The 57,671-nt window shown below is 38.3% G+C and carries 55 protein-coding genes, 1 other RNA gene and 2 pseudogenes (2 of these 58 cut by a window edge); 54 read left to right on the top strand and 4 right to left on the bottom strand.

All coding sequences use genetic code 11. The features are described 5' to 3' along the window. Positions 1–866: the 3' portion of an isoleucine--tRNA ligase gene (ileS, locus tag O3633_RS05055; RefSeq protein ID WP_371620602.1), read on the top strand. 1,927 nt of this gene lie to the left of the window's left edge; 866 of the gene's 2,793 nt are visible here — the last part of the coding sequence; the start codon falls outside the window, past its left edge; it ends in the stop codon at positions 864–866. 151 nt (positions 867–1,017) lie between these two features. Next, positions 1,018–1,854 (top strand): annotated as a pseudogene (locus O3633_RS05050) (IS630 family transposase). 215 nt (positions 1,855–2,069) lie between these two features. On the opposite strand, the gene ssrA reads toward O3633_RS05050, so the two are convergent. After that, positions 2,070–2,417, bottom strand: a transfer-messenger RNA (tmRNA) gene (gene ssrA, locus O3633_RS05045). A 206-nt stretch (positions 2,418–2,623) separates the two neighbouring features. On the opposite strand from ssrA, the gene recJ reads away from it, so the two are divergent. The 23 genes and pseudogenes from recJ to dnaJ all read left to right on the top strand — a co-directional run bounded on the left by recJ (position 2,624) and on the right by dnaJ (position 28,224). Further along, positions 2,624–4,849 (top strand): single-stranded-DNA-specific exonuclease RecJ, encoded by a 2,226-nt coding sequence (gene recJ, locus O3633_RS05040; RefSeq protein WP_371620622.1) that lies wholly within the window; start codon positions 2,624–2,626, stop codon positions 4,847–4,849. A gap of 272 nt (positions 4,850–5,121) precedes the next feature. After that, a complete protein-coding gene (locus O3633_RS05035; protein ID WP_371620601.1) occupies positions 5,122–5,406 on the top strand; it encodes a DUF2695 domain-containing protein in 285 nt (94 codons plus the stop codon). Between the two features lie 230 nt (positions 5,407–5,636). Then, positions 5,637–7,298, top strand: a complete 1,662-nt coding sequence (locus O3633_RS05030; protein ID WP_371620600.1) for a ribonuclease J — start codon at positions 5,637–5,639, stop codon at positions 7,296–7,298. Positions 7,299–7,368: 70 nt separating this feature from the next. Next, positions 7,369–8,148 (top strand): alpha/beta hydrolase, encoded by a 780-nt coding sequence (locus O3633_RS05025; RefSeq protein ID WP_371620599.1) that lies wholly within the window; start codon positions 7,369–7,371, stop codon positions 8,146–8,148. A gap of 117 nt (positions 8,149–8,265) precedes the next feature. Continuing rightward, a complete protein-coding gene (gene murM / locus O3633_RS05020) occupies positions 8,266–9,486 on the top strand; it encodes a peptidoglycan bridge formation alanyltransferase MurM (RefSeq protein ID WP_371620598.1) in 1,221 nt (406 codons plus the stop codon). Positions 9,487–9,490: 4 nt separating this feature from the next. Beyond that, positions 9,491–10,657 (top strand): annotated as a pseudogene (locus O3633_RS05015) (peptidoglycan bridge formation glycyltransferase FemA/FemB family protein). A 119-nt stretch (positions 10,658–10,776) separates the two neighbouring features. Next, a complete protein-coding gene (locus O3633_RS05010; protein WP_371620597.1) occupies positions 10,777–11,478 on the top strand; it encodes a M57 family metalloprotease in 702 nt (233 codons plus the stop codon). A gap of 70 nt (positions 11,479–11,548) precedes the next feature. Then, a complete protein-coding gene (gene uvrC / locus O3633_RS05005) occupies positions 11,549–13,369 on the top strand; it encodes an excinuclease ABC subunit UvrC (protein WP_371620596.1) in 1,821 nt (606 codons plus the stop codon). Between the two features lie 74 nt (positions 13,370–13,443). After that, a complete protein-coding gene (gene rsmH / locus O3633_RS05000; protein WP_000159438.1) occupies positions 13,444–14,394 on the top strand; it encodes a 16S rRNA (cytosine(1402)-N(4))-methyltransferase RsmH in 951 nt (316 codons plus the stop codon). 9 nt (positions 14,395–14,403) lie between these two features. Continuing rightward, a complete protein-coding gene (ftsL, locus tag O3633_RS04995) occupies positions 14,404–14,721 on the top strand; it encodes a cell division protein FtsL (protein WP_006144939.1) in 318 nt (105 codons plus the stop codon). A gap of 3 nt (positions 14,722–14,724) precedes the next feature. Then, on the top strand, positions 14,725–16,980 hold the full coding sequence (gene pbp2x, locus O3633_RS04990; RefSeq protein WP_371620595.1) for a penicillin-binding protein PBP2X: 2,256 nt from the start codon (positions 14,725–14,727) through the stop codon (positions 16,978–16,980). A gap of 1 nt (position 16,981) precedes the next feature. Continuing rightward, entirely contained in the window at positions 16,982–17,962 is a 981-nt protein-coding gene (gene mraY, locus O3633_RS04985) for a phospho-N-acetylmuramoyl-pentapeptide-transferase (protein ID WP_371620594.1), read from the top strand. A 127-nt stretch (positions 17,963–18,089) separates the two neighbouring features. Further along, positions 18,090–18,653, top strand: coding sequence for an FUSC family protein (locus O3633_RS04980; RefSeq protein WP_371620621.1), 564 nt, complete (start codon positions 18,090–18,092; stop codon positions 18,651–18,653). Positions 18,654–18,693: 40 nt separating this feature from the next. Beyond that, the gene (gene glnR / locus O3633_RS04975; protein WP_000659543.1) at positions 18,694–19,050 is read left to right on the top strand and encodes a transcriptional repressor GlnR; all 357 of its coding nucleotides are present in this window, start codon (positions 18,694–18,696) and stop codon (positions 19,048–19,050) included. A 35-nt stretch (positions 19,051–19,085) separates the two neighbouring features. Continuing rightward, complete coding sequence (gene glnA, locus O3633_RS04970) at positions 19,086–20,432, top strand: type I glutamate--ammonia ligase (protein WP_371620593.1); 1,347 nt, start codon at positions 19,086–19,088, stop codon at positions 20,430–20,432. Between the two features lie 119 nt (positions 20,433–20,551). Then, positions 20,552–20,872 carry a PadR family transcriptional regulator gene (locus O3633_RS04965; protein WP_049508281.1) on the top strand — a complete coding sequence of 107 codons (321 nt, stop codon included), beginning with the start codon at positions 20,552–20,554 and terminating at the stop codon, positions 20,870–20,872. After that, positions 20,872–21,447, top strand: a complete 576-nt coding sequence (locus O3633_RS04960) for a DUF2812 domain-containing protein (protein ID WP_371620592.1) — start codon at positions 20,872–20,874, stop codon at positions 21,445–21,447. Before O3633_RS04965 ends, O3633_RS04960 begins: the two co-directional genes overlap by 1 nt. A gap of 21 nt (positions 21,448–21,468) precedes the next feature. Beyond that, the gene (locus O3633_RS04955) at positions 21,469–21,981 is read left to right on the top strand and encodes a DUF2812 domain-containing protein (RefSeq protein ID WP_371620591.1); all 513 of its coding nucleotides are present in this window, start codon (positions 21,469–21,471) and stop codon (positions 21,979–21,981) included. A gap of 161 nt (positions 21,982–22,142) precedes the next feature. Further along, positions 22,143–23,177: a heat-inducible transcriptional repressor HrcA gene (gene hrcA / locus O3633_RS04950; protein WP_371620590.1), complete on the top strand. Its 1,035-nt coding sequence runs from the start codon at positions 22,143–22,145 to the stop codon at positions 23,175–23,177. 26 nt (positions 23,178–23,203) lie between these two features. Continuing rightward, positions 23,204–23,719 (top strand): nucleotide exchange factor GrpE, encoded by a 516-nt coding sequence (gene grpE, locus O3633_RS04945; protein WP_045763635.1) that lies wholly within the window; start codon positions 23,204–23,206, stop codon positions 23,717–23,719. Positions 23,720–23,977: 258 nt separating this feature from the next. Then, positions 23,978–25,801 carry a molecular chaperone DnaK gene (gene dnaK / locus O3633_RS04940; protein ID WP_371620589.1) on the top strand — a complete coding sequence of 608 codons (1,824 nt, stop codon included), beginning with the start codon at positions 23,978–23,980 and terminating at the stop codon, positions 25,799–25,801. A gap of 316 nt (positions 25,802–26,117) precedes the next feature. Next, the gene (locus tag O3633_RS04935; protein WP_371620588.1) at positions 26,118–26,750 is read left to right on the top strand and encodes a DJ-1/PfpI family protein; all 633 of its coding nucleotides are present in this window, start codon (positions 26,118–26,120) and stop codon (positions 26,748–26,750) included. A gap of 337 nt (positions 26,751–27,087) precedes the next feature. Continuing rightward, positions 27,088–28,224, top strand: coding sequence for a molecular chaperone DnaJ (gene dnaJ / locus O3633_RS04930; protein ID WP_001066325.1), 1,137 nt, complete (start codon positions 27,088–27,090; stop codon positions 28,222–28,224). An 85-nt stretch (positions 28,225–28,309) separates the two neighbouring features. On the opposite strand, the gene O3633_RS04925 is transcribed toward dnaJ, so the two are convergent. The 3 genes from O3633_RS04925 to O3633_RS04915 form a co-directional block, all read right to left on the bottom strand. Then, positions 28,310–28,942: a hypothetical protein gene (locus O3633_RS04925; protein ID WP_371620587.1), complete on the bottom strand. Its 633-nt coding sequence runs from the start codon at positions 28,940–28,942 to the stop codon at positions 28,310–28,312. 105 nt (positions 28,943–29,047) lie between these two features. Continuing rightward, positions 29,048–29,335: a hypothetical protein gene (locus O3633_RS04920; protein WP_371620586.1), complete on the bottom strand. Its 288-nt coding sequence runs from the start codon at positions 29,333–29,335 to the stop codon at positions 29,048–29,050. A 9-nt stretch (positions 29,336–29,344) separates the two neighbouring features. Then, positions 29,345–29,755 carry an HIT family protein gene (locus O3633_RS04915; RefSeq protein ID WP_371620585.1) on the bottom strand — a complete coding sequence of 137 codons (411 nt, stop codon included), beginning with the start codon at positions 29,753–29,755 and terminating at the stop codon, positions 29,345–29,347. 67 nt (positions 29,756–29,822) lie between these two features. On the opposite strand from O3633_RS04915, the gene O3633_RS04910 reads away from it, so the two are divergent. The 29 genes from O3633_RS04910 to O3633_RS04770 form a co-directional block, all read left to right on the top strand. Further along, positions 29,823–30,554 (top strand): ABC transporter ATP-binding protein, encoded by a 732-nt coding sequence (locus O3633_RS04910; RefSeq protein WP_049526885.1) that lies wholly within the window; start codon positions 29,823–29,825, stop codon positions 30,552–30,554. Continuing rightward, on the top strand, positions 30,551–31,600 hold the full coding sequence (locus O3633_RS04905; protein WP_371620584.1) for an ABC transporter permease: 1,050 nt from the start codon (positions 30,551–30,553) through the stop codon (positions 31,598–31,600). The genes O3633_RS04910 and O3633_RS04905 overlap by 4 nt, the downstream gene beginning before the upstream one ends. A 47-nt stretch (positions 31,601–31,647) precedes the next feature. Beyond that, entirely contained in the window at positions 31,648–32,442 is a 795-nt protein-coding gene (gene ccrZ, locus O3633_RS04900) for a cell cycle regulator CcrZ (protein WP_000362994.1), read from the top strand. Beyond that, the gene (gene trmB, locus O3633_RS04895) at positions 32,439–33,074 is read left to right on the top strand and encodes a tRNA (guanosine(46)-N7)-methyltransferase TrmB (RefSeq protein WP_049508543.1); all 636 of its coding nucleotides are present in this window, start codon (positions 32,439–32,441) and stop codon (positions 33,072–33,074) included. The genes ccrZ and trmB overlap by 4 nt, the downstream gene beginning before the upstream one ends. Before the next feature lie 140 nt (positions 33,075–33,214). Then, positions 33,215–33,352 carry a hypothetical protein gene (locus O3633_RS04890; protein WP_224781718.1) on the top strand — a complete coding sequence of 46 codons (138 nt, stop codon included), beginning with the start codon at positions 33,215–33,217 and terminating at the stop codon, positions 33,350–33,352. Positions 33,353–33,371: 19 nt separating this feature from the next. After that, on the top strand, positions 33,372–33,872 hold the full coding sequence (locus tag O3633_RS04885) for a modification methylase Sau96I (protein ID WP_371620583.1): 501 nt from the start codon (positions 33,372–33,374) through the stop codon (positions 33,870–33,872). A gap of 174 nt (positions 33,873–34,046) precedes the next feature. Further along, positions 34,047–35,549 carry a primase C-terminal domain-containing protein gene (locus O3633_RS04880; protein WP_371620620.1) on the top strand — a complete coding sequence of 501 codons (1,503 nt, stop codon included), beginning with the start codon at positions 34,047–34,049 and terminating at the stop codon, positions 35,547–35,549. A gap of 88 nt (positions 35,550–35,637) precedes the next feature. Then, on the top strand, positions 35,638–35,799 hold the full coding sequence (locus O3633_RS04875) for a hypothetical protein (RefSeq protein ID WP_000600808.1): 162 nt from the start codon (positions 35,638–35,640) through the stop codon (positions 35,797–35,799). 8 nt (positions 35,800–35,807) lie between these two features. Further along, entirely contained in the window at positions 35,808–36,011 is a 204-nt protein-coding gene (locus O3633_RS04870; RefSeq protein ID WP_000878299.1) for a hypothetical protein, read from the top strand. Positions 36,012–36,026: 15 nt separating this feature from the next. Continuing rightward, positions 36,027–36,449, top strand: a complete 423-nt coding sequence (locus O3633_RS04865; protein WP_371620582.1) for a hypothetical protein — start codon at positions 36,027–36,029, stop codon at positions 36,447–36,449. Further along, positions 36,446–36,892 carry a thioredoxin domain-containing protein gene (locus O3633_RS04860; RefSeq protein WP_371620581.1) on the top strand — a complete coding sequence of 149 codons (447 nt, stop codon included), beginning with the start codon at positions 36,446–36,448 and terminating at the stop codon, positions 36,890–36,892. The genes O3633_RS04865 and O3633_RS04860 overlap by 4 nt, the downstream gene beginning before the upstream one ends. Further along, positions 36,885–37,115, top strand: coding sequence for a hypothetical protein (locus tag O3633_RS04855; RefSeq protein ID WP_371620580.1), 231 nt, complete (start codon positions 36,885–36,887; stop codon positions 37,113–37,115). The genes O3633_RS04860 and O3633_RS04855 overlap by 8 nt, the downstream gene beginning before the upstream one ends. A gap of 9 nt (positions 37,116–37,124) precedes the next feature. After that, positions 37,125–37,343 (top strand): multidrug transporter MATE, encoded by a 219-nt coding sequence (locus O3633_RS04850; RefSeq protein ID WP_371620579.1) that lies wholly within the window; start codon positions 37,125–37,127, stop codon positions 37,341–37,343. Positions 37,344–37,401: 58 nt separating this feature from the next. Continuing rightward, complete coding sequence (locus O3633_RS04845; protein ID WP_371620578.1) at positions 37,402–38,403, top strand: hypothetical protein; 1,002 nt, start codon at positions 37,402–37,404, stop codon at positions 38,401–38,403. 417 nt (positions 38,404–38,820) lie between these two features. After that, positions 38,821–39,177 (top strand): hypothetical protein, encoded by a 357-nt coding sequence (locus O3633_RS04840; protein ID WP_124787923.1) that lies wholly within the window; start codon positions 38,821–38,823, stop codon positions 39,175–39,177. A gap of 33 nt (positions 39,178–39,210) precedes the next feature. Next, entirely contained in the window at positions 39,211–39,498 is a 288-nt protein-coding gene (locus O3633_RS04835) for a hypothetical protein (RefSeq protein WP_371620577.1), read from the top strand. 404 nt (positions 39,499–39,902) lie between these two features. Then, positions 39,903–40,238: a hypothetical protein gene (locus O3633_RS04830; protein WP_199863002.1), complete on the top strand. Its 336-nt coding sequence runs from the start codon at positions 39,903–39,905 to the stop codon at positions 40,236–40,238. Then, complete coding sequence (locus tag O3633_RS04825; RefSeq protein WP_371620576.1) at positions 40,231–40,578, top strand: hypothetical protein; 348 nt, start codon at positions 40,231–40,233, stop codon at positions 40,576–40,578. The genes O3633_RS04830 and O3633_RS04825 overlap by 8 nt, the downstream gene beginning before the upstream one ends. Positions 40,579–40,580: 2 nt before the next feature. Beyond that, the gene (locus tag O3633_RS04820) at positions 40,581–41,369 is read left to right on the top strand and encodes a DNA/RNA non-specific endonuclease (RefSeq protein ID WP_371620575.1); all 789 of its coding nucleotides are present in this window, start codon (positions 40,581–40,583) and stop codon (positions 41,367–41,369) included. A gap of 10 nt (positions 41,370–41,379) precedes the next feature. Beyond that, positions 41,380–41,829 (top strand): hypothetical protein, encoded by a 450-nt coding sequence (locus O3633_RS04815; protein WP_371620574.1) that lies wholly within the window; start codon positions 41,380–41,382, stop codon positions 41,827–41,829. Between the two features lie 49 nt (positions 41,830–41,878). Next, entirely contained in the window at positions 41,879–44,215 is a 2,337-nt protein-coding gene (mobP2, locus tag O3633_RS04810; protein WP_371620619.1) for a MobP2 family relaxase, read from the top strand. Between the two features lie 116 nt (positions 44,216–44,331). Next, complete coding sequence (locus O3633_RS04805) at positions 44,332–44,592, top strand: hypothetical protein (RefSeq protein ID WP_371620573.1); 261 nt, start codon at positions 44,332–44,334, stop codon at positions 44,590–44,592. Between the two features lie 11 nt (positions 44,593–44,603). Further along, positions 44,604–49,469 carry a PBECR4 domain-containing protein gene (locus tag O3633_RS04800; protein ID WP_371620572.1) on the top strand — a complete coding sequence of 1,622 codons (4,866 nt, stop codon included), beginning with the start codon at positions 44,604–44,606 and terminating at the stop codon, positions 49,467–49,469. 161 nt (positions 49,470–49,630) lie between these two features. Beyond that, a complete protein-coding gene (locus O3633_RS04795; protein ID WP_371620571.1) occupies positions 49,631–51,376 on the top strand; it encodes a type IA DNA topoisomerase in 1,746 nt (581 codons plus the stop codon). A gap of 2 nt (positions 51,377–51,378) precedes the next feature. Next, positions 51,379–53,229 carry an AAA family ATPase gene (locus O3633_RS04790; protein ID WP_371620570.1) on the top strand — a complete coding sequence of 617 codons (1,851 nt, stop codon included), beginning with the start codon at positions 51,379–51,381 and terminating at the stop codon, positions 53,227–53,229. An 89-nt stretch (positions 53,230–53,318) separates the two neighbouring features. Continuing rightward, positions 53,319–53,657, top strand: coding sequence for a conjugal transfer protein TrbC (locus tag O3633_RS04785; RefSeq protein ID WP_371620569.1), 339 nt, complete (start codon positions 53,319–53,321; stop codon positions 53,655–53,657). A 13-nt stretch (positions 53,658–53,670) separates the two neighbouring features. Then, positions 53,671–54,747, top strand: a complete 1,077-nt coding sequence (locus O3633_RS04780; protein WP_371620568.1) for a hypothetical protein — start codon at positions 53,671–53,673, stop codon at positions 54,745–54,747. A gap of 16 nt (positions 54,748–54,763) precedes the next feature. Continuing rightward, positions 54,764–55,483, top strand: a complete 720-nt coding sequence (locus O3633_RS04775; protein WP_371620567.1) for a cell wall anchor protein — start codon at positions 54,764–54,766, stop codon at positions 55,481–55,483. Between the two features lie 649 nt (positions 55,484–56,132). Further along, positions 56,133–57,671, top strand: the 5' portion of a protein-coding gene (locus O3633_RS04770) for an LPXTG cell wall anchor domain-containing protein (RefSeq protein WP_371620566.1). 1,149 nt of this gene lie beyond the right edge of the window; 1,539 of the gene's 2,688 nt are visible here — the first part of the coding sequence; the start codon lies at positions 56,133–56,135; its stop codon lies beyond the right edge, outside the window.

Raw genomic sequence — 57,671 nt, 5'->3', positions numbered from 1 at the left:
AAACTTACCGTAAGATCCGTAACACTCTTCGTTTCTTGATTGCTAACACATCTGACTTTAACCCAGCTGAGGATGCAGTTGCTTACGAAGAACTTCGTTCAGTTGACAAGTACATGACTATTCGCTTTAACCAACTTGTTAAGACAATTCGTGATGCTTATGCTGACTTTGAATTCTTGACAATCTATAAAGCACTAGTGAACTTTATCAACGTTGACTTGTCAGCCTTCTACCTTGACTTCGCCAAAGACGTTGTCTACATCGAAGGTGCCAAATCATTGGAACGCCGTCAAATGCAAACTGTCTTCTATGATGTTTTGGTGAAAATCACTAAACTCTTGACTCCAATTCTTCCTCACACTGCTGAAGAAATCTGGTCATATCTTGAGTTTGAGGCAGAAGACTTCGTCCAATTATCAGAATTACCAGAAGCTCAGACTTTTGCCAACCAAGAAGAAATATTAGATACCTGGTCAGCCTTCATGGACTTCCGTGGACAAGCTCAAAAAGCCTTGGAAGAAGCGCGTAATGAAAAAGTGATTGGTAAATCACTTGAAGCTCACTTGACAGTTTATCCAAATGAAGTGGTTAAAACTCTTCTTGGAGCTCTTGATAGCAATGTTGCTCAACTCTTGATCGTCTCAGAATTGACTATCGCAGAAGGTGCAGCTCCAGAAGGTGCAGTAGCCTTTGAAGATGTAGCTTTCACTGTAGAACGTGCAGCTGGTGAAGTGTGTGACCGTTGCCGTCGTATCGACCCGACAACAGCAGAACGTCATTACAATGCAACTATCTGTGACCACTGCGCAAGCATCGTTGAAGAAAACTTTGCGGACGCAGTAGCAGAAGGATTTGAAGCTAAATAATTTTATATACTGGAGTCTGAGACAAAATAGTTCTCAGCCACAAAAAGCTAGAGGTTCCCAATTGTGGAACTCTAGCTTTTTAATTTTGAGTCGTTCTCTTATTGTATAGCTAATTGAAACAAAAACAGTACATAACGTGTATAATCTTCTTATGGCATATTCAATAGATTTTCGTAAAAAAGTTCTCGCTTATTGTGAGCGAACAGGTAGTATAACAGGTGCATCACACGTTTTCCAAATCTCACGTAATACCATTTATGGCTGGTTAAAACTAAAAGAGAAAACAGGAGAGCTAAACCATCAAGTAAAAGGAACAAAACCAAGAAAAGTTGATAGAGATAGACTTAAAACCTATCTTGCTGACAATCCAGATGCTTATTTGACTGAAATAGCTTCTGAATTTAACTGTCATCCAACTACCATTCACTATGCTCTCAAAGCTATGGGGTTCACTCGAAAAAAAGAACCACACCTACTATGAACAAGACCCAGAAAAAGTAGCTTTATTTCTTAAACATTTTAATAGTTCAAAGCACCTATTTATATTGATGAAACAGGATTCGATACTTATTTTTATCGAGAATATGGTCGCTCTTTAAAAGGTCAGCTAATAAAAGGTAAAGTATCTGGAAGAAGATATCAGAGGATTTTGGTTGCAGGGCTAACAAATGGTGAGTTAATAGCTCCAATGACTTACGAAGAGACGATGACAAGCGAATTTTTTGAAGCTTGATTTCAGAAGTTTCTCTTACCAACATTAAACAAACCATCAGTTATTATTATGGATAATGCAAGATTCCATAGAATGGGTAAGATAGAGCTCTTATGGGAAGAGTTTGGGCATAAACTTTTACCCCTTCCTCCCTACTCACCTGAGTACAATCCTATTGAGAAAACATGAGCTCATATCAAAAAGCACCTCAAAAAGGTATTACCAAGTTGCAATACTTTTTACGAGTCTCTGTCGTCTTATTCTTGTTTCAATTGACTATATATATTTGTAAACTAAGCAAACAAAAAAGAGGTTGGGACAAAAGATCCCGACCTCACTTTTTATTAGCAATCAAACTTTGACGCGATAGCTGATTGGACTTTTTGTTCGTCTTTTAGACTCCAAAAAGCTCCTAATCATCCTCACGGGGCTGGGAATACGAAATCGAGACTTTGTCTATCGATTTCTGTCCCACCGCCTTTTTTTAAATATAATGGAGCCGGTGGGAGTCGAACCCACGTCCAAACACCTGCTAACATATTTGTCTACAACCATAGGTTATGTATTGTTTTAACAGCTCCTCGACACATAACTCAAGCCTAGGAACTGCGAGTCTATAAATCTCTTATCAAACTGCTAGACAAAGTTTGATCGTATCTCGCTAATAATAAGACCTGTCATTGAACACGAGCGATCCAAATCGGGTCACGCCTGCTGGTTTTTAGGCAGCTAGAGCGTAAGAAGTGTTATTTTTTGCAGTTATATTTAACTGAGCGTTTACGTCGCCACACGAGTCGCAAAATATGCCTCATAATGCCTGTCGAATCCGTAACGACCCCAAAAGACAATACAATTATTATACCTTATCTGAGGGGAAATTGCAAAAGTCAAGTAAAAAAAGGAATGACACTTTGTCATGTATATGTTTTATAAGTGGCTGTTTAGAGCGATGAAGAGTCATTAACTTAGTAAGAAAATCAAGAGAAAAACTGGAAATCATGTTATAATAAAGAGATAGAATCGTAAGAAAGAGTGGATGATTTTTTTGATAATTCCTACTTATAATTGGCAATTCGCTCCGCAAGTTGAGGATGCGGATTTTACAAAGATAGCTAAGAAAGCTGGTTTGGGCCCTGAAGTAGCTCGTTTGTTATTTGAACGAGGCATCAAGGATGAAACTAGTCTAAAAAAATTTTTAGAACCTTCTTTGGAGGAATTGCATGATCCCTACCTTTTAAATGATATGGAAAAGGCAGTGGAGCGAATTCGCCATGCTATTGAGCAAGGGGAACTGATTCTCATTTACGGGGACTACGATGCGGATGGGATGACTTCGGCTTCCATTGTTAAGGAAAGTTTAGAACAGTTAGGCGCTGAGTGCCTGGTTTATCTTCCCAATCGCTTTACGGATGGTTATGGTCCAAATGCTAGTGTCTACAAATATTTCATTGAACAGCAGGGTGTTTCTTTGATTGTGACGGTGGACAATGGTGTGGCGGGGCATGAAGCCATTGATTTGGCCCAGTATATGGGAGTGGACGTCATTGTGACCGACCACCATTCTATGCCTGAGGATTTACCAGATGCCTATGCTATTATCCATCCTGAACATCCAGGGGCTGACTATCCTTTCGAGCATTTGGCGGGTTGTGGTGTCGCATTTAAGTTGGCTTGTGCCCTTTTGGAAGAAGTACAGGTTGAATTGCTAGACTTGGTTGCTATCGGTACAATTGCCGACATGGTCAGCTTGACGGACGAAAATCGTATCATGGTCCAGTATGGTCTTGAAGTCTTGCGCAATACTCAGCGAATGGGTCTACAAGAAATGTTTGAAATCGCTGGGATTTCGAGTAGTGATGTGACAGAAGAGACAGTTGGTTTTCAGTTAGCACCGCGTTTAAATGCTCTAGGACGTTTGGATGATCCCAATCCAGCTATTGATTTGTTGACTGGATTTGACGATGAGAAAGTGCATGAAATCGCTCTTTTGATTCATCAAAAGAATGAAGAACGTAAGGAAATTGTTCAGTCTATTTACGATGAAGCCAAGGGCATGGTGGATCCTGATAAAAGTGTTCAAGTTTTGGCTAAAGAAGGCTGGAATCCAGGAGTTCTTGGAATTGTAGCTGGACGCTTGCTTGAAGAATTAGGCCAGACGGTTGTTGTCTTGAATATCGAAGATGGACGCGCCAAGGGGAGTGCTCGAAGTATAGAAGCAGTCGATATCTTTGAAGCCTTGGACCCACATCGAGAACTGTTTATCGCCTTTGGTGGTCACGCAGGTGCTGCAGGTATGACCCTTGAAGTGGAAAAGTTGGAAGTCTTGTCTGATGTTTTGGAAGCCTATATCCGAGAAAAAGGTGCAGATGCCCAAGGTAAAAACAATCTATTTTTAGACGAAGAACTGGACTTAGAGGCCTTGAGTTTGGAGACGGTGAAAAGTTTTGAACGTCTAGCTCCTTTTGGGATGGATAACCAAAAGCCTGTCTTCTACATTCGAGATTTTCAAGTTGAAAATGCTCGCGTTATGGGAGCTGGGAATGCTCATCTCAAGCTGAAAATTTCAAAAGGTGAGGCCAGTTTTGAGGTAGTCGCTTTTGGTCAAGGGAAATGGGCGACTGAATTCTCACAGACCAAGCAACTGGAACTAGCAGTGACTCTCTCTGTCAACCAATGGAATGGACAAACAACCTTGCAGTTGATGATGGTTGATGCCCGTGTAGAAGGTGTCCAGCTCTTTAACATCCGTGGTAAGAATGCCCTGTTGCCAGAAGGGGTAGCCGTTTTGGACTTTACGCAAGAGTTACCTGATGTGACCTCTTGTTCAGCTATTGTCGTGAAGAATATCCCTGAGGATATATCCCTTATTAAGAAAATCTTTCAGGAACAGGAATTTTCAGCTATTTACTTTAAAAATGATATAGCTAAGGCTTACTACTTGACGGGCTATGGCACAAGAGAGCAGTTTGCAAAATTGTATAAAACCATCTATCAGTTCCCAGAGTTTGACATTCGCTATAAACTCAAGGATTTGGCAGCCTTTCTCAAGATTGAGCAAATCCTATTAGTCAAAATGATTCAGATATTTGAAGAGCTTGGCTTTGTGACCATTGAAAATGGAGTCATGAGGGTGAATAAAGAGGCTGAAAAGCGTGATATAGCTGAAAGTCAGATTTATCAAAAGCTAAAACAAACTGTCAAAGAGCAAGAGATTATGGCGCTTGGAACAGTCCAGGAAATCTATGATTTCTTGATGGAAAAAAGTGAATAGAGATCGAAAGAGTTGGCTTGCTGACTCTTTTTTGTTTGCTATCAAAAACTACATCAATGAAAGGAATTTAGTGCTATAATGAGAGGAGTGAAGGACTGTTGAACCTTGTTGAAGAAAGTTATACTCTTCAAAAATCTCTTCAAACCACGTCAGCTTTATCTGCAACCTCAAAGCGGTGCTTTGAGCAACCTGCGGCTAGCTTCCTAGTTTGCTCTTTGATTTTCATTGAGTATTAGTATCAAAAGTACCAGAGAAGTTAGTCGGAGTAGAAAATGGATAAAGAGAAGAAAAAGAAATTACTGGCAGAGTATAAGCAGCAACAGAAGAAAGAATTTGAAGCTAGTTTACCGATAACAAGGGAGATTTTTTTAGATTTGTTTGATTTTTTGGATCAGGAGTTAGAGTCGCTGACTTGTCCTGCTGATTTTACCTTGACTAGGTCCTTTCTAAAAGGGCGTGATTTAGAAGTTGAAGTGATTTTGGGATTTTTAGAAGCAAATGGAGCCTACTGTGACTGCGAAGTGCTTTATAATGTTGCTGACTTATTTGAAGATTAGATAGGATGGGAGCACCAATTGTCTCATTTGCCCCTCTTATTAGTGCTGCTTTGTCCGTTATTGAACGGAAAGAGGTAGTTGAAGTGTGATTATCTGTGAGATTCATTTTGAAAATTAGTAAAAAAATGGTATAATAAATGGAAAAGATTCGGCTGAAAGTGAATTGGACTTTCAGAAAAAGAGAGCATTTAAAGCTCTACAAACAGTTGAAGTGACTATTCGGAGGAAAAATGAATACTATTAAATTGACAACACTTGGGGGTGTACGTGAAAATGGTAAGAACATGTACATCGCAGAAATTAACGACTCGATTTTTGTATTGGACGCAGGTTTGAAATATCCTGAAAATGAACAGTTGGGTGTCGATGTCGTTATTCCAAATATGGACTATTTGTTTGAAAATAGCGACCGTATTGCTGGGGTTTTCTTAACACACGGGCATGCGGATGCGATTGGCGCCCTTCCTTATCTCTTGGCAGAAGCTAAGGTTCCTGTATTTGGCTCAGAGCTGACCATCGAACTTGCCAAACTCTTTGTTAAGGGAAATGACAGCGTCAAGAAATTTGATGATTTCCATGTGATTGATGAAAATACAGAGATTGATTTTGGTGGAACGATAGTGTCCTTTTTCCGTACAACCCACTCTATCCCAGAAAGTTTGGGTGTGGTCTTGAAAACATCTGAAGGTAACATCGTCTATACAGGAGATTTCAAGTTTGACCAAACAGCTAGTGAATCATATGCCACTGACTTTGGACGTTTAGCCGAAATTGGTCGTGAAGGAGTCCTGGCTCTTCTAAGTGATTCTGCCAATGCAGATAGCAATATCCAAGTAGCCAGTGAAAATGAAGTTGGTGTAGAAATCACGCAAACCATCTCTGACTGGGATGGACGCATCATCGTTGCTGCAGTTGCAAGTAACCTTTCTCGCATTCAGCAGGTTTTTGATGCAGCCGCGGAGACAGGACGCCGTGTTGTCTTGACAGGATTTGATATTGAAAATATCGTCCGTACAGCTATTCGTCTGAAAAAATTGTCTTTAGCAAGTGAAAATCTTTTGATTAAGCCAAAAGATATGTCTCGTTTTGAAGATCACGAATTAATTATACTTGAAACTGGACGTATGGGTGAACCAATTAACGGCCTACGCAAGATGTCTATCGGTCGTCACCGTTATGTTGAAATCAAAGAAGGTGACCTAGTTTATATCGTTACAACACCATCAATCGCCAAGGAAGCGGTTATGGCACGTGTAGAAAATATGGTCTACCAAGCAGGAGGTATTGTTCGACTCATTACATCAAGCCTACGTGTATCAGGACATGGAAATGCTCGTGATTTACAGTTGATGATCAATCTTTTGAGACCACAATATCTCTTCCCTATTCAAGGAGAGTATCGTGAATTGGATGCTCACGCTAGAGCGGCAATGGCAGTGGGCATGTTGCCAGAGCATATTTTCATTCCCAAAAAAGGAAGTACTATGTCCTATGAACATGGTGACTTTGTTCCGTCAGGTGCTATCACTGCGGGAGATATTCTGATTGATGGAAATGCTATTGGAGATGTCGGAAATGTTGTTCTTCGTGACCGTAAGGTCTTGTCGGAGGATGGAATCTTTATCGTTGCGATTACAGTTAACCGTCGTGAGAAGAGAATCATTGCCAAGGCACGAGTGCACACACGTGGATTTGTTTATCTCAAGAAGAGTCGTGACATCTTGCGTGAGAGCTCAGAGCTGATTAACCAAACAGTTGAAGACTATCTACAAGGTGAAGAGTTTGATTGGGCAGAACTCAAAGGTAAAGTTCGAGACAGTTTGTCCAAGTTCCTCTTTGATCAAACTAAGCGTCGTCCAGCCATCTTACCAGTAGTTATGGAAGCAAAATAATAATTAAATAAAGATCTAGAAAAAGTCGAATTTCGGCTTTTTCTTATCTTAAACCTAAAAGGAGAAAATAATGGCAGTAATGAAGATTGAGTACTACTCAGAAGTTTTGGATATGGAATGGGGAGTCAATGTTCTGTACCCTGATGGCTCTAGGGTAACAGACCCGGATTGCACAGATATTCCTGTCCTCTATCTCTTACATGGGATGTCTGGCAACCATAATAGTTGGCTCAAACGTACCAATGTAGAGCGCTTGGTGCGAGGGACCAATCTGATTGTTGTCATGCCTAATACAAGTAACGGTTGGTATACCGACACCCAATATGGATTTAACTACTATACTGCCTTATCAGAAGAGTTACCTAAAGTCATGAAGCGCTTTTTCCCTAACATGACTAGTAAACGTGAAAAGACTTTTATTGCTGGACTATCTATGGGCGGTTATGGTTCCTTCAAATTAGCTCTGTCAACTAACAGTTTCTCCTATGCAGCTAGTTTTTCTGGTGCCCTTAGTTTTCAGGAGTTTTCTCCAGAAAATCAAGATTTAGGGAATCGGACATATTGGCAAGGTATTTTTGGTGAGATTAAAAATTGGGAAAGTAGTCCATATTCACTGGAAAGCCTAGCTGAAAAGTCAGATAAGAAGACCAAGCTTTGGGTTTGGTGTGGCGAACAAGATTATCTTTATTCTGCTAATAATCTAGCAGTTAAAAATCTCAAAAATCTAGGTTTTAATGTAACCTATAGTCATAGTCCAGGTGCCCATGAATGGTATTACTGGGAAAAACAATTGGAACGTTTTTTGGCTACACTGCCGATTGATTTCAAATTGGAAGAGAGATTGAGCTAGTTTTTTATAAATAAACTACCATTTATAGTTATTATTGGCTAAAAAACAATTTTCACTAGACTTTTTAATCGGAAATAGTAAAATAGTAGAGAGAAACTAGTTGAAAGAGAGAAAAATATGTATCGTTATCAGCTTGGGATACCATTATCAGAGTATGATGATTTTGTAAAAGAACATCCCATGGTTAATCTATTACAAAGTAGTGCTTGGGAAAAAGTGAAATCTGATTGGAATCATGAGAGACTTGGTGTTTATGAAGGGAAAACATTACTGGCTGTGGCTAGTATTCTCATTAAGTCTCTGCCTTTGGGGTATAAAATGTTTTATATTCCAAGAGGTCCCATATTGGATTATAGGGATACAGAACTTTTAAAGTTTGTCCTGCAGTCTATTAAGTCTTATGCTCGCAGTAAGAGAGCGGTTTTTGTGACTTTTGACCCAAGTATTTGCCTATCTCAAAGTTTAATCAATCAGGAAAAGACAGAATATCCTGAAAATTTGGCTATTATTGATAGTTTGCAACAAATGGGAGTAAAGTGGTCAGGAAAAACAGAGGAAATGGGGGACACCATTCAACCTCGTATTCAGGCGAAAATATACAAGGAAAATTTTGAAGAAGATAAACTTTCCAAGTCAACAAAACAGGCTATTCGAACAGCACGGAATAAGGGGGTAGAGATTCAATTTGGTGGAACTGAATTATTGGAGTCTTTTTCCTTTTTGATGAAAAAAACCGAGAAGCGAAAAGAGATTCATTTGAGGAATGAAGCCTATTATAAAAAGTTGTTAGATAATTTTAAGGACAAGGCCTACATCACCTTGGCAACCTTGAATGTCTCTAAACGTTCGCAAGAATTAGAAGAACAGTTAGCGAAAAACAGAGCCTTGGAAGAGACCTTTACTGAGTCGACTCGCACTTCAAAAGTAGAAGCGCAGAAGAAGGAAAAAGAACGTTTGTTAGAGGAATTGACCTTCTTGCAGGAATATATAGATGCAGGTCAAGCGAGAGTTCCTTTAGCGGCTACCCTGACTTTAGAATTCGGACAAACTTCTGTCAATCTATACGCAGGAATGGATGAAGATTTTAAACGATATAAAGCCCCTATTTTGACTTGGTATGAGACAGCTCGATATTCCTTTGAACGTGGCATTTTATGGCAAAATTTAGGAGGCGTCGAGAATGCTTTAGATGGTGGACTCTATCGTTTTAAAACTAATTTTAATCCAACGATCGAAGAATACTTGGGTGAATTTACAATGCCTACCCATCCTCTCTATCCTCTGTTAAGACTTGCTCTTGATTTCCGTAAAACATTAAGAAAAAAACATAGAAAGTAAGTACATGGCACTAATTACACTCACGAAAGAAGAGTTTCGTACTTACTTCTAATCAGGTTTCTTCTCGTTCCTTTATGCAATCTGTCCAGATGGGTGATTTGATAGAAAAAAGAGGAGCTCAAATTGTTTATCTTGCTTTAAAACAAGAAGGAGAAATTCAAGTTGCAGCTCTGGTTTATAGCTTGCCTATGCTAGGTGGTCTGCATATGGAGCTCAATTCGGGGCCGTTTTATACCCAACAAGATGCCCTTCCAGTTTTTTATGCGGAGTTAAAAGAATATGCCAAGCAAAATGGTGTATTAGAGTTGCTTGTAAAACCCTATGAGACCTGTCAAGCTTTTGACAGTGATGGGAAGCCAATAGATGAAGAAGAAAAAGTATTATCCAAGATTTGTGTAATTTAGGCTACCAATTTGATGGTTTGCCAACCGGTTATCCTAATGGCGAAATTTTTTGGCATTTTATCAAAGATTTGGAGGGTTACGATGAGAAATCTTTGCTGAAATCCTTTAATAAAAACAGTATTCGAAATATTCAATCAGCATATGATTTTAATCTGATTGTAAGAAATATAGAACGAAATGAAATTTCGAAATTCAAACAAATTATTGAAGAAACAGGAAAAATACAAGGGTTTAAGGATAAGAATTTAGATTATTACTGTAAATTGTATGATGCTTTTGAGGACAAGGCGGCTTTTCTAATTGCTGAAGTGAATCCTAAAAAATCAATCGAAGCTCTCGATGTGAAGCAGGCTGGTCTTGATGAAAGGTCAAAGCAATTTAAACAGCAATATCAAGCTTTACAAAAGAAAAAAGATCTTTTGAGGAACTTGGATAGTGAATCTGACAACATTGCTTTAGCTTGTGCTTTAATCATTTACACAAATACGGAAGTAGCATATTTGTTTGGAGGCTCATTTACAGAGTATCAGAAGTTTTCTGCTCCGTTTTTGCTTCAATATCATGCAATGAAGCAGGCTCTGGAAAGAAAAATTGGCAAATACAATTTTCTGGGTATTCAAGGGATTTTTGATGGAAGTGATGGCGTATTACGATTTAAGCAGAACTTTAATGGTTATATTGTGAGAAAGGCAGGAACTTTCCGATATTATCCAAATCCAATCAAGTTTAAGTGTTTACAATTTTTGAAAAAAATAATCGGAAGATAAGTGAACAAAGTGGTTTTAGTTTTCTTTCAGCTTACTCGAGTAAAATAAGAAATCTATCTTTAGAATGGGAAACCTTGGCTAAAAGATAGATTCTTATTTTTTTAGAAAGGCGGGAAATCATGTTCTGGATTATACGTGTTCTATGTCGATTGTTACTAGGGATTTGGCGCATGTTCTGGCGCCTTGTGTGGACTCTTGTAGTCTTAATTCTCATTGCTTTAGGGATTCTCTGGTATGTGACGGGAGATTTATCTGGTGTCTTCAATCAAGCGGGGAAACTTGTTCAAGTTGGTCAAGCAGGTTGGCATCAATGGCAAGAAACTGGTAAGTTGCAAGGCTTGTCTCAGACTGATCATCATCAAGATTCAGGAGTAAAATGGCCTCAAGCGCAGGCAACAATTTATATTGATCCCCAAATGGATGCAACCTTTCAAAAGGCTTATGTTGAGGCTATTACCAATTGGAATCAGACCGGTGCTTTTAATTTTGTAGTTGTGACAGAACCTGACCAAGCAACTATTTTTGCGACTGAAATGAATAATGGTTCCACATCTGTTGCCGGTGAGGCGGAGAGTCAGACGAATCTCCTTACCAAACAATTCACTTCAGTGACCGTTCGTTTGAATCATTATTATTTATCTAATCCAAACTATGGCTATACCTATGATCGCATCTTGCATACAGCCGAGCATGAGCTAGGACATGCCATTGGCTTGGAACATACTAATGAAGTGTCAGTCATGCAACCAGCAGGTTCTTATTATGGTATTCAGGCTCAAGATGTTCAAGCAGTTCAAGAACTATATGAGTCTGGAGAATAAGTGATTTTTAAACGAAAAATAGAGCTCCCTGATGTAAGCAATGAGGGGAGCTTTTTGCTATAATGGAACTATGAATAACTTGATTAAATCAAAACTGGAGCTCTTGCCGACCAGCCCTGGTTGTTACATTCACAAGGATAAAAACGGCACGATTATCTATGTAGGAAAGGCTAAAAATCTGCGTAATCGCGTGAGGTCCTATTTTCGTGGGAGTCATGATACCAAGACAGAAGCCTTGGTGTCTGAGATTGTAGATTTTGAGTTTATTGTCACGGAGTCCAATATTGAGGCGCTTCTTTTAGAAATTAACCTGATCAAGGAAAACAAGCCCAAGTACAATATTATGCTCAAGGACGATAAGTCCTATCCTTTCATCAAAATTACCAATGAGCGCTATCCTCGCTTGATTATTACTCGTCAGGTCAAAAAAGATGGTGGATTATACTTTGGTCCCTATCCTGATGTGGGGGCAGCTAATGAAATCAAGAGACTTCTGGATCGGATTTTCCCATTTCGCAAGTGTACCAATCCACCATCAAAGGTCTGTTTTTATTACCATATTGGCCAGTGCGTGGCTCACACTATCTGTAAGAAAGACGAGGCTTATTTCAAAGCCATGGCTCAAGAAGTCTCTGATTTTCTAAAGGGTCAGGATGACAAAATCATTGATGATCTCAAAAGCAAGATGAACTTGGCGGTCCAGAGTATGGAATTTGAACGTGCGGCGGAATATCGAGATTTGATTCAGGCTATTGGTACCCTTCGGACCAAACAAAGAGTCATGGCCAAGGACCTCCAAAACCGTGACGTATTTGGTTATTATGTGGATAAGGGTTGGATGTGTGTTCAGGTCTTCTTTGTCCGTCAGGGCAAGTTGATTGAACGCGATGTCAATCTCTTTCCTTACTACAATGATCCAGATGAGGATTTCTTGACCTATGTGGGACAATTTTATCAAGAAAAATCTCATCTGGTTCCCAATGAGATTTTGATTCCTCAGGATATTGATGAAGAGGCCGTTAAGGCCTTGGTGGATACCAAAATTCTCAAACCCCAACGTGGGGAGAAAAAACAACTGGTTAATCTGGCTATCAAAAATGCGCGTGTTAGTCTAGAGCAGAAGTTTAATCTGTTAGAGAGATCAGTTGAAAAGACTCAAGGGGCTATTGAAAATCTGGGACGACTTCTACAAATTCCAACCCCAGTCCGCATCGAGTCCTTTGATAACTCCAATATCATGGGGACTAGTCCAGTTTCTGCCATGGTAGTTTTTGTTAACGGCAAACCGAGCAAGAAGGATTACCGCAAGTACAAGATTAAGACAGTTGTTGGGCCAGATGACTATGCTAGTATGCGTGAGGTCGTTCGCAGACGCTATGGGCGCGTCCAGCGAGATGGTTTGACACCGCCTGACTTAATCGTTATTGATGGAGGACAAGGTCAGGTAAATATTGCTAAGCAAGTTATTCAAGAAGAGTTGGGGTTGGATATTCCTATTGCGGGTCTGCAAAAAAATGATAAGCACCAAACCCATGAATTGCTCTTTGGAGATCCGCTTGAGGTGGTGGAATTGTCTCGTAATTCTCAGGAATTTTTCCTCCTCCAACGCATCCAAGATGAGGTCCATCGCTTTGCCATCACCTTCCACCGTCAACTGCGCTCTAAAAATTCCTTCTCCTCTCAATTGGATGGAATTGAAGGCCTGGGTCCGAAACGCAAGCAGAATCTTATGAAGCATTTTAAATCTCTCACTAAAATCAAGGAAGCCAGTGTGGATGAGATTGTCGGAGTTGGGGTACCAAGAGCAGTAGCAGAGGCTGTTCATCAACACTTGAATCCCCAAGAGCGTGTAGAACTAGCTCAGGTTGCTGAGTCTCCTGCTGAATACTAGTGATAAAGTAGCAAGGAAAGGTTTTTGCTTTAGCGAGTGCAAGCTAGTCAGAATTATGGTAAAATAGATAAGATATGACTAAAGAATTTCATCATGTAACGGTCATGCTCCATGAAACTATTGATATGCTTGATGTGAAACCTGACGGTATTTACGTTGATGCGACCTTGGGTGGAGCAGGCCATAGCGAGTATTTATTAAGTAAACTAAGTGAAAAGGGGCATCTCTATGCCTTTGACCAGGACCAGAATGCCATTGATAATGCGCAAAAACGTCTGGCGCCTTATATCGAAAAAGGGATGGTCACCTTTATCAAGGACAACTTCCGTCATTTGCAGCTACGTTTGCAGGAAGCAGGTGTAGAAGAGATTGATGGTATTTGTTATGACTTGGGAGTTTCTAGCCCGCAGTTGGATCAGCGTGAGCGTGGTTTTTCTTATAAAAAGGATGCGCCACTGGATATGCGGATGAACCAGGAAGCTAGTTTGACCGCTTATGAGGTTGTCAATCATTATGACTATCATGACTTGGTACGAATCTTTTTCAAATATGGAGAAGATAAGTTTTCTAAGCAGATCGCTCGGAAGATTGAACAGGCGCGTGAGTTGAAACCGATTGAGACAACGACTGAATTAGCAGAGATTATCAAGTCTGCTAAGCCTGCCAAGGAACTCAAGAAAAAAGGTCATCCGGCCAAGCAAATTTTCCAAGCCATCCGTATTGAGGTCAATGATGAATTAGGAGCTGCAGATGAGTCCATCCAACAAGCTATGGAATTACTAGCAGTGGACGGAAGAATCTCAGTCATTACCTTTCATTCACTGGAAGATCGCTTGACCAAGCAATTGTTCAAGGAAGCTTCAACAGTGGAAGTGCCAAAAGGCTTGCCTTTCATCCCAGATGATCTTAAGCCCAAGATGGAATTAGTCTCTCGCAAACCGATTTTACCAAGCAAGGAGGAGTTGGAGGCCAATAATCGTTCTCACTCAGCCAAGCTTCGAGTGGCAAGAAAAATTCACAAGTAAGAGGAAATAATGGCAGAAAACAGAGGAACAACGAGCCAATTGCTACAAGCTCGTATAAAAAAATTTTCGCGTGTTGAAAAGGCCTTTTACCTTTCAATTGCTATCACAGCCCTGATCTTAGCAGTAAGTGTTGTCTATATGCAAACAAAACTCCTGCAAGTTCAGAGTGAGTTAACAACAGTTAATAATCAAATCGAAGAAAAGAAGACCGAACTAGATGATGCCAAGCAAGAAGTTAATGAATTGATCCGATCAGAACGCTTGACAGGAATTGCAGACTCGCAAGAGTTGCAGTTAAATAATGAAAATATCCGATCGGCGGAGTAGTATATGAAAACCTGGAAAGAAAGAATAATACACTTTGCCATTAAGAATCGCAGAACTCCTCTAGAAAACCGCAGACGAGTTGGAAAAAGCCTTAGTCTCTTGGCTATCATTCTCTTTGCTGTTTTTTTGGTTAACTTTGCGGTGATTATTGGTACGGGAAAGAAGTTTGGTGTTGACCTGGTCAAAGAAGCTTATAAGGTTCATCAAACAACTCGAACAGTCCCTGCTAAGAGGGGAACCATTTATGATCGTAATGGAACTCCGATTGCAGAAGATGCAACCTCCTACAATGTTTATGCGGTCATTGATAAGGATTATAAGTCTGCGAATGGAGATATTCTATATGTTGAGGAATCTCAGTACAATAAGGTAGCCGAAATTTTCCATAAGTACTTGGATATGGAGGAGACTTACGTCAAAGACCAACTCTCTCAACCGAATCTCAAACAGGTTTCTTTTGGTGCTAAAGGAAATGGGATTACCTATGCTAATATGATGTCCATTAAACAGGACTTAGAATCTGCTAAGGTTGAGGGTATTAATTTTACGACTAGTCCAAATCGAAGTTATCCAAATGGAAAATTTGCCTCATCCTTTATTGGTTTAGCACAGTTACATGAAAATGAAGATGGCACGAAAAGTCTAATTGGGACATCGGGTATCGAGAGTTCCTTAAATAGTTTATTGGCAGGGACAGATGGTATTATTACTTATGAAAAAGACCGTCTAGGTAATATTGTTCCTGGTACAGAACAAGTCACCCAACAGACCGTAAACGGGAAAGACGTCTATACGACCCTATCTAGTCCTTTGCAGTCCTTTATGGAAAGTCAAATGGATGCCTTCCAAGAAAAACTAAAAGGCAAGTATATGACTGCGACCTTGGTTAGTGCTAAGACGGGAGAGATTCTCGCTACAACTCAGAGACCAACTTTTGATGCGGATACAAAAGAAGGTATTACTGAGGATTTTGTTTGGCGAGACCTTTTATATCAGAGCAATTACGAACCTGGTTCAACCATGAAGGTCATGACCTTAGCTGCTGCTATTGACAATAAAACATTCCCTGGAGGCGAATATTTTAATAGTAGTGAATTAAAGGTTGCTGATGCGACTATCAGAGACTGGGATGTTAATGATGGCTTATCAGCTGGAAGTATAATGACTTACTTACAAGGGTTTGCTCACTCAAGTAATGTGGGTATGACCTTGCTCCAACAAAAGATGGGGGATGCTACTTGGTTAGAATACCTTAATCGATTCAATTTTGGAGTTCCAACCCGTTTTGGTATGCCTGATGAGTATGCTGGACAACTGCCTGCAGATAACGTTGTTAATATTGCCATGAGTGCTTTTGGTCAAGGGATTTCTGTTACTCAAACACAAATGCTTCGTGCTTTCACAGCCATTGCGAATGATGGGGTTATGCTTGAACCGAAGTTTATTAGCGCCCTTTATGATCCAAATGATCAGTCAGTTCGGAAGTCGCAAAAAGAAGTTGTGGGTAATCCTGTTTCTAAAGAAACGGCTAGTTTGACTAGGGAAAACATGATTTTGGTTGGTACAGACCCTATTTATGGGACCATGTATAATCGTAATGATCATAAGCCAGTAATTACTGTACCTGGTCAGACTGTTTCTGTAAAATCAGGAACTGCCCAGATTGCTGACGAAGAAAAAGGGGGATACTTAAAGGGGGTTACCAACTATATCTACTCAGTAGTTTCGATGAATCCAAGTGAAAATCCTGATTTTATCCTCTATGTCACAGTTCAACAACCAGAACACTTTTCTACACCTTGGTTTGGAGAATTTGCTAATCCTATTCTTGAACGAGCTTCTGCCATGAAAGATATATTAAATCTCCAATCAACTGCTAAGAATTTAGACCAAATAACTACTACAACTAGTTATGCTATGCCTAGCATTAAGGACTCTAGCCCTGGAGATTTAGCTGAAGAACTCCGTCGTAACCTTGTACAACCAATTGTTATCGGTTCGGGAACAAAAATCAAAGAAAGCTCTGTAGCAGAAGGAACCAATCTAGACGCCAATCAGCAAATCTTACTCCTTTCAGACAAGGTAGAAGAGATGCCTGACTTATATGGCTGGTCTAAGAAAAATGTTGAAACCTTTGCCAAATGGCTGAATCTTGAAGTTGAGTTTGAAGGTACAGGAGAAACTGTTAAAAAGCAAAGTGTTCGTTCCAATACAGCTTTAAAAGATTTACAGAAAATAAAAATAACATTAGGAGATTAGAATGCTTATTTCTATCTTTGCTGGAGTGATTGCCCTTATTCTAACAGTCATAGGAATTCCAGCCTTTATCCGTTTTTACCATAAAGCACAGATTACCGGTCAACAGATGCATGAGGATGTGAAACAACACCAAGCAAAAGCTGGGACACCAACAATGGGAGGACTCGTCTTTCTCATAGCAGGAGTTTTAGTTAGTCTGGTCCTTGCTCTCGTGACTAATCAATTAACCAATAATGTCGGAATGATCCTCTTTATCCTGGTCTTATATGGTTTGGTCGGTTTCTTGGATGATTTCCTCAAGGTTTTCCGTAAAATCAACGAAGGACTTAATCCTAAACAAAAACTCTTGCTCCAGTTAGTCGGAGGAGTGATCTTCTATTTCTTCTATGAAAGAGGAGGAGATATCTTAAATGTATTTGGTTATCCCTTGCATTTAGGTGTTCTGTATATTCTCTTTGCCCTCTTTTGGTTGGTTGGCTTTTCAAATGCAGTTAATTTGACTGACGGAATCGATGGCTTGGCAAGTATTTCTGTGGTGATTAGCCTATCTGCCTATGGAGTGATTGCCTATGTGCAAAATCAGCTCGATATCTTACTAGTGATTGTAGCTATGATTGGTGGTCTTCTTGGCTTCTTTGTCTTTAACCACAAGCCTGCTAAAGTTTTCATGGGGGATGTAGGTAGCCTAGCCCTTGGAGGGATGTTGGCGGCTATTTCCATGGCACTGCACCAAGAATGGACGCTGCTTTTGATTGGTCTGGTGTATGTTTTTGAAACAACATCTGTTATGATGCAAGTCACCTACTTTAAGTTGACTGGAGGAAAACGTATCTTCCGTATGACACCAGTTCACCACCATTTTGAGTTGGGGGGCTTTTCTGGTAAAGGTCGGCCTTGGAGTGAGTGGAAAGTCGACTTCTTTTTCTGGGGAGTGGGTTTGCTCGCTAGTCTCTTGACTTTGGCTTTCATGTATTTATTCTAAAAATAGAATATTGATTATAAGAGAGAAGGATTTATGCCCTTCTCTTTTTCTATTTGTAGCAGTTTATTGCATCCCCATCTCAAAAATAGGTAAATTTATGGTAAAATGGAGAAAGAGAGTTGAAATGATGAGTTATTTTAAAAAGTATACATTTGATAAATCTAAGTTTAAGTTAGGGATGCGAACGTTTAAAACAGGAATCGCTGTTTTTTTAGTTCTCATGATTTTTGGTTTTTTTGGTTGGAAAGGACTTCAGATTGGAGCTCTTACTGCAGTTTTTAGTTTAAGAGAAGACTTTGATAAGAGTGTTCACTTTGGGACATCTCGTATCTTAGGGAATAGTATCGGTGGTTTTTATGCCCTGATTTTCTTTCTCTTAAATAATCTTTTTCACGGCGCCTTCTGGGTAACCCTCCTTGTTGTTCCGATTTGCACCATGTTAACCATTATGACAAATGTTGCTATGAACAACAAAGCAGGTGTTATCGGGGGAGTTGCTGCTATGTTGATTATTACCTTATCAATTCCGAGTGGAGAGACTATTTTGTACGTGTTTGCTCGTGTATTTGAAACTTTTATGGGTGTTTTTGTTGCAATTCTTGTAAATTACGATATTGATCGTTTACGGATCATTTTACTGAAAAAAAACAAAATAATGTCACAAGATATAACATTATTGATTGACGATTGAATTTTTTTAGACTATAATAGACAGAAAGAAGGAAGTGTACATGAAGGAAAAAGAATTTCGTCGCAATATGGCAGTTTTTCCTATTGGTAGTGTTATGAAACTGACCGATCTTTCGGCGCGCCAAATTCGTTACTATGAAGACCAGGAATTGATTAAACCTGATCGCAACGAAGGTAATCGCCGTATGTATTCTTTGAATGATATGGATCGATTGCTTGAGATTAAAGATTATATCTCTGAAGGTCTTAACATTGCTGCCATTAAGAAAAAATATGCTGAACGTGAGGCGAAGTCTAAAAAACCAGTGAGTCAAACTGAAGTACGTCGAGCACTTCGGAATGAAGTTCTCCAGCAAAGTCGCTTTGCTTCTCAACAATCACCTTTTGGTCGCGGTTAGGCAACCGCAAGTCGTCAAATATAAGGAGAAAAACCATGCCAATCACAGCTGCAGATATTCGTCGTGAAGTTAAGGAAAAAAATGTAACCTTTATCCGTCTCATGTTTTCAGATATTTTGGGAACGATGAAAAACGTCGAAATTCCTGCTACAGATGAACAACTAGACAAGGTCTTGTCAAACAAGGCTATGTTTGATGGATCTTCTATTGAAGGGTTTGTTCGTATCAATGAATCAGATATGTACCTATACCCTGACTTGGACACTTGGACAGTCTTTCCTTGGGGAGATGAGAACGGTAGTGTCGCAGGATTGATTTGTGATGTCTATACAACAGAAGGGGAACCATTTGCAGGAGACCCTCGTGGAAATCTTAAATGTGCTCTTCGTCATATGGAAGAAGTTGGATTCAAATCTTTCAACCTTGGACCAGAGCCAGAATTCTTCCTATTTAAGCTTGATGAAAATGGAGACCCAACTCTTGAAGTGAATGACAAGGGTGGTTACTTTGATTTGGCGCCTACAGACCTTGCTGATAACACTCGTCGTGAAATTGTAAATGTCTTGACTAAAATGGGATTTGAAGTAGAAGCCAGTCACCACGAAGTTGCCGTAGGTCAACATGAGATTGACTTTAAGTATGATGAAGTTCTTCGTGCTTGTGATAAGATTCAAATCTTTAAACTTGTTGTAAAAACCATTGCTCGTAAACATGGTTTGTATGCAACCTTTATGGCTAAACCTAAATTTGGTATTGCTGGATCAGGTATGCATTGTAATATGTCCTTGTTTGACGCGGAAGGAAACAACGCTTTCTTTGATCCAAATGATCCAAAAGGAATGCAATTGTCAGAAACAGCTTATCACTTCCTTGGTGGTTTGATCAAGCACGCTTACAATTACACAGCTATTATGAACCCAACCGTTAACTCATACAAACGTTTGGTTCCAGGTTATGAAGCGCCTGTTTATATTGCATGGGCAGGTCGCAACCGTTCACCACTTGTCCGCGTACCAGCTTCACGCGGTATGGGAACTCGTTTAGAGTTGCGCTCAGTAGACCCAATGGCAAACCCATATATCGCTATGGCCGTTCTTTTGGAAGTTGGTTTGCACGGTATTGAAAACAAAATCGAAGCACCAGCGCCAATCGAAGAAAACATCTATATCATGACTGCAGAAGAGCGTAAAGAGGCTGGCATCACAGACCTTCCATCAACTCTTCACAACGCTTTGAAAGCCTTGACAGAAGACGAAGTGGTTAAAGCAGCTCTAGGTGAACACATCTACACTAGCTTCCTTGAAGCCAAACGAATTGAGTGGGCAAGCTATGCAACCTTCGTTTCACAATGGGAAATTGACAATTACCTAGATCTTTACTAATGATAAATCAGAAAGATTGTCCGTGAGGACGATCTTTTTTTCTTGCAAATTATATCGAGCTGTGATATATTTTATATAACGAGGTGCGATATATCGAACTAAATAGGAGGTCTGATTAAATGGAATTAACAGATAAGATTAGGCGGGTTTACCTTCCTATGACTGAAACAGGTTTTTATATTCTGTTTTGTCTGCAAAAGGAGAACCACGGCTATGGTATTACGCAAAAGGTTAAAGAGATGACAGATTCACAGGTTTCCATTAGTCCTGGGACCATGTATGGAACCCTGTCAAAGATGGAAAAAGATGGTTTGATTTCCTTTGTTCGAGAAGAGGAAAAACGTAAAATTTATCAGATAACAGACTTGGGTCGAAAAGTTTTAGAGATTGAGTTGAAACGTATTGAGCGACTCTATAGAAACAGTCGGGAGGAACTTTGATGGAAAAGAAAGTTGTTTATAGAATTGCTACCATTGCGGATTATGATAGAGAGGCTCTCTATCTCGGAGAAATGCATGCTCAGGGCTGGAAACTTAAGGAAGTAAGCTACTCTATCTTAGTAGTTGCGGTTAAGTATACTTTTGAAAAGTGCCAACCGGAGCAGGTGGTTTATCAGTTGGACTTTTATCCTATGAAAAAGTCAGAGAGAGCTTCCTATTTACAACTATTTAAAGATTGTAGCTGGGAGCATATTACAGACTTTAATGGTTTTTCCTATTTTAGAAAGCTTTATTCTGGAGTTGAGTCAGATGCCGAGTTTGAAATTTATAATGACGCAGCAGGGAAGTTAGCGATGGTCAAGAAGATTTTAACAATGCGGATGCTTCCTATTTTGCTTCTCTTTTCAGCGCTACTACCGGTTTTTTCAAAGTTACTCAGTGGAAGAGGTTATTTCAGTTGGGGAATGTTTTTGATTGTTAGCATAGACTGTACTTTATTGATAGTTTTTGCGATTCAGATTTCTTATATTTTTTGGAGATTGTTTCAAAAGTGGAAAGAATTATCTGATAAATAAAATCATTTTGGAGGTTAGACAATGAATAGCAAAGTACAATTTCGAATGTTTACCATTTTTGATTTGGATAAGGTAGAAGATTATTTGCATGAGATGCATTTGAAAGGTTGGAAATTTAAATCGAATCGTTTTGGCTTTTTCTATTTTGAACAATGCCAACCAGATGATGTGATTTACCGTGTGTGGAATACTAGCTACCTTAGAAAAAATGAGACGGAGTTACAAAGTGTTAAGGATAGAGACTGGGAATTTGTGGAGGGGTGTTCTTATTCTGTTTTTCGAAAAGCAACTTGTGATGTAGATTTAAATGATCCATCTTTCATGGATAATCGTCTTCAATGGGCTGATGTGAAATCTAGACTTCGTACATCTACAGTTTCTATCTCTGGCGGTCTAGTTATTTGTATGAGCTTGTTTCGTGAAAGTCTCTCTCAGTCTTTCTTCCTTATTTTTGCCCTTTATGCCCTCATGATTTCTTACCTAATCTATAGTTTTTATAGACTTAAAAAGAAATATCTTGAGAATGTAAGATGATTTTCTAGGTCTTCAGACTGATTTTTAGCACTCTTGGCAAAAGAGTGCTAATTTTTTGAGTTTTTGTCTTGACATTCTTTTCTAAGGGTGTATAATAGAATCATAAGTTAGCACTTTGAGGTTACGAGTGCTAAAAAGATCTATCAGAGAGGAGTAGCGAGATGGTTACAGAACGTCAGCAGAATATTTTAAATCTGATTATTGACATCTTTACCAAAACGCACGAACCTGTTGGATCTAAGGCCTTGCAAGAGTCTATCAACTCTAGTAGTGCTACCATTCGAAATGATATGGCAGCTTTAGAAAAGCAAGGTTTACTTGAAAAGGCACATACTTCCAGTGGTCGTATGCCGAGTGTGGCTGGTTTTCAATACTATGTCAAACACTCCCTATCCTTTGACCGTTTAGCTGAAAATCAAGTTTATGAGATTGTAAAAGCCTTTGATCAAGAATTCTTCAAGCTTGAGGATATTCTTCAAGAGGCAACGAGAATCTTGACAGACTTGAGTGGTTGTACGGTTGTAGCACTGGATGTAGAACCAAGTAGGCAGAAGCTAACAGCTTTTGATATTGTTGTCCTCGGGCAACATACAGCTCTTGCTGTTTTTACGCTTGATGAGTCTAGAACAGTTACCAGTCAGTTTTTGATTCCGAGAAATTTCTTGCAGGAGGATTTGAACCGCCTCAAGACCATGATTCAAGAACGTTTCCTGGATCAGACTGTTTTGGATATTCACTACAAGATTCGGACAGAGATTCCGCAGATTATCCAACGTTACTTTACAACGACGGACAATGTCATGGACCTCGTCGAACATATCTTCAAAGAAATGTTCAATGAAAATATCGTGGTTTCTGGGAAAGTCAATCTTTTGAATTTCGCTAATTTAGCAACTTATCAATTCTTTGATCATCCACAAAAAGTAGCTTTGGAAATTCGAGAGAATTTGATTGGAGACCAGATGCAGAGCATCCGAGTTGCGGATAGCCAAGAATCTTGTCTTGCTGACTTAACAGTGATTAGCAGTAAGTTCCTGATTCCCTATCGTGGATTTGGAATTCTTGCGATTATAGGTCCGGTAAATCTGGATTATCAACAATTGGTCAATCAACTCAATGTAGTTAATCGAGTTTTGACTATGAAGTTGACGGATTTTTACCGCTATCTCAGCAGTAATCACTATGAAGTGAATTAAGATTGAAATCATTAAAGGAGGCGAAAATGGCCCAAGATATTAAAAATGAAGAAGTAAAAGAAGAGGAAGTTGTGGAAACAGCTGAAGAAACAACTCCTGAAAAGTCTGAATTGGACTTGGCCAATGAACGTGCCGAAGAATTTGAAAATAAATACCTTCGTGCTCATGCAGAAATGCAAAACATTCAGCGCCGTGCCAACGAAGAGCGCCAACTCTTGCAACGCTATCGCAGTCAAGATTTGGCAAAAGCTATCTTGCCATCACTCGACAACCTCGAACGTGCCCTTGCCGTCGAAGGGTTGACAGATGATGTGAAGAAGGGCTTGGAAATGGTCCAAGAAAGTTTGGTACATGCTCTGAAAGAAGAAGGTATCGAAGAAATCCCAGCAGATGGAGAATTTGACCATAACTACCACATGGCTATTCAAACAGTTCCAGCTGATGATGAGCATCCAGCAGACACCATCGCACAAGTCTTCCAAAAAGGCTACAAACTACATGACCGTATCCTACGCCCAGCCATGGTGGTTGTATATAACTAGGCTAGAGAACTTAAAAACCTTGTCCGAAACGACACTAAACTATGAAAGAAAGATAAGAGGCAAGCCTCCGGCTTGCAAAGCAGATATTTCCCACCGTGGTGAAAGTTTCAGTAGCTTGTGCTACTGAAACAGGGGATTTTTGAGACAGTAGGCTCAAAAATAAGTGATGAAATCCCGAAGGGAGTTGCTCACGTCCCCACCACTTAAGGGGAAATATCAAAAAGAAAAATAGAAAATAAAATTTAAGGAGAAAAACACATGTCTAAAATTATCGGTATTGACTTAGGTACAACAAACTCAGCAGTTGCAGTTCTTGAAGGAACTGAATCAAAAATTATCACAAACCCAGAAGGAAATCGTACAACTCCATCTGTAGTGTCATTCAAAAACGGTGAAATCATAGTTGGTGACGCAGCAAAACGTCAAGCAGTCACAAACCCAGACACAGTCATCTCTATCAAATCTAAGATGGGTACTTCTGAAAAAGTTTCTGCTAACGGCAAAGAATACACTCCACAAGAAATCTCAGCTATGATTCTTCAATACTTGAAAGGTTACGCTGAAGAATACCTTGGTGAAAAAGTAACCAAAGCTGTTATTACAGTTCCTGCTTACTTCAACGATGCACAACGTCAAGCAACTAAAGACGCTGGTAAAATCGCTGGTCTTGAAGTAGAACGTATCGTCAACGAACCAACTGCAGCAGCTCTTGCTTACGGTTTGGACAAGACTGACAAAGAAGAAAAAATCTTGGTATTCGACCTTGGTGGTGGTACATTCGACGTATCTATTCTTGAATTGGGTGATGGTGTCTTTGACGTATTGGCAACTGCAGGGGATAACAAACTCGGTGGTGACGACTTTGACCAAAAAATTATCGACTACTTAGTAGCAGAATTCAAGAAAGAAAATGGTATCGACTTGTCAAACGACAAGATGGCTCTTCAACGTTTGAAAGACGCAGCTGAAAAAGCTAAGAAAGACCTTTCTGGAGTGACTTCAACTCAAATCAGCTTGCCATTTATCACTGCTGGTGAAGCTGGACCTCTTCACTTGGAAATGACTTTGACTCGTGCTAAATTCGACGATTTGACTCGTGACCTTGTAGAACGTACAAAAGTTCCAGTTCGCCAAGCCCTTTCAGATGCAGGTTTGAGCTTGTCAGAAATCGACGAAGTGATACTTGTCGGTGGTTCAACTCGTATCCCTGCCGTTGTTGAAGCTGTTAAGGCTGAAACTGGTAAAGAACCAAACAAATCAGTAAACCCTGATGAAGTTGTTGCTATGGGTGCTGCGATCCAAGGTGGAGTGATCACTGGTGACGTTAGAGACGTTGTTCTTCTTGACGTAACACCATTGTCACTTGGTATCGAAACAATGGGTGGAGTCTTTACAAAACTCATCGACCGCAACACTACAATTCCAACTTCTAAATCACAAGTCTTCTCAACTGCAGCTGACAACCAACCAGCCGTTGATATCCACGTTCTTCAAGGGGAACGCCCAATGGCAGCAGATAACAAGACTCTTGGACGTTTCCAATTGACAGATATCCCAGCTGCACCTCGTGGTATTCCACAAATCGAAGTAACATTTGACATCGATAAGAACGGTATCGTATCTGTTAAAGCCAAAGATCTTGGAACTCAAAAAGAACAAACAATTGTTATCCAATCAAACTCAGGTTTGACAGATGAAGAAATCGACCGCATGATGAAAGATGCAGAAGCAAACGCTGAAGCAGATAAGAAACGTAAAGAAGAAGTAGATCTTCGTAACGAAGTAGACCAAGCTATCTTTGCGACTGAAAAGACAATCAAAGAAACTGAAGGCAAAGGATTCGATGCAGAACGTGATGCTGCCCAAGTTGCCCTTGATGATCTTAAGAAAGCTCAAGAAGACAACAACTTGGACGACATGAAAGCAAAACTTGAAGCATTGAACGAAAAAGCTCAAGGACTTGCGGTTAAACTCTACGAACAAGCCGCAGCAGCGCAACAAGCTCAAGCAGGAGCAGAAGGCGCACAAGCAACAGGAAACGCAGCCGATGACGTCGTAGACGGAGAGTTTACGGAAAAATAAGATGCAAAGCCCGTTAAAACCTCACAGTGAAAATAGGAAATCTGACGCAGAAACTTTAGTTTCTAGAAAGATTTGTCTTTTTCACCAAGAGGTTAGGGCGTGCTCAGTTCGGTAAGATGTTGAGGTGTTAAGAAAACGAAAGAAAAATATGAAGCCATCGCCTTGTGCGATGCACAAAAGATGGCTTATCTTTTTTCCGAAGTTTCTAGCCGAAACTCAGTTAAGCCTAACTCGTTAAGAATGTTAATAATGATAAGAAGAAATCCAGAGGTTGCAACCCAGCCTCTGTTTTTCGGTAAAATAGAGGATGTTGCGTATGAAAAAAGTACTTTGTATCATTTATCCTAATTTTTCTCTTTATGAGATAACCGCTTTAACAAGTACTTTAGCCCTGTCTTTTGACGTAACAATTGATTATGTGGCTTCAGAACATTCGATAGTTATATCTGAGGATGGCTTACCCTGTCAACCGACCAAAACATTGGATCAAATCCGTATAGAAGAGTATTCTTGTGTGATTTTGCCAGGAATGGTTAACATTGGACCTGCTCTACAGGATGAGAAATTGATTTCGTTTTTAAGGGGGCTTGGTGAGCAAGATGTCTTAATTGCAGCCATTTCTTCAGCCCCCCTTTTATTAGCCAAAGCAGGCTTGTTGAAGGACACGAAATTTACAGGTGGAATTTGGCAAAACTTCTTTGACTATTTTGAATTTCTTCCTCGTGAGAATTTTCAACCGAAAGTTCTTGTGCAAGATAAACAGATCATTACGGCTATAGGATTCGCACATCAAGAGTTTGCAAGGAAAGTGATTCTAAGTCTAGGGTTGGCAGAGAATACGGACAACTATTTTAAAGAAAAAAACGAGTACTCTGAAGAGGATTTGATATTTACTCTATCAGATGAAGAGTTTGATCAAGTGAAGCGAAGTATAGAAAACACCCTCTAAAGATTTACATGAAATTTATAGAAAGGAACAAAGAGTGTTTGGGAAATTGTAGCCGAGCTCTGAAGTTTCTTACTCAATATAAAAGAAAGGAATTGAACCCGACCTACATCGAGGTTTGATTTACAACATCAATAGAAAGGACAAAGAGTGTTCGGGGAATTGAACCCGAGTTCTGAAGTTTTTTACTCCATAACAATAGAAAGGAACAAGTGTGTTCAGGGAATTGAACACGGGCTACGGACTGTGCCAAAAAGATAGTTTTTTCTAGGACGCAAGCGTCCGTCGTCAAAACTCCTATTTTGGCTGTGCCCGTTTAACGCCCTTTGTATCTTGAATTATGAACAATACTGAATTTTACGACCGTTTGGGCGTTTCGAAAAATGCATCTCAAGATGAGATCAAGAGAGCCTATCGGAAATTATCTAAAAAATATCACCCAGATATCAACAAGGATCCTGGTGCTGAGGACAAGTACAAGGAAGTTCAAGAAGCTTATGAAACTTTGAGCGATGAACAGAAACGTGCTGCCTATGACCAATATGGTGCTGCTGGTGCCAATGGTGGTTTTGGTGGTGCTGGCGGTTTCGGAGGCTTCGACGGAGCAGGTGGCTTTGGCGGATTTGAAGATATCTTCTCAAGCTTCTTTGGTGGTGGCGGTGCATCACGTAATCCAAACGCCCCTCGTCAAGGTGACGACCTCCAGTATCGCGTTCATTTGACTTTTGAAGAAGCTATTTTTGGTACAGAAAAGGAAGTCAAATATAATCGTGAAGCAAGCTGTCGTACTTGTAATGGGTCTGGTGCTAAACCTGGAACAAGTCCAGTTACTTGTGGACGCTGTCATGGTTCAGGTGTGATCAATGTTGATACCCAAACACCTCTCGGCATGATGCGTCGCCAAGTAACCTGTGATGTCTGTCATGGCCGTGGTCAAGAAATCAAAGATCCATGTACAACCTGTCATGGAACTGGTCATGAAAAACAAGCCCATAGTGTACACGTAAAAATCCCTGCTGGTGTGGAAACAGGTCAACAGATCCGCCTAGCTGGTCAAGGTGAAGCAGGATTTAACGGTGGACCATATGGTGACTTGTACGTGGTGGTTTCAGTTGAAGCTAGTGATAAGTTTGAACGTGAAGGAACCACTATCTTCTACAATTTGAACCTCAATTTTGTTCAAGCAGCACTTGGTGATACAGTAGACATCCCTACAGTTCATGGTGATGTAGAATTAGTCATTCCAGAAGGAACTCAGACTGGTAAACGATTCCGTCTACGTGGTAAAGGTGCGCCTAGCCTTCGTGGTGGTGCCCTTGGTGACCAATACGTTACTGTCAATGTCGTGACTCCAACAGGCTTGAACGAACGACAAAAAGCAGCCTTGAAAGAATTTGCAGCTGCAGGTGATCTAAAAGTCAATCCAAAGAAAAAAGGCTTCTTTGACCATATTAAGGATGCCTTTGAAGGAGAATAAAGCATAAAGTAAAAAGAGCCTTCGGGCTCTTTTTCGTGCAATCTTTAGACTTTTAGCATGGGAGAAAGAATCTCCCACTGGTTTACTATTGATATTTTTGAGTTAGCAAGCCAGCCTCATTCATGTCCTGAATGAGTTGCTTGAGTTCTGCTTCCTTGCCAGGCTTAACGGTGACGGTATCAATGCGCTTAATCGCCGAATTATCCTGAATATCCACCAAAGTTAAAGCTTTTTCATAGAATGCGATTCCCTTTTTCATGCTTTCTGGATTCCTCCAAGAGAGAATAAAGTAAGAAGGATTTGATTTCTTTCCGATTTCTTGGAAATATTTCCTGCTTTCCTCCTCTAAAAATTGGAATAAACCATGATTGAATAAGTTGTCTTCTACTGAATAGTAGGAAATCTCTTCTGTGTTTAAGGCATAGACTTTGAGTCGGTTTTTAGTAAGGTTTGGGCTTTCTTTTAGGACTGGGTGGCTATTGACGACATCATCAGAGAAAATCACATAAAAATCTAAGCCCCCACCCTCGAATTGATAGCTTCCATTTGATTCTACTTTTTCAGGAGGCAGGTCAAGGGAGATAAAGATTTGTTTTAAGGCTTCATTTCTTTCTCGGATGTCACTCGGTGAGGCCTTGAACAGATTGGCCAGTATTAGAAATGCCAGGGCTGCAAGAAGGCAGAGGCCACCACAAATAATCAGGATGATCCGCGTCAAAACTTTAAAAAACTATTTCATTTTCATGCCCTCCCTTGTCTATTAAGATCTGCTAACCCAAATGGATTTAAAGGGGAATAAGGAAAGTTGGAGATTTTCTTTACATTAGTTTTCTTCAGTTTTCTGCATTTCTTTTAGTACAGCAAGTCTCGTTTGAACATCTTTTTCCAGGACTTTAAACTTATAGGTCAAATCTTTTTGATATTCCTTGATGAGTTCTTTTTGTTGGTCGATAATTTGCAGGCTATCTTGGATGATATCCAAGTCATCCTTAATGGCTTCAACGCGATCAGTAGTATCTAAAACTTCTTCAGTGATAGCTTGGCGATTCTTAACGAGGAGGTATGAACCGACTGCAGAGCCTGCAAAAAGTAGTAAATTTGATAGTTTCATAGTGACTCCTTAAGCGTTTTTGATTGTTTCAGCGACTTGGGCAAGTTTGTCGAAGTCTGGTTCATGTGCGATAAAGTCAATTTTTAGGTCATCCTCTGCACTATAGCGAGGAACGAGGTGGACATGGGTATGGAAAACCGTTTGTCCAGCAACTTCTTCGCAGTTAGCGATGATATTCATACCTTCAGCTTTGGTAGCTGCCATGACTTTTTGAGCGATCTTTGGTACTTGGGCGAAAAGTTGGCTAGCACTTGCAGCATCCATTTCTAAAAGATTGCGGTAGTGTTCTTTTGGTACGACCAAGGTGTGACCAGGTGTTACTTGTGAGATATCAAGGAAGGCAAGAACTTGATCATCTTCGTAAACCTTTGATGCGGGAATCTCACCTGCGATAATTTTACAAAAAATGCAATCTGACATAAAATCTACCTCTACTGTATTGAATTTTGATATAATATAGCTACATTATACCAGATTTGGAGAAAATATGTTAGAAATAAAAAACCTGACTGGGGGCTATGTTCATGTTCCTGTTTTGAAAGATGTGTCCTTTACAGTCGAGAGTGGACAGTTGGTCGGTTTGATCGGTCTCAATGGTGCTGGGAAATCAACGACCATCAATGAAATTATCGGTTTGTTGACACCTTATAGTGGAGAAATAAACATCGACGGACTAACCTTGGGTGCTAATCCTCGAGAATATCGTCAGCAGATTGGTTACATTCCTGAAACTCCTAGTTTGTACGAGGAATTGACTCTCAGAGAACATATCGAGACGGTTGCTATGGCCTATGGTATTGAGCAAAATCTAGCTTTTGAACGTGTAGAACCGCTTTTAAAAATGTTTCGTTTGGATCAGAAATTAGACTGGTTCCCAGTTCATTTTTCAAAAGGGATGAAGCAGAAGGTCATGATTATCTGTGCCTTTGTCGTGGATCCGAGTCTCTTTATCGTCGATGAACCTTTCCTTGGTCTTGATCCCTTGGCAATTTCAGACTTGATTCAGCTTTTGGATCTTGAAAAGAAAAAAGGCAAGTCTATCCTCATGAGCACCCACGTTCTTGACTCTGCTGAAAAAATGTGTGATTCTTTTGTTATTCTTCACAAAGGACAAGTGAGAGCTAAAGGGGATCTTGAAGAGTTGAGACAAGCTTTTGCCATGCCTCAAGCAAGTCTCAATGATATCTATTTGGCTTTGACCAAAGAGGAGGACAGATGAAAGACTTGTTTCTAAAGCGAAAGCAGGCTTTTCGTAAGGAGTGTGTCGGTTATCTGCGCTATGTGCTCAATGACCACTTTGTCTTGTTTTTACTGGTCTTGGTAGGTTTTCTAGCCTATCAGTATAGTCAACTGCTCCAGCATTTTCCTGAGAATCATTTACCAATCCTAGGTTTAATTGGGATTGTTTCTGTTTTACTCATGCTTTGGGGTGGAATCGCGACCTATGTGGAAGCACCTGATAAGCTCTTTCTCTTAGTAGCTGAAGAAGAAGTGAGAGAACACATCCAGAAGCAAAGTCTGGTCTCCTTCATCTTTTGGGTCAGTGTACAGACTCTCTTCTTGCTTCTTTTTGCTCCTCTATTTTTAGCCATGGGCTTGGGCTTAGGAGTTTTTGGTGTTTATGTTCTTCTGTTAGGAGTCGGAAAATATTTCCTGTTTCAGAAAAAGGCTGGCAAGTTTTTTAGTGCAAATCATCTGGACTGGGACTATGTGATTGCCCAAGAAAGTAAACGCAAGCAGTTCTTGCTTCGCTTCTTTGCCCTCTTTACTCAAGTCAAGGGAATTTCAAACAGCGTCAAGCATCGTGCCTATCTAGACTTTATCCTTAAAGTTGTTCAAAAGGTGCCGAGCAAGATTTGGCAGAACCTCTATCTTCGTTCTTATCTGCGAAATGGGGATCTCTTTGCCCTAAGTCTTCGTCTCCTCTTCTTATCTTTGTTGGCTTTGATCTTTATCGAGCAAGCTTGGATAGCGACAGCAGTGGTGGTTCTATTTAACTACCTCTTGCTCTTTCAGTTACTGGCCCTTTATTATGCCTTTGATTACCAATATTTGACCCAACTTTTCCCGCTAGACAAGGGACAAAAGGAAAAAGGGTTACAGGCAGTTGTCCGAGGATTGACAGGTTTTATTTTATTACTTCAGCTGGTAGTTGGGTTGATTACCCTCCAAGAAAAACTAGCCCTTTTAGCTCTTGTTGGAGTTAGTTTCGTTTTACAATTTCTTTATTTACCTTACCAACTTAAAAGACTGGTTGACGAATAGGCTAAAAACTAGTAGAATAGTAAGGAAACTTTATACGGAGGAAAGAAATGGACTTGGGTGATATTGAGCTAACGCTGACCCCTATCCCTGGGAAAAGCGGAAAAGCTTATATGGGAAGCTACCCTGATGGGAAGCGCGTCTTTATTAAAATGAACACCTCTCCAATCCTACCTGGTTTAGCCAAGGAACAAATCGCTCCTCAATTATTATGGACTCGCCGTTTATCGGATGGGCGTGATATGTGTGCCCAAGAATGGTTGAATGGTAAAATTTTGACCCCTTATGATATGAATCGCAAGCAGATTATCAATATTTTGAGCCGCTTGCATCGTTCGCGTCCTTTGATGACGCAATTGACTCGTTTGGGCTATTCTTTAGAAACACCTTTTGACTTGCTTCAGGCTTGGTTAAAAGATGCTCCAGAATCCTTGAAGAACAATCAATATCTAAGAATGGTAGTAGAGGATTTGCGAGGAAGTTTGCCAAACTTTAGGGAAGATTATGCAACGATCGTTCATGGAGATGTACGACATAGTAATTGGATTGAGACAGAGAGCGGTCTTGTTTATTTAGTGGATTGGGATTCCGTTCGTTTAACGGATCGCATGTTTGATGTGGCGCATATGCTATGTCACTATATTCCAGACTATCAGTGGAAAGAGTGGTTGACTTATTATGGTTACAAATACAACCAAACAGTCATCAACAAACTATTTTGGTATGCTCAGTTATCCTTCTTGAGCCAGATTGCCAAATATTATACAAATGAAGATCTAGAAAATGTCAATCGGGAGATTTATGCCTTGCGCATCTTCCGTGACAAGTATGGAAAGAAGAGATGAGAGTTAGAAATCGTAAAGGGGCAACAGAATTACTAGAGGCTAATCCTCAGTATGTTGTCTTAAATCCTTTAGAAGCCAAAGGAAAATGGCGAGATTTATTTGGGAATGACAATCCTATCCATGTTGAGGTTGGTAGTGGTAAGGGAGCCTTTGTGTCAGGTATGGCCAAGCAAAATCCTAATATCAACTATATCGGGATTGATATTCAAAAGTCTGTTTTGAGTTATGCCTTGGACAAGGTCTTGGAAGTTGCTGTACCCAATATTAAGTTGTTGTGGGTTGATGGTTCTGATTTGACCGACTACTTTGAAGATGGTGAGATTGATCGCTTGTACCTAAACTTTTCAGATCCGTGGCCTAAGAAGCGCCATGAAAAGCGTCGTCTAACCTATAAGAGTTTCTTGGATACCTTCAAGCGTATCTTGCCTGAACACGGTGAGATTCATTTCAAGACAGATAACCGTGGCTTGTTTGAATATAGCCTAGTGAGTTTTTCTCAATACGGCATGAAGCTCAATGGAGTTTGGTTGGACTTGCATGCCAGCGACTTTGAAGGCAATGTCATGACTGAGTATGAAGAAAAATTCTCAAGTAAGGGTCAGGTTATCTATCGAGTTGAAGCAGAATTTTAAGAAAAAGCTTAAAATCGAGCCTTCTGAGTGGTAAGTGGTAAGAGTTTTTAGAAAATCAAATAATTCAATATTTTTAGGAGAACAGAGAAATCTGTTCTCTTTTTTGTTCGCTTAAAATTCTATTTGAGAGGAGTTCAACGATGGTAGGATTAGAGATTGTAATGAATTTAGACACGTTAGAAATCTTTGACGTTATCGATCATGATAAGAATGGAAACAGCGAACAAGCGCCTAAAACCATCCAATTAAGCTTATTTGACTCAATGACGTGCATTTGACAGAAGGAGATAAATTAGGATGGACAGAGAAGCGCTATACAATGAATTAATTCAAAGCGAACCATTAGGTTTCATTGATCCATTTTCTGACCTTGGCGAATTCGATCCTCTTCAGATGAAATTTAAACAACCCGTAAAGGACTTGGTGAATCGATATTCAGGACAACCTTACAGCTTGGCCTGGCAACATAAAATTATGGAAATGCGGAAGTTGTTTATTGCCTATCAGATAGCATTAAATGAAGAAGATAAGCAGATTAACTTTCAGCGAAGAACAAGAAGCGAAGAGTCCAAAGAACATGCTACAACTATTGTAACAACCTATTTGAAATTGGGATTTAGTTTTAAAGAGATTGAGAAGCGTGTTTCTTTATCTTACAAACAACTTCGTCGAGGATGGAAAAGAAGTGATCACATAATGACACATCCTCCTGAATTTTATAGTAAAGGAGACTTATCTGAAGGTTACTGTTTACCGAGTAAAAAGTTACCTAAAAGTATGAGAGTCAATGAGGAGTAATTATCATGAAAGAAGGAGTATCAAAGAAAGGTATCTGTCAAAAATGCGGATGCACGTGGGAAACACCCTGTATTGATGAAAAATGGGGTTGCTGCTGGTGGGTGTGGGTGGACCATGACGAGACTATCTGTAGTCATTGTTTTTGGAAATTAAATGAAGAAGAAATCAGACACTATGAAGAAGATTAATTTACAAGAATGTTTTAGCTTAATCACAAAAGACGGATTAAGAACTCAAAAATTTAAGAATAGCCATCTACAGCTTATCTCTTCAGCTGAAGAAGGAAGACGAGGCTCTGTATTTGCTTATCGTTCAAAAGCGAATATGGTGAAGGCACGTGGTGTTGTTTTAACCTCTGTCGAATCATTGCTGGAGAACCAGGATCAGTTTACACACTGGACTCCTAATGTCTATTGCTACGGAAGCTATAGCGACGCTGGTCGACGGATTACACGTGGCCACTCTGAAGATAATCTTAGACAGATTAACACATTCTACATTGACTTTGATATCACCTCTGCAACTGAAGAAATGACGACAGGAGATATTTTAACCGCTTCTCTGGAGCTAGGTTTTATGCCGACGTTGATTCTAAAATCTGATAAAGGATTTCAAGCCTATTTTGTTCTCTCAGAATCAGCCTATGTTACAGCTCATTCCCAATTTCGAGTGGTGAAGGTGGCCAAAGCGATTTCTCAAAATTTGAGAAATTACTTTGCTCAAACTTTACCAGTAGACTTGACTTGTAACCATTTTGGGATTGCTCGGATTCCTCGAACTGATAATGTCGAATTCTTTGATGCTGACTATACTTATTCGTTCCAGGAGTGGTTAGATTGGTCAATGAAGCAATCAGATCTTCCCTTTCCAAGTAAAAAGCCCAATTTGACGGTTCTTTCAGGCTCTGAAGGGGTGAAACAGATTGATGAACCTTGGTATCAATTGCTGATGAGAGAGGGGAATATCAAAGGTGGAAAAGCCTTGATGGGAAGAAACAACGTTCTTTTCACGCTAGCTTTAGCCAACTTCTCTTCAGGAATCGATCAGGAAGAGTGTGAGGAGGTTCTTTCTAGTTTTAATGCAAATCTAGACGAACCACTCTCTTCAGCTGAATACCATAAGATTATTACAAGCGCCTACTCAGGAAAATATGAAGCTGCTAGTCGTGACTATGTAATGACTTTATGTAAAGCATGGGTCAATCAGGAACTCAAGGCTTCAGATCTCTTTGTGAAGCAACGTTGGTACAAGTTTAAGAAGAAACGTGCTGACAGAAAGAATAGTCATCTTCATGAATGGAAAACAGACGTAATGGCCTATTTAGAAGGCTTCTATCAATCTGAGGATCCATTTATCCAGACGACAAAAAAAGAGATACGAGAGAAGTTGAATATTCCTGAGCGTTCATTAGACAAAGTATTGAAGGTTCTCAAAACAGAGCAAAAGATCTTCTTTACAGTCAAACATGGACGTGGAGGAGGCATCAGATTAGCCTCTATCAAAGCAATCTTACTTTCCCTTATCCAGGTAAAGAGAGAACGTCAGGAGGCTTATATGGCCAACATTGCCACTTTCTTTGAAGAAAGTATAGAGTTCACTCAGAGAGTGATAGAAAAGGTTAAAGATGGGTTTAAACAAACACAACAACTATCTCTATTTGAACTTGATATTGGATAATAAAAAAAACCCGTCAACTGCCTTACATTTATATCTACGATTATTACAAAGATATACATGTACATAAAATAACCTATGGAGGAATGATATGATTTTGATTTTAGTTGGATTATTTAGCCTTATATTTGTAGGAGGATTTTTCTTAGTTCTCTCACTTATAGGGATTCGTCAACAAGTTCGTTTTGAAAACGGATATGATGCTGAGTTAGAGACAGATCAACTGGCAATGATTAGCCAAAATAGAAAGTGAGAAGAAGAATGAAGTACGTAATTTTCAGTTTTGAATTAGGTGACTATATTTGTAATGGGGAGAATAAAGTTTTAGTTTTTGATACCTTGGGACTAGCTTTTCAGTATCTTCAAAAACATTACCGTAAACCACTTCCTGAACAAAGAAAAAAGAGATTGATTCACTATCCTGATGTGTATCAAGCTCCGTTTAGACTTCTAAAAGTTTGTTAGGAAGGAGACAGGTCGATGTCAGAGTTATTCAAAATTATTCGAGGATACTACCTAACAGGGGTTGGTCAGGAACCATTGGCTTATTATTTTAAACTTTCATCGGATAACTTAAAATTTAAGTCTGTTTCTGCAGGGGATGTAGCTTTAACTTTTTATCAAAACGAGGAGAGTATTACTAGCATTCCAGCGATTATTAGAGTAGATAGCGTTATTACCAATGGGAAGACAATTTCAGATTATTTTCAGGAAGAATTGAGAGATCATTATCCAATGTTGCCAATTGTCCATGTATTGGATTCTGAGGAATTTGATCCCTTACTCTTTCAATCAGTGATGACAACTTTTACTGATTTAAAGTCAGAACTGAGAGAATTGTCCAAAGTTAATTGTACTCAAGGATCTATTTTTGATTTTGTGGATGAGGAGGAAATAGGGTGAGAGAACTTTTTACACACATTAAGTTAGCTGTAGGGGCTATTCTCGTTATTTTATTTGTGAGTCTCTCAGTTCTAGGAGGATATAGGATGTATAAAGATCATTTTATCTTAGATTATGATCCTCATCTTACTCAGAAGGAATACCAGAATACTGTACTTGATCAAAATGTAAATCTAGTATTTTATAAAAAAGATTGTCCTTACTGTCAGGTTGGAAAAAGTGTAGTTGTAGATGCAGCCAATAAAGGTTCCTATCCTACATTTTACATTGACACTCAGACAGAAGAAGGTCAAAAGTTGGTAGAAAAATACCAGGTTGAAAAAGCTGCAACTATCATCAAGATTCGTAAGGGAAAAATAAAGAAATATCTATATGCTTCAAGAGATTCAGATGAGAAGATTGTCGCAGATGAGAGAGGGATACAGGAGGCCATAAATGACTAAAAGGGTAAAGCTAAGTAAATGGGCCGAGACAGCTTTTCAAAATGATTGGGAACTATGGCGTACTAGGACAAATGAAGGAATGGTTGTTTTAGGAAAATTATCAGTTGGAACGTTTACCCTACATCGTTTTAATGATGAGGGAGGACAATTAACACATATTTCGCATGATGAAGCTCTTTGGCTAACATTGGATTTGGCACCTGAAAAGATAGGCTGTATTTAAGGAGGTAGTATGTATCAAATTTTAAATGCTATTTCGCATGGCGTGGTTGGGACTATCTTGATTGCGATCTGGTTTGTACCGCTCTTCAAGATAACTATATGTGATAACTTTGGAAATGAAATCAAAACGAAAAGGCTGCCATTAGCGTTCTTAATGTTACTAAAAAGTATTTGGCCGAAAAGTAAGGTTTCATTTATTTGGAAAGGATATAAGAAGCATGAGAAATAGAGATAAGGAATTAATCTAAAAATAAAAATTCACATAAAGTAGAAAGGATATATCCACTATGATAGATACAATCAAACGCTGGATTGAAAAGATAAAATCTAGCCCAATTTTGAAGCCATTTATTAGGACTAAAGTTTGGTTTCAAGAGAATATTATTAAGAGAAAACTAGTTATTTTCTCAATGTTGTTTGTGACCTGGTTAAGTCTTTTGATGGGAGCGATTTTCTCACCACAAAGACAAACATATACTTCAGAACAACTCAAAACAAAGCAGGTTTTTGCGAATGGCAGCGGTGAGATGAAACTGGTCAGCCAGGAATATTCACCAGATACTGGAATTATCGTTTTACAATTTGAGACGAAAGATGCTACGACTTCGATAGATCGGGGCATCGATGCCAAACGCTTAAAATGGAAACTCTATGCGCAACATAAAGACTCAAAAATAGAGATGGATGTTGTTCCAATCATTGATAATAAAGTATCAGTTATTATTAAAGGAGTTCCGAAAAATTTTGGTGCATTTGCGATCGATGTGACGAATCAGACAGTCTCTTCTAGCTCAATTGATGTGAATATTTCATCGCCATCCAGTGATTCTAAAAAGGTTTCTCAGAAGAAATCTGGAGAAGAGGACACTGTACAATTCTTTGTAACTCCTCAAAATCCTCAGCTTGAAATCAAAGCTATTGAAGTTGTCTCCAGAGAAGAATTTACTCTTCAGGAAATCGAAAAAGAGATCAATTTCCAGAACGAACAGTCTCAAAAATTGACAACATCAATTTCTCAATTGAAGGAATCTATTGAAGATGATAACTCACGAAAAGCGAGTCTTCAAGCAGAAGCAAAATATCTAACAGGTGATGATCTCGAAGCCAATCAAAAGAATATTGCTACGCTGGATACAAACATTGAAACGAAGAATAGAACCATCGAAACAGCCTATAAAAACATTGAAAAGTTGAAGGCTAAATTGGAGTCTTTGGACAAGAAAAAACAGGCAGTCAAAGATGGAACATTTGAATTTTCAAACCCTATTGAAACTGTAGAAATGAATTAAAGTGAGGTAAAATAAAATGAAATCAAAGAAAAGTTTTAAAAAGATTTACCATGTAATGTTTTTTATAATGATTGATTGTTGCTTCACTCTATATATTTTACTTACTGTGTCGGCCTTTCTTACTTATCAGTGGTTTGTAAATCTTAACTCTTTTACAATTCTTTATTATTACGATACCATGAGTGTACTATGGTTTAGTATTTTGATTTCTACAATTTTGACAAAGATATTATATCGTCCATTGTTAAGTTCTATTTGGTTCCAACCCTTGTGGAATAAGATAAACGATAGTGAATAAAGAGAATGAATCTCCTTAATTTTTGAATTAAGGGGATTTGTTTTTTATGATTGTCCCTTTAAAAAATTTTTTTTAGTTATCTTTTATACTAGAATCAATCAAAAAAGAAAGGCAGAAAAATGAAAGAACAACTTAAATTAGCACCAAAGGAAAATCAGCCAGTTAGAAAGCATCGTACTGTATTCACAAGTACAAAAGGTTTGTTTAGAAAACAAAAATGGGTTGTGCTGGATATTGATGAATATGGAATGACCTATCATAGTAAACCAGGATATAAAGGAGAAATGTTTTCTTCAATGTACCTCGTTCTACAGGAAATTAAAATTGATGAACGTTCTTTCACACTAACCATCAAGAAAAATGATCATGAAGTTTATGTGATTGATTTGAAAAAATTAGATGGTGATTTGTGGAGCAATTTCCAAATTGTAAAAGAAAAAATTACCAGCTTTGCAGGAAATAAATTAAGGAATTAAGAAATACGAAATTAGAAAAAAGGAGAAGTAATCATGGCCAAAAATGATTTAAAAAAAATTGATAATCAACTAGAAGAAGCAAAGAAAAAAGTTGCCCTTTTAGAAAAGGAACGTAAAGAAGCAGAAGAGAATCTTCAAAAACAAATTGGTAAAATTTATGTTCAAATTCAATTGAAGAAAAATAAAAATCAGTCGTATGAATCAATTTTTGAAGAGTTAAAAATGGAATTAAACTTCATCAAAGAAGATGAAAAAGAACAACGTTTAGCAGCGAAGAAAAATCGTGAAGAAGGAAACTTTCCAGCTGAAAATCAGTCTTGATTTTTGAGTTTTGAACTTCCAAATGAAGTCAAAAAAGGTGTAAGTAAAAGTATGTAAAGAAGAAAAACAGTGTAAGTATAACACCTATAAAGTATGTAAAGGTAAGTATAGCATGTGTGTGTAAGTAGGCGAAGCCGAGAAAATTACCGGTACTGGAAACGTTGATACTATCAACATATCACGGTACGTGATATCAGTTTCCCTTATGCTCTTTTCTACCACAACACACCTAAAAAGGGCCTTAGTCCCTCTGTGTGTGTTAGTGTGTTGAAAAACCGCAAAAATAGAACCGTATCGGTTCGTGATGTTGCGAGGTTGAAGTTTTCTTTTTTGCTTCTTTTTGCTTTTGCTTCGACAAAAGAAAAAAGAAGGGCGCTATTTTTTAGAAAGGAAAATTTAAAATAATGGCAAATATAAAACAAAATCGAATTGAGATTAGAGGCCTTACTGATGATGAAATTAATTATCTAAAATCTCTTGCGAAAAAAAATAAAGCCAATTCATTTAACGATTTTTTGCTTTCAATCTGTCGTGAAAAAATTGAGTATGGAAAATTTAATCGTGCTCAAGACTTGTATGTAGCTCATTTAGAAAATATGAAATTAGCTTCTGACCATGTTCTGGAACAAATGAAAAAACAGACAAAGGTATTATCGGAATTTGAAGAAAAAATGGATTGTTATGGCGATCATATTTCACGTTGGTTAGAGTATGAAGGAGAGGTGGAAAGTGATGACTAAAAATTTTTTAATTCGAAATGTTCCCGACGATATGTTTGAACAACTTCAGGCTATTTCAAAAAAATATAACTATCCAAGTTTCAATGAGTTTATGTTATCGCAAGTTCAAAATATCGTAATGAATGATGGATTGAATTTGTACAATAACCAATTTGCGGAAACATTATCTGTCATCAAAGAACAACAAAGTCAGATTTTAGAATTGATGTTGAAGAATGAAATTTCTCTTTCAGCTTTAAATATTAAACAAGATATTGTAAATAATCTAACTACAAATTGGTTACATTTTATGGATGATGTATCTGCACTTGAAGCTGAAAGACGGTCAGGTGGTGTTTAAAAATGAAGAAGAATAAATCTCTGTTCATCATTCTCATTTTTCTTGCAATCTTTATCGTGCAACCTAACAATTTTAATGCTATCAAATCTGGCTTGACACAAAATGATATCCCGACTCAATTGAACATAGCCGATTCAGCTGAAGAAAAAAATTCCGACTCAAATTTGAATCCTACCCTGAAAAATGATGATTTGAAATCGAAGGAGTATGATGGAAAAAATCAGGTGATTGTCGTCAATGAAAAATCACAATTTACAAAAAGCGAATTGAGTTTAGAAAATGGTAGCTGGGAAAAATATTCTGATCTAGATTTTTTAAATCGTGTAGGAATTGCTGAAGCGATGTTGGGAAAAGAATTGATGCCAACGGAAGACAGAGAATCTATTTCATCTGTCACACCAACAGGGTGGAAAAATAAAAAAATAATCTTCAACGGTAAAGAAGATTATTTGTATAATCGTTCTCACTTAATTGGTTTTCAATTAAGTGGAGAAAATGCGAATGCGAAAAATTTATTTACAGGTACACGTGCTTTAAATGCAAATTTTGAAGATGAACAATCATCAATGGTCTACTATGAAAATAAAATTGCTAACTACATAAAAAATACGAACCACCATGTTCGCTATCGAGCAACTCCCATCTTTAGAAATGTGGAATTAGTTGCTAGAGGAGTTCGTATGGAAGCACAGAGTATTGAAGATGATGAGATCTCATTTGATGTGTATATCTTTAATATTCAACCAGGATATAAAATCAATTATTTGACAGGATCATCTCAGAAAATTTAAGGAGGAAAAAATGAATCCAAGACTTAGTTTATATTTTAACGAAGAGACACATGAAAAATTTAAGGAAATAAAATCTTACTTGAAAGAATCGTCTGCTTTGCAGAAGCAGTATCGAAATAATTCGGCAACGATTGTCACTTTGATTGAAGTTTTTTATAAACTTTTTATTGAATTAGGAGAAGGAAAAAATTTTTATGAGCTACTAACTCAGCTGGAAAAAAATTTGGGGGCTACCTCTGATTCAGGAAATGACAACAAGGCAATTCATCGTCAACTTGATCAAATTCTCTATCTAACACTAACAAATTTTCATGCTATTACGAAAGATGATTTTGATGTTCAAGATTTGGAATCTATTCATTCACGATTGGATCCTACACAACATGAATTGATGGCAAGAATCAACGATGTCATTCAAGAAGATATTGCACGTGGTCAAACTATCAAACATTCTCATTAATTGAAAGGAGAAGTAGAAAGTGAGTGAGTCTAGTCCAAGTATTACCTTCATGCTGCAATATACAGAAGCAAATAGTGGGTTTGTAGACTACACCAATAGAGACGAAGCTGTCGAGGTTGATAATGAATTAAATTTAGAAACACACAGACAAAATATTGAGTCTCTAACTGAAGATAAAATACAAAAAATCCAAGCTGAAGTCCCAGAAACAAAACTTAATTTCCAGGAGTATATCGATTATATGAATCGTTCTTATGCTACTGAAAATCAAAATGAAGAGATGACAGCGATTTTTACAAAAGAGGCCAATTATTTGCAGCGTAGCAAAGTAACTGAATTGAAAAGTAAGTTAGAACAGGCTTATCAAAATGGCTCTCTTCTATGGCAAGGTGTTATCTCTTTTGATAATGACTTTCTGGCCAAGGAGGGATTATATGATCTGGAAACTGGGAAAGTTGATCAGCAAGCTATCAAGTCGGTCATACGTGAAGCATTGCCAAGATTGATTGAAAAAGAAGGATTATCAGACTCATCATTTTGGTGGGCTAACATTCACTTGAATACGGATAATATTCATGTGCATTTTGGTTTATCTGAAGTTGAATCTGCAAGAGAAAAAATTTTCTATCGGCCTCGTGGACGAATGGAATTTAGAGGTAACTTTTCTCAGAAAACCATTGAGCGTTTTAAAAGTGATGTTTTTCATGGCCTGTTAAATGAACAGACTAGAGGAATGATTGTTCGACGAGAACAAATCTTGGCCAATATCAGAAGTGAGTTGATCAATTCTGTTTTTAGAGATCAGAAGGTTCGTTCTTCGGCTGAAAAAAATTTTTTGGAGCAGGCTTACAACCATTTGCCAATGGAAAAAAAATGGCGTTATGGATCAAATGCAAGAGATTTTGCAGTCAGTAAATTCTTCCTTGATCGCTATCTGGATTCCTATTTAGAAAATGATGGGAAAGAGCTCTATCAAGAATTTCTGAAAGAAACGAAGGACTTCCTAGAAACTTATAGAGGAGCTTATTCAGCTGAAAAAAAATCAACCTACGAAAAGAGTCGGAAAGTTGATGGTCGTTTTGAGAAAACACAACAGGAAGCTGCAGGCTATCATCTACAGCAATTAATAGCGAATCGAGAGAAGGAGTTGAGAGAACGACTAGCAAATAAAATCTTGCACCTATTTCGTGAGAATGCTCCTGAAATAGCTGATGTTCGGCTGGAAAAAAATTTGGCCAATTTCTCAGTAAAGAATCAACAAATGATTTTAGAACAGGATCCCAATGCAAGTGTTATCAAAACACTAGATGCTTGGAAAAAACTGGGTTATGAATTGAAAGATGGGGCAAAACCTCTTGAAATCACAAAACCAGTCTATGCTACTTATGATAAACATGGAACAGGTTTGGGACGTCCTGAATATATTACGGAATTAGTTTATGATGTGAGTCAGATGAAAGAAGACTTACTGGAGAAGCAACTTAGTTTAAGAGACTTGTCGCTATTTTCTTCAGCTGATTTGAAAAATCTTGTAGAAGCGGCTAAAAAGAAAAATGATCGATCATTAAAAGAGCGCCAAGAGTTAGGAACATTTCGCTATGCTTTAAAATTGAGTTTATTGGAGGAAAAACAGAGTAGTTTATTAGTTCGTAAAACTCTTTTTGATCAAATTCAACCACTTGAAACCGATAAGCCATTTGTTGAATTAAAAAGGAAGGAGATTCTTCAAAGACTGCAGCTGACTGAATTGCAGCTGACTCCAAATTATAAACTGAGTGAAGCAGACCAATCTCTGAGACAATCTCTTGCTAACCAGTTTGAGGATAGTGTTTCATTTTCAGTAGAAAAGGCTGATTCATTAGCAATTCAAGCTCCTATTAAACGTTTGAAGGAGGAATTAGCTACAATTGAACCTCTTCAAGATGAGGGAGTTTTGACCATTCTAAAGGGTTATCCTATTACGAAAGATAGCTATATAGAAGAGTTACAGACACATATCTCCATTTTTCAGCTGAAGCATCAGATTTATAGTCGAAACAAGGAAATTTCACAAACGACTGATCAAGCGACTATTCAAAAATTAAAACAGGAGAATGCGAAAGGATTTTCTGAACTCAACTCACTCTATCAAAAAATATTGCCAGAGAAAGAAAGCAATCAGAAAAGTCAGTTAGCTCAAGCTGTTTCACAGAAAATGCAAGAAAGAAAGGTCTTGCAAAGAAAAAATATCCAACAATCTCAAGGTAAAGCAATCATCAATACAGATTTCATGAGAAATCTGACCAATTCTCTTCAAAGGGCTCAACGTGCAAATAAAAAAGCCCTTATGGAACGTGAGAGAAGCGATGAGAGGCAAGAACTGGAGGAGAAAGGACAAAGTATATAAGAGTCATTGTAAAAGCAATGGCTTTTTTGTTGAAAATGGAAATCTATTGTCCCTTTAACTGTGATTCCTCAGTTATTACATAGAATAAAAGGATAAAAAGAGAAAGGAGTAGACAAATGGAGCTAGTATTTCCAGATGTTGCAGTTGAAGACTTTGATTTCTCAGCTGAATGGTTAATTACGGCAACGAATGCCGATAGCAAGCAAGTGCATTTTGAGGGTCAAGGAAGAAATTCTAATTTAGAAATGGTTCTAGATTTTAAGGAAAATTCTGAGCTATTTGAATCTTTTTCAGTAGGGGAATTGGTTCACTTAGATCCAGAATCATTTCTACAAGCAGAGAATGAGCCGTACAAACCACAGTATGAAGGATTTTAAGGAGATTTTATATGACAGAACAAGAATCAAGACGTGGTAAAAGTCGTAGAGAACGTGTTGAATTTGCACGTTCTAGAGATATTTTGGATGTTGCAAAAGAGCTTCAGATGGAGCTGGTTCGCTCCGGACGAGACTATCGATGGAAAGAACATGATAGCCTAGTTATTTCACCTGATAAAAATTTATGGAAATGGTTCTCTAGAAATACAGGTGGAGATGCGATTTCTTTGGTTGAGACGATAAAGGAAGTAGATTTTAACCAATCTGTAGATTTTTTGAATGATGGAAACTTTAAAGAGTTTCAAATGGTTGAAAGACCTCAAGAAGATTTTAAATACTATCTTGAGAAATACGAGCAGCCGTTTTCAGCTGGAAGAGACTACTTACGGAATCAACGTGGGTTATCGGATGAAACGATTGATTATTTTTTGGAACAGGGGGTTTTAGCCCAAGCTAACGCCAAACTTGACTACTTTGCGGAAGGCACTGGTAGAGTTACAACAAATGAGATTGAGCCAGTTATTGTATTCAAATCCCTTTCTTCTTCAGGTGAAGTTGTTGGAGCCACTTTACAAGGAATACAGGAGAATTGGGAGAAGTGGCCAAAACATGGATATGCTAAAGTGATTATGAAAAACTCCGATCCTATGACAGGTATTCATGTTGATATTGGCAGTCCAAAACGATTGATTTTCACTGAGAGCCCAATAGATTTAATGTCCTACTATGAATTGCATAAGGATAGTCTTCAGGATGTCAGATTAGTTTCTATGGATGGTTTGAAAGAATCTACTATTGGCCGTCATCTATCTCAAATTAAGGCTGAAATGTCAGGAAAAGCGCTAAGATGGACACCTGAACAATTAGCGGACGGACTTCAAGTAGCTATTGATCATCATTTTTTTGAAGATGGGAAAAATGCGGATTTGATTACTCTAGCTTTAGATAATGATAAAGCAGGTAGAACATTCATTCAAGAATTGGAGGCAAAAGGAGCTGTTATCAATTCAGATCTACCAGAACTAAAACCAGGACAAGATAAAACGGACTGGAATGATGTTCTAAAGAATCAACAGGAAGAAAAGTCTGATAGTCGCAAATCAGAATATGAACAAATGGCTGAAGAAACTTTATCAGAATCAAGTCACCTCCCTGATACCAGCCACCTTTCTCCTGAAGATGCGGAGTGGCTTAAAGAAAATTGGAACAATATTTCTTTCTCTGTTCAGTCGACTAGGCCCTCTGAAACAGATCTGGCTGCGGAAGAAAAGCATTCTCCAGGTAATCAAGAATCTATTGCCAATACAGAGGAGAATGCTGTGAGATTGATGAGCTATGAAGAGGTAAAACGGGAAAATGAAGCATTAACAAAGAGTTTAAATAATCGGATTCAATCTGGAGAATTATCAATTGAATTTGCCCCAGATTTCTATCTATATGATGTCTTTGCGAAGTTAGGAAATAGCCATCCTACAAAATATCTCAATGATAAGCGAATGGAAGTACTGTCTCCCATTCACTCTCTTTTGACTTCTATCGATGATCAAACGATTGATTTATACAAGGAAAAAGGGACTCCTGAGCAGGATTCTTTGTATCAAGCATTGAAACCTCATCAGAGAACTTTGGGAGTAGATATTTCGACCCGGTTTATTGGTGAGCTTGCAATAGCAGCCTACAATACCAATAAGCAGATAGAAAGCCTTTCAAGTGACAGTTTTGGCGTCTATTATGATGAAAAAACCCTTGATAATCTATCACAATCAATTGAACGAATGCTGGAGTATCCATTGATTGAATCAGGAACAAGAGACTTTACCTATGGTTTTGTGATAACTCCAAATACATTGTTCCACTATCTGGAAGAGCAAGAGGGAGAAGTGGTCTTAAATCGTGAATTGTTGGATAACTTAATGTCACGACTTGATACTCAGCCCATTAAGATAATAGAGGCTTCAGAAGAAAAAGAAAAGTCTCTTGAGGGTGGACAAGAGACTGCTAATAATTCTGGACAAAACAAAAAGGCTGAGACAAAACTCGGGGATTTTCCTGAAGAAACTCAGGGGGCAGCACCTCTACCAGAAGCGAATGTATCGCAACCTTTGAATGACTTGTCACCAAGTCAAACTCGATCTCAACCTTTACTTCATTTTAGCATAAATGAGGAAAGAAAGTCAATTCATAAGGATAATTACCATCCTATCTCAGATAAAGATTTGCGAAAATTAAACCGTTATGCTCCTCATCTTCAAAATGCAGCCTCTTGGTATTTAGAAAATGTAGCAGACTCACAAGTTACCTATTTTTACCAGGATGGTGCAGATACAAATAGCCTTGCTATCTCCTATAACAAAGAAAGTTTTATGCACTTAACAGGTATTTATCCTTATAGAGAAGGGCAAACTGCAGGACAAACTTTATTGGATTTTGCTGCTGGAAATGGACAATTTGATAATATTTTAATTGCCAATAGAGGTGCTGCGTTTGATAAGTTGAAAGTTCTTCCTGAATTACCTGCCATAGTAGACGCAGAGTCCTTTTATTTTGGAGACTTATCAGATGTAGAAAAGTTTCATAGCCTAAATTTGGATAAGGCAATTCGTTCAAATGACCAAGATGTTTTACTTGCTTTTAGGACGGTAGATGGCACGGTTCTGCCAGCTAGTCTTATGCGATTAAGACAAAGCCTTAATCTTCTACTGGATCAGACAAATCAGGAAAAGATTATTTTAGGTGTCTTTAGAGAGCGAGATGGTCACTTTGAGCAACTTTCAATCAATGAAGAATATGTTAAAGATAAAGGCGCAGAAATGCTGTCAGTTTTGAAGAATAAGCAGTATGAAGAAGTTTCTAAAGAAATTGAACAAACGGCTTCAGATAACACACTGAATAAACCCCTACTTGATTCGGCTACGTTTACTCAAGTCTTAGATAGTGTCTATAATTTAGGTGTGCCAGGTGACATCTCAAAAACTCCAGAAGAATTTCATCAAGCCTGGAATCAGTATCTTGACTATGCGAAACAGTACAATGATAAATTTGATCAGATTGTTGCTGCAGCTGGAGAAGATAATCTCCTGGATAAAAATTCCGACTTTTATAGAGACTGGCATCAAGATCATATTTATAAAGATGACTATCATATTCGTCTTCAATGGTCTGAGGATCGCCCAGTTGGCCCGAAATTGCCGTTTAAAGAGACCGAACTGATATCTTATCAAGACTTCGCTAGGGAGCTATATAAGGCCAATCAGGACTTTTATCCAATTCATCAAGAAGGAATGAAACAAGTAACAGCAGGCAATACTGAAGGCTATATCCTTCCTACCAAAATTAAGTTTGATGTTTATGCTCCAGGGGGTGAAATGATTAAAGAGGGAATTCGGTATGATATTGGAGATGAGACTACACCAATTTCACAAATGTTAGGATTAGGATATCGTCGACTCAACGGTCAATCTGTACTAGCATCGATGGATGAAGAAATTCTTTCTCAGCTGGGAAATAGAGAGGTGAATAAGGAAATTTCTCAGGAAGCAAATGAATCGGCTCGATTGACAGAAGAAGTAGCAGGTCAAACTCCTGATACAAGAGAACCGGTTGCTTTTCAATCTTCTAAGCAAGAAACTAAAAATAATTTGCTTCAGCGTGTAGAGGAGATCTTGAATGAGGAACCTATTTCGGATTTGGAGACCCCTGAAGTAAACTCAAGTAGTATTGATTATGCTGCTTTAACGCCTCATGAATTGAGTGAGGTTGCTTTCCAAAAAGTGAGAGAGTACACAGAAACACCAGAACGGTTAGAAGAGTATCTGAATTTTATGAGTAAGTTTCCAGAACTTTCTCCTAGAAATGTCGCTTTGATTCAGGAACAGTGGCCAGGAGCGAGTGCAGTTGCAACCTATAATCAATGGCAATCGATGGGGGAAGTTCTTGGGATTACTTCAGATCAGGTATTTGAAACTAGAAATACCTATACCAATAAAAAAACAGGTCGAACAAGAGAAGTTGTCCATAATAATCTTTCGGTTAAGACAGGAGAAAAATCACATATTACCTTGTTTAGACCTATGATGGTTGAAATGATTCCTGTATTGGATGAAAATGGAAATCAGGTAAAAAATGGAAAAGGCAATCCAAAATATAAAAGACTTTCTGAAGCGACACCTGAAGAAAAGGCGTTAAAGAAAGAAGGAAAATTGAAATCTCGCCTCTTTCAGGAAAGAGATTCAAAAACAGGCTTAGCTAAATTCGCTACGTATAAAGTATTTGAGTTGTCTCAAACAACCTTGAAACCTGAATTTTATCCCAAAGCGATGCCAAATCGTCACTATGACTTTAATATGGATCATATTCGTACAAAAGAGGTACTTGAAGGACTTTCAGACTATGCTAAGGGTATTGGGGTAACAATCTATCAAGACGATGCAAAAGAGTTGAGGAGTGCGAAAGGAGCTTTTTATCCTGCTGAACAAAAAATACTTTTGAATCCAGATAATACTCCTGGAGAAGTCGTTGCAACCACTATTCACGAGTTGGCGCATGCTAGTCTACATAATCCTAAATTTGCTAACTCGTATAAGGAAGATGTCTCAAAAGATCGTAGAGAACTTGAAGCTGAGATGACGAGTTATCTCGTTTCTAACCATTTTGGGTTAGATACCTCTGAGAAAGCCATTCGCTATATGGCAATTTGGACTGATAATTTGACCTCTCTTGATGATCAACAACTAGCGCAATCTATGAAACGGATTCATGGAACAGTATCTAAGATTGTAAAAAGTGTTGAACAACATACAAAGCCTTATCAGTTGAATAGACAGGTGGGACAAAATCAAAATTTTATCCAAAGCCCAAAAAAGGGGCTTAAAGTATAGAAAGAGTGCTCTTTGTGAGCCTCTTTTTTGTACAAAAAGTTATATAACTTTTTGTGTTGTTCTTTTATATGAACTCGTTCTACTCTTTGTCAATGTCCCTTTACAAAATATTTTTTAATTATATCTTACAATGACAGAAAATGAAGTAGAAGGAGAATGATATGGTTATAGTTATTCTGGCTGAAAAAGAGAAACAGGCAGAAGCTTACGCTACAGCTTTGGGACAATTTAGTAAAAAGAAAGGTGTCTATGTTATCAGGCAATCACTCTATTTTCCAGCTGAAGTTCATGTGGCGGCTGCTGAAGGGCACCTATTTGAATACAGTGAACCAGACAACTGGTCACTTAATAAATTACCTCTGACAAATGTTTCATTTAAGCAACATCTCAAAGAGGACAAGAATTCAAGAGAAAAATTTAAGAGAATTTATGATGAAGTCGTAGCAGCGGATCAAGTGATTATTGGGACGGATGCTGATAGAGAAGGAGAGCGGATTGCGTACTCTATTTTGTCGCACATACCAGGAGGCAAGGAGAAAATTTGGAAACGGCTTTGGGCAAGCTCCTTGACTAAGAAAGCTCTTCAAAAAGCTTTTCATGAATTGAAGGAACCTTCAGAGACCTATAATTACTATTTGGAAGCTGAAGCACGTGCACAAAGTGACTGGTTGGTAGGTATGAATTTATCACCTCTTGCAACGATTGATCTTCAAGCAAGAGGACAACTTCCCCGAACAAAAGGTAGCCATCTATCGGTTGGTCGAGTTCAGACACCTGCAATTAGACTAGTCTGTGAAAATGATTTAGCGATTCGTAACTTTACTCCAGAAAAATATTGGAAGCTCCAGCTGGAGGATAAGAAAAATGGGGTATTCTTCACCACAAAAGACAAAACTAAGGATAGTGAGGCTATTTTAGCCTCTTCAAGGGGGTTATCAACCACCTCTGTTATTTCTTCAGTTGAGATAGAAAATCATCAGAAATCCGCTCCACAGCTATTTACCTTGTCAGCATTACAAAGTTTTGCAGCAAGCGCTTGGAAATTTGACTCAAGCACAACAGAAAGTATTGTTGAGGGACTGTATTTGGAAGGTTTTCTCTCCTATCCACGACCAGACTCAGAATACATCAATCATTTTGAATTTGACGATTTAAAAGAAAATCTATCTGCCTATCAAAAAGCTATTAATTGTCATTTTCAGCCAGCGTTTTTGGAGCCTAGGGAAGATTATGTTAATGATGAAAAAGTATCTGGTACGAGCCACTCAGCCTTGATTCCGACTGAAAAAATTCCAAACCTTTCAAATTTAGAGACTGACCAACGACTGATTTATGAAGCAGTTGTGAAGCAGGCAATCTTGATATTTGCGGATGATTGTTATTATTCAACCAAAACAATTGAAGTAGAGAATAATGGTCTTGTTTTTAATACAAAAGGTAGAACACTTCATAAGTTAGGATGGGCTGAATGGAGTTCTCGAAAGGTACGAGGTTCTGTTGAAGTTCCTGATTATCAAGTAGGAGATAGAATTGAGACACAAGTCCAGATTATAGATGGGGAAACAAAACCACCTAAACGATTAACTGAGAGCCAATTGATTGGCCAAATATTTCCTAAATATGGCTTGGGAACACAAGCCACTAGAGGAGAAATCATTAAAAAAATTCAGAGTAAGGGCTATGTTGTCAAAGATAAAAAAACAGGTCAACTAACGCCTACCAATAAAGCCTATTTACTTATCAATTATCTCTATGACAATGAGTTCTCTGATGCAGAGACAACAGGAGGCTGGGAAATGTTTCTATCTCAAATAGGAGAAGGGGCAATCAATCCACGAGAATTTGTGGATGCAATAAAAGATAAGCTTACTCTTCAAATCAAGGAAGTAAAAGAAAGAGGTGATTAAGTGTGACTACTGAAGAAAAGAAAAAAACACCCTATTTAGATCGTTATACAGATAATCTGACAGAAAAAGTTTCCAAAAAAGCGGAAGATTATCAGGTGTACGGCCGTGATAAAGAAGTAGAAGCTGTTCAAACCTCTCTTCTCAGACGAACCAAAAACAATCCAATTTTGGTAGGAGAAGCTGGAGTTGGTAAAACAGCTATTGTTGAAGGATTTGCTTTAGCCATTTTACGAAACCAGGTATCTCCAAAATTAAAAAACTTGACCGTACGCTCTCTGGAATTATCTAGTTTAATGTCAGATGAGGATGGAGGATTTATTGTTAAGTTTAAGAAAATTATTGAGGAGATGGTAAAAACCAAAGGAGAAAATCTTCTCTTTATTGATGAAATTCATACGATTGTTGGAGCTGGTGGTTCAGATAAAGGCGCTCTGGATGCTGGAAATATTATTAAGCCAGTTTTGTCACGTGGTGAGATTCAATTGATTGGCGCAACTACTTTAGATGAATTTCATGAATATATCGAAATGGACCGAGCGCTGGAGCGAAGGATGCAGCCGATTATGGTTTCTGAACCAACAACTCCCCAAGCGATTGAAATTCTTGAGCAAGCTAAAACTATTTACGAAAACTTTCACCAGGTGTCCATTAGTTCTGATGCTGTAAAACAAGCTGTACTGCTATCGGTCCGCTACATACCTGATCAATTTTTACCTGATAAAGCCTTCGACTTAATAGATGAAGCAGCGACTATTTGTTCTACAAATGGATTGGTTCATGTCGGAAAGCAAGAAATTGCAGAGGTGCTGAAAAATAAAACAGGCATTCCTGTTACGACGATTTTGAAAGGTGATAAGGAAAGATTAGATGGTTTAAAAGAAAAGCTGTCACGACGTGTTAAAGGTCAAGATGAGGCTGTAGAGGCTGTTGTGGATGCTATAACTGTTGCACAAGCTGGTTTACAGGATCAAAGAAAGCCCCTATCCTCCTTTATGTTTCTAGGAACTTCTGGGGTTGGAAAAACAGAGCTTGCCTTGGCACTAGCAGAGGGAATGTTTGATGATGAAGAGGCAATCATTCGCTTTGATATGTCTGAGTATAAACAAAAGGGAGATATCACAAAGTTGATTGGCGATCGTCAAACTAGAACGAAAGGGCAATTGACTGAGAAGGTTAAACAAAAACCTTATAGCGTTATTCTGATCGATGAGGTGGAGAAAGCACATTCAGAAGTTGTAGATTTATTTTTGCAGGTGCTTGATGCAGGGCGCTTGACTGATTCAACTGGAAGGCAAGTGAGCTTTAAGAATACCATCATTATTATTACTACGAATATTGGTGCTGAAAAAATTATCAAGCAGTATGAATTGAAAGGGAATTTTAAAAAACTAACAGATAGGGATAAAGTTCAGTTTGAAAAGAGCATGACGTTGGAGTTGGAAACTAAATTCCGACCAGAATTTCTCAATCGAATTGAATATAAAGTGATTTTCAACATGTTAGACGAGGAAGTGAATAAGGAAATTATTGTCAAACAACTATCAGAAATCGAAGAAAGAATGAAGAATCAGAAGTTGACTCTCTCTTATGAAGAAAGTTTGGTTTCTTATTTATTAGATGTAGGAACCAATATAAAGGATGGTGCACGACCTCTGGAAAGAGTGATTAAGCATAAGGTGCTTCCTTTAATTTCTAAAGAGTTTCTGAACTTATCCGATCACAACCAAGAGTATCATTTTCATCTTTGGGTAGAAGGTGATGCACCAGATGAGCATCACCGTGAAGATAAAAGAGAAATATTGTTCGACGTCGAAGTTGAAAATAAGTCATTTGGTGAAGCATTATTTTCTTAAAACTAACAATAAAAAATGATTGTCCCTTTAAAAAATTTTTTTCAATTATCTATTATACTAACATTGTCAAAAAACAAAGGAGGATTTCTATGAAAAATTGTTTGACAAGACAACTTCAGCAAGTAAAAACAAAATCACAGATGTTTTTATTGAGCCTTTCCCTATTCCTAACAGGATCTACAGTCTATGCGGACGATCCATTTGCTAAGTCGGATAACTTGGCGAAACAAGGAATTACAAAAGTTCAACTAGTCAGTGTTGCACTATTTGGACTAGCTGCCGTTGTCACTTCGCTCATTTATGCGTTTGGTGGACGGGAGTTAAAAGCCTCGATGAAAAAACATTGGGTATCAATTGCAATTGCAATTATTGGTGTTTCAGCGGGACCAAGTATCATTGAATGGATTTTTGATTTCGTGAAAAGTTAAGGGGTGGTGATTTATGACTTTTTCACTCTTTAATAAAGGTCGCTGTACGATTACAGATGATCTATTTTTAGAAATCTCCTGGGAAGATGGAAGAGGTCCAGAGGATGATAGTGAGTTGTTTGATATCATCGAGGGATTGGATCATCTTTCTGATTTTTCTCAGCCGATTGCAAAAAGCTTACCCTACCTAACATTTCAACAGGCCGAGTTGTTATTTAGGGAGTTGAAGCAGGCGTATGGTCAGTTTCAGCTGAAAAAAGTGGCAATTGCCCATATGGAAGGAAAAAGCGTAGTGACAGAAGGGGAGGTTTATGCTAGTCCATTCCTCATTACAGAAGACTATGAAAACCTCTTGCTTCCTCTCATTCAAGCAATACTTACTGGCTCTGAATTTGCGAATTACAGCTATCAAGAAAAAAGGGAGTATTTTGAGAACCAGATTTATCCTGTATATAAACAAAGTTTGGGATTCTCCGATTCTTCTCTTCCACTGTTTCCAATCGAGGGAGAGGATACTTTACCAACTTTAAGTCGTACGTCACATCCGCCACAAGTTAGAAAACGAGCTGATTCTGATATCAACCTTGGGTCTGTTCCACCTGTTTCTTTAAGAAAAGTATACCTTTTACTAGCTTTCTTAGGATTACTGACTCTAACAAGTTTAGTCTCCGTTTTTTATGGTTTTAATCAGTTATCGAAACAGTCTGAGCAGTTAAATTACCTCTATGATAAACAAAAGAATACACAACTTATTATTTCAACAAAAAATCAAGTAGATGTATTTAGTCGTTATTTCTTGCCTTCCTATTATTCAGGCAAAAAGGAAAAACTAGTAGATTTTCTTTCTTCAGGTGATGCTAAATTTACAGCACCAAAAGAGGGGATTCTACAATCAGTTATTTTAGAGAAATTGAGCTATGATTCAGAGTCTCAAAAATACACAGTTTCATATATCCTATCTGTTAAAAGGGAGGATAAATCATCTAGTATCAGATTAACTTTCGATGTAAAATCTTCCGATTCTTCAAAATATGGTTTTGTTGTGGAGACTGAGCCTAGAGAATCCGATTATCTTAACACTAAAAATTAGAAAAGGAAAACCTCACATGAAAAAGAAACAACTTTTGGCTACTCTAGCCCTTTCAACTTTTGCTCTTATCCAAGCGGGATATGTATCAGCGGATGAAGTAAATCCAGTTGATCCGTCAACTCCAGCAACAGAAATTGTTTCACCAACTGCGCCGATTGCGTCAACTACACCAACTACAAATCCGACTGATGTAGAAGCTCCTGAAACTCAATCAACAGAGCCTTCAGCTCCTCCAGTTGATCCAACGGCTCCAAGTGCTCCGCAAGATAAGGACAATACTAGCAGCTCCAATGACAATCCAACTACACCAGGCCAACCAGCTGCCCCATCAGATAAAGCACAGGACACTGACAACGCTGCAAGTCCTGATAAAGTGTCAGAAGAAAAGCCAAAAACCACTGATCAAGCGAATCAACAAGGAAAATCACAAATCGGAACCACCTCAACTTCAACAGGGCAAGTCGTTCATGATGTGACAAAAGCGCCTATTCAGACGAATACGGGAGCCTCGATCGTGAGTACACAAAATGGTAACCTTGTTCTAGAAGATGGCTCTGTGGTTGCTCCTGAAGCTATTGGAGCTGTATCAAATGAAGATAAGACAATTACTGTCACAAAGACAGATGGAACAAAAGCTACCTTGCCTTATACAGGTGAAATTGAAAGTTCTCTAAAAGCTATAGGTGTTGGTTTGCTTACAGTAGTTGGTTGGCTATACAAGAAAAGATATTTGTAAGATAAGGAAGGTGTGATCGAACTATAACAACAGCCTGATCAATAATTACAGACTACAGTTCAAATTATTTAGAGATTCCAAACTGCTTGTCAGTTAGAAAAGATAGCTTATTAGTAGATGAATTGTTGCTACTAAAACTTTTTTTAAAGTTTATTTTTTATCAATCCTTTTTAATTTTAATTTTAATTTTTTAACATTTTCATCATTATAAGAAATCAATTTTAACTGGCAGGTGGTTTGGAGTTTCTAAATAGAACAGTGGTTTTATTCTATTAGATGAATATATCATCGGTAATGGCTGTAAAGAAAATACAAAGTCTATGATTGAATCGTGCTTGAAATTATATTTCAAATTATTTAGAGATTCCAAACTGCTTGTCAGTTAGGAAAGATAGCTTATCAATAGATGAAGTGCTGCTACTAAAACTTTTTTTAAATTTAATTCTTATTTAATTTTTAATATTTTCATCGTTATAAGAAATCAATTTTAATTGGCAGGTGGTTTGGAGTTTCTAAATAAAATAGTGGGTATATTTTTTGGAAAGGTATCAGGAATGTTTGTATTTTTTGTAAAAACACGATCTCGTTCCCCTTCCTGAATGAGATTGCGAAAAATAAATATTTATATTATTAAAAAGGAGAATAATAAATGGTAAAGTCAATGGAAACAAAGGCTTATGGATCTATTCGTAAGATGAAATCTTACGGAGCTTGCGGTGTTGTTTTAGGAATGGCAGCGCTTGGTATGGCTTTTAATTCATCTTCTGTTCAAGCAGATGAACTTGGTGTTACTGGTCAACCGACTGTGGTTGAAACAAAATCTGTGACGGAAAAAGCTACGGCTCAAGATGGTGAAGAAGGGGCTGTTCAAGAGCCTGCTTTGAAAATTTTGGATTCTAAGGATTCTAAGAAAGATCTTCCAGAAAACAAAACTGTAGAAGATCAGAAGAAACCTGATTTGAAGAAGGAAGCAGGTTCTGAGAAAGAAGTAGATCAAAAAGATGCTTCTGAAAAAACAGAAACTGTAAAAGAGGCTGATAAAAAAGCTGACAAAGAAACTAAAAAGTCTCTCAAAGAAGCTGTCGCAGAAGCTGAAAAAGCAGGTGTAACGGTTACTTACGGAGAAAAAGTAACTCACGATGATGAAGCTAAAGCTTCTCAAGATACGGAAGAACAAGTCAAACAGTTGGAAAAATTGACAAATGAAGTGCTTGAGACGAAGGCTTCCATCGAGAAATTGATTACAGAAGCTAAAAAAGCAGGTGTTGTATTTGATGGTGTTGATTCAATCACTGTTTCAAAAGGTGAAGATCTAAAAACTAGAACAAAGGAAGTAGAAGAATATTTGAATGCTTTAATTCAAAAGCAAAAAGAAATATCTTCTAAATTGGATGGTCTAGTGAATGAGTATAATTCTAAGGGTCTTTCTGTAAAAGTTGTTGGAACAAAAATTGTAGAGTTTCAGGATGCAGATGCTGAACTTCAACGAGTGAAAGCAAAATTGGAAGCTACAAAATTGGAAAGAGACAAGGTTGTGGTGCACAATGCTTTAGTTTCTGAAAGAAACAAGAGTGCGAAAGCTGTTTTAGCTAAAGATTCTTCTGCTAAGAAGAATGGAAATGTTTATACACAAACAGTTTCAGCTAAAGCTAATACAGTTGGTCAAAAGGGGAATTTAACGTTGACTGCTGATTCAACAGTTCAACTTTTGTCTGTTGAGCTAGTATCACCTGATGGGAAATCACAAAAGATTACTATTTCAAATAATGGAGTATCAAAATCTTTTGTTTCTGATAAAGCTGGTGATTATAAAGTAGTTTATACTTTTGGAGCAAAAGAAAATAAAGCAGGTTCTATGAAATCTGTTTTGAAATTTGATGGAAAGGAAGCAGTAGTAAAAACTGGCTCTGATCAGATTGAATTTACAGCTAAATCAAAAGTAGATACTACTACAAATAAGACGCAAGAGCGCAAGCCTATGACTTTTGTTGAAATCATTGATGATTCAGGTTCGCTTTCATCAACTGAAATGAAGGAAAAAGGATATAAAGGAAAAGTAGATATTCGCCGTGAACAGTTGAAAAATATCAAAACGATTATTGATACTAAATTGACTGATCAAGACGATATTTATCTTGGTTTTTATACAGGAAATTACGAAGAAACTTATGGTGTTAAAGGTCAATCT

The sequence above is a fragment of the Streptococcus sp. 27098_8_22 genome (genome assembly GCF_041432415.1).
Taxonomy (GTDB): Bacteria; Bacillota; Bacilli; order Lactobacillales; family Streptococcaceae; genus Streptococcus; species Streptococcus pseudopneumoniae_M.
The sequence above is the reverse complement of the archived record's forward strand: the minus strand, read 5'-3'. Positions and strand labels throughout refer to the sequence as shown.

Coding starts and splice junctions, on each gene's coding strand:
- O3633_RS05035 (WP_371620601.1), top strand. CDS start 5,122: ATGGATAAAGAGAAGAAAAAGAAATTACTGGCAGAGTATAAGCAGCAA.
- O3633_RS05030 (WP_371620600.1), top strand. CDS start 5,637: ATGAATACTATTAAATTGACAACACTTGGGGGTGTACGTGAAAATGGT.
- O3633_RS05025 (WP_371620599.1), top strand. CDS start 7,369: ATGGCAGTAATGAAGATTGAGTACTACTCAGAAGTTTTGGATATGGAA.
- murM (WP_371620598.1), top strand. CDS start 8,266: ATGTATCGTTATCAGCTTGGGATACCATTATCAGAGTATGATGATTTT.
- O3633_RS05010 (WP_371620597.1), top strand. CDS start 10,777: ATGTTCTGGATTATACGTGTTCTATGTCGATTGTTACTAGGGATTTGG.
- uvrC (WP_371620596.1), top strand. CDS start 11,549: ATGAATAACTTGATTAAATCAAAACTGGAGCTCTTGCCGACCAGCCCT.
- rsmH (WP_000159438.1), top strand. CDS start 13,444: ATGACTAAAGAATTTCATCATGTAACGGTCATGCTCCATGAAACTATT.
- ftsL (WP_006144939.1), top strand. CDS start 14,404: ATGGCAGAAAACAGAGGAACAACGAGCCAATTGCTACAAGCTCGTATA.
- pbp2x (WP_371620595.1), top strand. CDS start 14,725: ATGAAAACCTGGAAAGAAAGAATAATACACTTTGCCATTAAGAATCGC.
- mraY (WP_371620594.1), top strand. CDS start 16,982: ATGCTTATTTCTATCTTTGCTGGAGTGATTGCCCTTATTCTAACAGTC.
- O3633_RS04980 (WP_371620621.1), top strand. CDS start 18,090: ATGAGTTATTTTAAAAAGTATACATTTGATAAATCTAAGTTTAAGTTA.
- glnR (WP_000659543.1), top strand. CDS start 18,694: ATGAAGGAAAAAGAATTTCGTCGCAATATGGCAGTTTTTCCTATTGGT.
- glnA (WP_371620593.1), top strand. CDS start 19,086: ATGCCAATCACAGCTGCAGATATTCGTCGTGAAGTTAAGGAAAAAAAT.
- O3633_RS04965 (WP_049508281.1), top strand. CDS start 20,552: ATGGAATTAACAGATAAGATTAGGCGGGTTTACCTTCCTATGACTGAA.
- O3633_RS04960 (WP_371620592.1), top strand. CDS start 20,872: ATGGAAAAGAAAGTTGTTTATAGAATTGCTACCATTGCGGATTATGAT.
- O3633_RS04955 (WP_371620591.1), top strand. CDS start 21,469: ATGAATAGCAAAGTACAATTTCGAATGTTTACCATTTTTGATTTGGAT.
- hrcA (WP_371620590.1), top strand. CDS start 22,143: ATGGTTACAGAACGTCAGCAGAATATTTTAAATCTGATTATTGACATC.
- grpE (WP_045763635.1), top strand. CDS start 23,204: ATGGCCCAAGATATTAAAAATGAAGAAGTAAAAGAAGAGGAAGTTGTG.
- dnaK (WP_371620589.1), top strand. CDS start 23,978: ATGTCTAAAATTATCGGTATTGACTTAGGTACAACAAACTCAGCAGTT.
- O3633_RS04935 (WP_371620588.1), top strand. CDS start 26,118: ATGAAAAAAGTACTTTGTATCATTTATCCTAATTTTTCTCTTTATGAG.
- dnaJ (WP_001066325.1), top strand. CDS start 27,088: ATGAACAATACTGAATTTTACGACCGTTTGGGCGTTTCGAAAAATGCA.
- O3633_RS04920 (WP_371620586.1), bottom strand. CDS start 29,335: ATGAAACTATCAAATTTACTACTTTTTGCAGGCTCTGCAGTCGGTTCA.
- O3633_RS04915 (WP_371620585.1), bottom strand. CDS start 29,755: ATGTCAGATTGCATTTTTTGTAAAATTATCGCAGGTGAGATTCCCGCA.
- O3633_RS04910 (WP_049526885.1), top strand. CDS start 29,823: ATGTTAGAAATAAAAAACCTGACTGGGGGCTATGTTCATGTTCCTGTT.
- O3633_RS04905 (WP_371620584.1), top strand. CDS start 30,551: ATGAAAGACTTGTTTCTAAAGCGAAAGCAGGCTTTTCGTAAGGAGTGT.
- ccrZ (WP_000362994.1), top strand. CDS start 31,648: ATGGACTTGGGTGATATTGAGCTAACGCTGACCCCTATCCCTGGGAAA.
- trmB (WP_049508543.1), top strand. CDS start 32,439: ATGAGAGTTAGAAATCGTAAAGGGGCAACAGAATTACTAGAGGCTAAT.
- O3633_RS04890 (WP_224781718.1), top strand. CDS start 33,215: ATGGTAGGATTAGAGATTGTAATGAATTTAGACACGTTAGAAATCTTT.
- O3633_RS04885 (WP_371620583.1), top strand. CDS start 33,372: ATGGACAGAGAAGCGCTATACAATGAATTAATTCAAAGCGAACCATTA.
- O3633_RS04880 (WP_371620620.1), top strand. CDS start 34,047: ATGAAGAAGATTAATTTACAAGAATGTTTTAGCTTAATCACAAAAGAC.
- O3633_RS04875 (WP_000600808.1), top strand. CDS start 35,638: ATGATTTTGATTTTAGTTGGATTATTTAGCCTTATATTTGTAGGAGGA.
- O3633_RS04870 (WP_000878299.1), top strand. CDS start 35,808: ATGAAGTACGTAATTTTCAGTTTTGAATTAGGTGACTATATTTGTAAT.
- O3633_RS04865 (WP_371620582.1), top strand. CDS start 36,027: ATGTCAGAGTTATTCAAAATTATTCGAGGATACTACCTAACAGGGGTT.
- O3633_RS04855 (WP_371620580.1), top strand. CDS start 36,885: ATGACTAAAAGGGTAAAGCTAAGTAAATGGGCCGAGACAGCTTTTCAA.
- O3633_RS04850 (WP_371620579.1), top strand. CDS start 37,125: ATGTATCAAATTTTAAATGCTATTTCGCATGGCGTGGTTGGGACTATC.
- O3633_RS04845 (WP_371620578.1), top strand. CDS start 37,402: ATGATAGATACAATCAAACGCTGGATTGAAAAGATAAAATCTAGCCCA.
- O3633_RS04840 (WP_124787923.1), top strand. CDS start 38,821: ATGAAAGAACAACTTAAATTAGCACCAAAGGAAAATCAGCCAGTTAGA.
- O3633_RS04835 (WP_371620577.1), top strand. CDS start 39,211: ATGGCCAAAAATGATTTAAAAAAAATTGATAATCAACTAGAAGAAGCA.
- O3633_RS04830 (WP_199863002.1), top strand. CDS start 39,903: ATGGCAAATATAAAACAAAATCGAATTGAGATTAGAGGCCTTACTGAT.
- O3633_RS04825 (WP_371620576.1), top strand. CDS start 40,231: ATGACTAAAAATTTTTTAATTCGAAATGTTCCCGACGATATGTTTGAA.
- O3633_RS04820 (WP_371620575.1), top strand. CDS start 40,581: ATGAAGAAGAATAAATCTCTGTTCATCATTCTCATTTTTCTTGCAATC.
- O3633_RS04815 (WP_371620574.1), top strand. CDS start 41,380: ATGAATCCAAGACTTAGTTTATATTTTAACGAAGAGACACATGAAAAA.
- mobP2 (WP_371620619.1), top strand. CDS start 41,879: ATGCTGCAATATACAGAAGCAAATAGTGGGTTTGTAGACTACACCAAT.
- O3633_RS04805 (WP_371620573.1), top strand. CDS start 44,332: ATGGAGCTAGTATTTCCAGATGTTGCAGTTGAAGACTTTGATTTCTCA.
- O3633_RS04800 (WP_371620572.1), top strand. CDS start 44,604: ATGACAGAACAAGAATCAAGACGTGGTAAAAGTCGTAGAGAACGTGTT.
- O3633_RS04795 (WP_371620571.1), top strand. CDS start 49,631: ATGGTTATAGTTATTCTGGCTGAAAAAGAGAAACAGGCAGAAGCTTAC.
- O3633_RS04785 (WP_371620569.1), top strand. CDS start 53,319: ATGAAAAATTGTTTGACAAGACAACTTCAGCAAGTAAAAACAAAATCA.
- O3633_RS04780 (WP_371620568.1), top strand. CDS start 53,671: ATGACTTTTTCACTCTTTAATAAAGGTCGCTGTACGATTACAGATGAT.
- O3633_RS04775 (WP_371620567.1), top strand. CDS start 54,764: ATGAAAAAGAAACAACTTTTGGCTACTCTAGCCCTTTCAACTTTTGCT.